Origin of the sequence: Bacillus sp. TH30 (genome assembly GCF_016650875.1) — a bacterium.
Lineage (GTDB): Bacteria > Bacillota > Bacilli > Bacillales > Bacillaceae_G > Bacillus_A > Bacillus_A mycoides.
The window spans coordinates 3,037,367-3,087,500 of the sequence record NZ_JAEKEY010000002.1; the positions used below are offsets into that span (position 1 = coordinate 3,037,367).

A 50,134-nucleotide genomic window follows, 5' to 3' on the forward strand; every position below is an offset into this window, starting at 1 on the left:
ACTTGTTGGAACGATGTATATAAACTCTATTTACGAAGGCATGAAAGATGGGTTACAAAAACATTTACCAGCTGATTTAGTAATAAGAATTCCAATAGAGTCGCAAAGTACTGAAGTATTACCATTTAGTTGGATGGAGAAGGTTAAAAAAATTGATGGTGTAGAAGAGAGCGTAGCAAATGTTACTGACTTTACAGCGAAGCTTATAAATTATGATTTTAAAAAAGCGGATCAAGAGTGGTATGAAAATGTGAGGAAAGATGATTTTGAATATGATGTGATAGAAGTTGTGGGGAATGATATTGTTGCTTATCAAAAAGTAACAAAAGCGAAAGTGATTACAGGACAAGATTTAAATAAGCCATTACAAGATGGTGAGGGAGTCGTTACGAAGAGAACTGCTAAAACATTAGGGATTCAGTTGCATGATACGATTGAAGTACAAGGAAAAGGGAAAGAAAAACAAACGATTAAAGTCGTTTCGATTATTGAGCAAGGATTAAGGGGAAGAGGATTAGACATTTTCGTAAATGAACAATGGGTTCGTGATAAGTTTCACGTGCAAGGATATGAAGCAATTCAAGTTATGACAAATTCTAATCAATCATTTGAAGAGATTAAGAAGCAAGTAAAACAAATTACAAATAATAAAGAGAACGTAGAAGTTATTAATAGCCATGATTTATTAAAAGAACAGGAGCAGTTATTATCGCAAATGATGATGTTAATTCGCTTGTTAGTTGTAATTGTTTTCATTATTTCTGGTATAGGGTTAATGAATGCGATTGTCTCAAGTTTACATGAAAGACGTGCTGAAATTAGTATGATTCGTGCGGTAGGAGCTATTCCGAAGCAAATGAGACGGATTGTTTTATTAGAGGGCACTTTACTTGGAGCGATAGCTGGTTGTATTGGGGTTTTAGGTGGAATTGTATTTAGTTATATTGTGTTATCAAGCTTAGAGTTAACGGTTATTATCATTCCGTATAATCAAGTTTTAATATTGGCACTAGCTAGCATTATACTCGGAGCAGGAGCAGCAATGATTGCTTCATTACAATTAAGAAAGTTTAAATTGAGTGATACTTTAAAGGAGTTATCAGCATAAAAGATTATTATATCCCGCTCATACAAAGTACAAAGAAGACGAATAAAATGATAACAATACCGATACCAAAGTTAAATACAAGAGTACTATCCATATATGTAACCTCCTTGTTTGAAAGTAAAAAGCACTCTGGCTGGAGTGCTTTTTATTATCCGAATATGTCGCAACGAACGCCGCAACATATAGAAAGGGAATAATGCGTTTAAAGAGTTATATTAATTTATGCATTAATTTTGTAAATGAGCAGGTCCTGCTCAGGTATAGAAAAAAGACACTCTTTCGAGTGTCTTTCATGATGACAAAACGTGCCAATTGCTTGAGTTTGATAAGACGTTAATTTTCCGGTTAACAGTCTTTCTTAATCAAGAAGTGTAACAACAGCGATTCAAATAAATTTTAGCATTTTTTAAAGGGGTGTGCGTATGTAACTATGCATATTACGATTAGAGGAGAATCAAGTTTGGAAAATGAATGAGTAAATACATATAGATTAGTAGAGTATTTGATAAGGAGCGAGATGAATGGATATACATAAGTTAACAGAAGAAGAAGCGAAAGAAATAAATACGTGGAAGTATGAAAATCCCTATACGTTATATAGCTTTTCGGGAGATGCTGAAGTAATAGAAGAGTTGCTAGATGGAACGTATTACGGTTGTTGCGGAGAGAATGGAGAATTCATCGGCTATTTTTGTTTTGGAGAAAATGCACAAGTGCCAGGGGGAAGAGATGCTAATTTATATAGGGGAGAAGATGTAGTAGATATTGGGCTTGGAATGAAGCCAGAGTTAACAGGGAAAGGGATGGGAGAAATATTTTTTCAAGCGGGAATAGCATTTGCTACTGAGGAATTGAATTCGAAAATGTTTCGACTGAGTGTAGCGACATTCAATAAGAGAGCGATTAGGCTATATAAAAACATTGGATTTCAAGTGGGACCTCTTTTTTTGAGCCGTGGAAGAGAGTTCATGCTTATGGAATATGAAAGGCCGTCAGTATGAAACTGACGGCCTAGACCCCTTATCCCGCATTAACGGGCAGTAAGACTCCCTCCCACCTCAAAATTCGGCGGATGCGAGTCAGTTAGGCGGGAGATAACTGCCCGTAAAAGCCCGATTGGTTCAACTAATAATCAGTGGGGAATGGACAAAATCCCCACTGATTAAAGTTTCACTTTATTCCGAATGCTCAGCACGGTGCGCTAAACGACTTGAAGCAGCGGCAGCGATTCCGCCAACGATATCATCAAGGAATGTATGCACCTTTCCAGTTGATTTATCATTTAAGTATTCTAAAATACCTGGTTTTAATTTATCGATATATCCAAAGTTCGTGAAGCCAATTGACCCGTACACGTTAACGATTGAAAGTGCGATGACTTCATCAATTCCATATAGTCCTTCATCGCGTTTTACGATATCTTGTAACGGCTGACTTAACATTCCTTTTTCAGCAAGGACATCAAGTTCAATGCCTGTAATAAGAGCGTTTTGTACTTCTCGTTTTGATAGTACACGCTCAACGTTATAGCGACATTCTGACATCTCTAAATTTGCATGGTATTTCTTTTGAAGAAAATGAACAAGATCAGCAATATCGTCAATTGTTACACCGCGCTCTTGTAATAGTTGTAATGCTCTTTCTTGTAGTTGATTTGAGTCTTTCATGTTTATCACCTTTTTTTCTTTTTAGTATTTGTATACGTTTCGTTGCTTTATCATGTGCATAGGAATGAAAGGCGAGCACAAGCTCATATATATAAAGAAAAACCATAGGTGGCGACTGCGATGATTCAGCATATTTATGAGCATTATCACATGCATGTTAAAGAATTAATCCCCCTTGGCCCCTATAAAAGCTTTTGGATTCGCAACAAAATTTATGTACTTGTTCCAATTGGAGAAATGGAGGAAGAAGTACTTGTAGAGATGAAAAAGCTCAGTGATTATATGAACCAGCAAGGGGATATAACTGTTTCGACTTTCGTTCCGACTATACACGGCTACTATGTAAGTGAGATAGAAGAAAAAAATTACTGCTTATTAAAAGGTATGCGTATGTTAGAGCGACATGCTACATCATTAGGAAGTGAGCTTTCTATATTCCATAAACGTGGCGCATTCTTTCCAGAAGAAGTTGAGCAATTAAGCCGCATTGGTGAATGGAAAGCATTATGGGAAAAAAGGCTCGACCAATTAGAAAGGTTTTGGCAATCGCAAGTGATGAACCATCCTTCAGACGTATTCGATCAATTGTTTATTGAATCCTTCCCGTATTACTTAGGAGTTGCAGAAAATGCAATTCAATATGTTGTCGATACAGAAATGGATGATACACCACAAATAACTGACGCAGCAACAATTTGCCAAGAACGATTTACACCTTTATTATGGCAGCAAACGAAGCGTTTAAAACTTCCTTTTGATTGGGTATATGATCACCCAAGTAGAGATATAGCAGAATGTATTCGCTATATGATGATAGAAAAAAAGAAAGATTGGGAGCAAACGGTAGTTCAATTCATTGCAGATTATGAACGTAATTATTCGCTCTCTTCATTTGGTTGGCGCTTATTATTCGCAAGGCTTCTGTTCCCGCTTCACTACTTTGAAACAATTGAACGATATTATCAAACAGGAAACGAAGAACAAAAAGGCATATATAGAGCCCGTTTAGAAATCATTTTACATGATGTGAGGCGCACTGAGCAATTTATGAATCATTTTTACGAGTCATTTCGTTTACCTGTTGATAAGTTAGGCATTAGGAAATTAGATTGGCTGTCTTAAAATGAAAAAAGAGACCGGGTGAGGTCTCTTTTTTATATATCACAATTGTATGTAATACATTATGCCCCTACCTGTTGATCTGCACATATATTTAAAATGAATTGATGTCTTTCGATTTTTTCATTTACTTTACTCAATAATTCTTGCTGGATTTCTTTAAATAAAAATTGATAACTTGCATTCCATGTTGGTATAACGGATGAAAGGTCTAATAAATACTCTTTTTTCTTTTCTAGTTCTTGAATTGTTAAGAAAGTGTTCCCCATTCTTGGCATGTGTCGTCCCCCTATGTTTTTTTCTGTATATGTGTGAACGATTCTATAGTATTAATTATCGCACTTTTTGAGAAGGATTTCCAATTTTGTTTTATGATGTTAAAGGGGAAGTGTTATTTGAATAAAAAAAGAGACCCATTTGGGTCTCTTTCTAGGAAGCGATTCTGAACGAGCCGCTTCTGCTTTTAGATTAAAATACTTGTTCTACTTCAATAACGCCTGGTACTTCTTCAAGTAATGCGCGTTCGATACCAGCTTTTAGTGTGATTGTAGAACTTGGGCAGCTTCCGCAAGCACCCATAAGGCGTAATTTTACGATACCTTCTTCAATGTCTACTAATTCAACGTCTCCGCCATCGCGAAGTAAGAATGGACGTAATTTATCTAATACTTCTAGTACTTGTTCTTGCATATGTGGGTTTTCCATTTTTATCGACTCCTTTCATCAGTTTTATTATAATCAAGATAGAGGGGAAAATCTATTTTTTCTGTTCTTGTTTTATTGTCGAAATTTTTTATCATGTTTACAACGTGTTTTTTCAGTATAGGGGTAGGGAATAAGTTTGTAAAATGATGTGCTTATGTACTAAGACATCTGAATATACTGTTGAAACAAGAAGTGGGGGAGAAGAAATGGTTAATGTGCAAGTGTATGGGACGAAAGTAATTTGTGCGAGCTGCGTTGGAATGCCATCTTCAACAGAAACGTTTGAGTGGTTACAAGCGGCGATTGGTCGTAAATATGAAGGACAAGAAAATAAATTTAATTTCGAGTATATTGATTTTCAAGAAGAACAAGAAGATGAAGATAAAAAAGCATTCGCAGAGCGCGTAGTGGAAGAAGATCTATTTTATCCGGTCGTTCTTGTAAATGGAGAAATTGTTGGAGAAGGAAATCCTCGTTTGAAGGATGTTTACGAAGAAATCGAGAAATATTTATAAAGCAGGAAGCCTTTGCGAATTTGCGAAGGCTTTTTTTATTGGAGGGATAGATGTGGAGAATGGAATAAAACATGCTTTACCAGAAGAAGTAAAGCAATTAATGGAGCAGTACATAGTAGAATTAAAAGAAATTTTTTCGGATGAAAAAATAGTCGGGGTATATATTTACGGATCAATCGCGCTAGGAGCATTTCATATAGAAACGAGCGATGTTGACTTTGTTACGGTAATAAGTGATTCCGTGAATGAAGCTGAAAAACAACAAATTATAGAACTGCATAAAAAAAATAGTAAAAGTACGTTAGGTAAAAGAATGGATGGTATGTATATTCCGCTTGCTGATTTAGGGAAATACAATGATGAAATGAATGAGTACGTGTATTGTGCAGATGGTAAGGCTGATATTGGTCATTGGGATATTAACGCGGTCACATGGTGGACATTGAAAAATCAAGGTATTACAGTTAGCGGGAAAGAAGTAGAAGACCTTTCCTTTCAAATAAAGTGGGACGATGTAGTAAATACAATGAAATACAACGTAGAACATTATTGGCTTGAAAAAGCGAAGCGTCCTTATTTATTTTTCATAGAAGAATGGGTAGAATCAGCTGTCGTTACGATGGGACGTATTTTATATACGTTAGATCATGAAACAATCGTTTCAAAAGATAGAGGATTACAATACTTATTAGAACGTTCAGCGAAAGAATGGGAGCCTTTATTAAAAGAGGTAGAGCGAATGCGAAATAATCCAAAGGGAAAGCGCAAGCTCTCTATTTGGAGGAGGGCTGATATGACGAAGAGGTATTTGCTGTGTTTGATTGAAGAGTGTAGGGGGAAGTGGTAGGTGAATAGTAAAAGCATCCTTCATATAAAGGATGCTTTTACTATTTTTATATAATGAAAAAGTACTTTGCAAGGAATGAGAAGTCGAAAGATAATCTAAAATATGGATAGTTTCATGTGAAACATTATGCAATAGACTGTTCTTTTTGATGTTTATCCCGCATTAACGGGCAGTAAGACTCTCACTTCAAAATTCGGCTGGAGCAAAGAAGTTAGATGGGAGATCAACTGCCCGTAAAAGCCCGATTGGTGAAGGCTAATAATCAGTGGTGGATGAACAAAACCCCCACTGATTAAAGTTTCACTTTATAATGAAATCTTGCACTATTGCGCACTCCTTTAGAGATAGGTTTACTCTTCATCTTCATCATAATTGTATGTAGTTAAGTTTTGTAAGAAGCTTTCAAAATTAGGTGCTAATTCAATAATTTCCTCAAACTCATTATCGATAAATATAACTGGAGGATTTTCAGCTACGTTTCGATAGTCTAGTGCAATCCACGTATGTCCGTCACCAGATAAAAGCACGATATTCTCAGGCATGTCCCATTCCTGAATTAAATAATGGCTCTCTAAAATACTAGACTCATTTTCATCAAAAGAAATGCCATATAATCCAGAAACATTAACGTGATCGTCTGCCCAAGAATTTGGCTCTGAAGTAGGGTGAGCATCTAATCGAAGAGTTCCTCCGTTTTGTTCTTTTAGAAGATTTATGTACGATTCTGGGAGCTTTACGTTTAGTACTTCTTCTGCTTTTTTTATTAGTTCGTCGTTAATAGGTGCTAATTTTAAATAGTCATCTTCTGCCCAAAGTGTAGTCTTCATATTTGGTCACCTCAAATAATAGTTTTATAAACTTTATTTTGTATATTATAGTTAATTAAAATATTGCGCAATAGAGGGGGAATATTTTATGATTAACCACAATAAAATTAAACAACTTTTAGCACATGTAGATCGCGCTGAGGATAATGAAATTGAGTTAGAGTGTGAATTTGAACCAATGACAATAGAATTATTTAATAGTGAAGAAATAGAAGAAGGGCAACTTGGTTATAGCTTTGATGATGAAGGGCAAAGCTTAGTCGGAAATGAAGAGGGAGATTGGAAAGAGGGATGGGTTGTAATTGGGATAGATTCCTATCTCGGAGACCCGATCTTTGTAGATAGTAATGATGAGAATTGTCCGGTTTATACAGCTATGCATGGTGAGGGAGATTGGGAGCCAGAATGTATAGCTAAGCGTATAGAAGATGTTATTGAGAAAGTGAAGGGTAATGTGGGATAGTTGTGTAAGTGGAAATATGTTTGAAATAGTAGAGAGCTAATTTGTGAAGTCTCTTAAGTCGAGATTTTAGGTTTGGTCATATTACAATAGTAGTTTAATAGGAGAAGGGTGTGTCAAAATGATTTTGATACATCCTTTTTTGCGAATATACAAGATGTTTAACATAGTGTATTAAATGTCTTATATATGAGTATTCTAATATATTTAATAGTAAAATGGAATATAGAATGGATAATTGTCGAAATGTATTCGATTTTTGTTCATTTTTATGAAATATAACTATTTTTTGTTAGATTCCTTCTTTTTATAGATATACAATAAAGTTATATAGAAATAAGAGAAGGATGATGTACGTGAAGGACACTGTTTTACAGGAAGCGATAGCTCCTAAAGAGTTACATAAAGTTGTGAGAAATAATACTGCATATTACGACTTTAAGTGGGGGAAAGCAAAAGATCCCGAGAAGGGAAATAGTTGGAACTGGATAGCCTTTTTCTTCCCATTATTGTGGTTAGCTTATCGCAAAATGTATAAATTATTTATTATTATTGCATTAGTAGGAGTTCCTACTTTAATTACCTCTGTTTTTATAGATATCCCGATGTGGATCGATTTTATTGTTTATTTCGGAACTATGCTATTTACTGGATGGCAAGGGAATCGTTTATATTACAAGCATACAGTTCGTGTTTTACATAAGGCAAAAGAGTTATCTGATGCACAACACAATTATTACTTCCAAACAAAGGGTGGCACTCATGTTGGGATTATGCTTGGATTAAATGCGTTATTATTTGTAGTATTTGGTGCAGCTGGTTATGGGTTATCGTATTTACCGACGGAACCGAATATAAAAGATGTAGTTCGTTTAAGTGATGAAGGGATTACATTGGAAGTTTTTACTGATGATCCAAAATGGACGTATGTAAAAAAAGAAGGACGTTTTGATATAGTAGAATTTACTGGTTATGATTATGAGGAAAAAAAGGATGTAAAGGTTAAGTTCGCTGTGTATTTAGATAAACAGAGATTTGAATGGAAAGAAATTTATTTAAACGATAAAAAGTTAAATGAAGAAGAAGCAGAAGAGTATCAATTTTATATTGAAGAAAATGCCTGGTATTAATATAAATAGATAATGATGTATCGCAAAAAGAAGAGTCTAATGAAGATTCTTCTTTTTATTTATGAGAAAGGATATATAACAAGAAGAGAAAAACATTAGTAAACAAACGCCATACTAATTGAAATTTTGTAAAATACAATAAAAAATGAGAATTTGAGGTAGGCTTGTCAATAACGTGAGACTATGGCAGTATAAAGAAATGCTATACAAATTTTATTTATCGACATGTAAAAATTCGATTTGATTTTTACGTATAAATAATGAACGGAGGAAATGAATTTATGGCTACTTTACCAAATTGTCCAAAATGTAATTCAGAATATACGTATGAGGATGGCGCTCTTTTCGTATGTCCAGAATGTGCCCATGAGTGGGGTCAAGAAGCGGAAGCTGAAAGTAATGATGGTGCAAAAGTTGTAAAAGATGCGAACGGAAACGTTCTTCAAGATGGCGATGCTGTTACTGTAATTAAAGATTTAAAAGTAAAAGGAACTTCTTCAGTTGTAAAGATTGGTACGAAAGTAAAGAGTATCCGTCTAGTTGAGGGAGATCACGATATCGATTGCAAAATCGACGGTTTCGGAGCTATGAAGTTAAAATCACAGTTCGTTAAGAAGGCGTAAGATTAGCAAAGAAAAAAGACGCTCTGTAAGTAACGTGCAGAGCGTCTTTTTTATGATTGTACTTCAACTTCTTTCAACTGGCACCGCTTATTAAAGAACGTTTTATACCCAAGCTGTAAGAAGATAATAACAGAGAAAGCTGTACTTCCAGAAATGCCAAGTATAATCGCAATTTGATATTGGATAGCTGTAAATGGTGATACACCGGATAAAATTTGTCCTGTCATCATGCCTGGAAGACTTATAATTCCCATTCCGACCATGGAATTAATTGTTGGTAAAATAGCAGAATCGAAAGCGTCCCGTATGAGCGGAGCAGCTGCTTGTTTTGGAGTTGCGCCAAGCATAAGTGCACCTTCAATATGGTCTCTTTGTGATTTCATACTGTTTAAAAAGGTGTTTGCCCCGAGGCAAATACCTGTCATAGCGTTACCGATTAGCATGCCGGAAATAGGAACGATATATTGCGGAGCATACCAAGGATCGTGTCCGATAATGACAAAGATAAATAGTAGAAGAGGGCCAATTGATCCAGCGATCATGGAGAGCGCGGCTACTCGTTTTAATTCTTTTGACATTGGAATATTAACTCGTTTATAAATATTGAAAATCGCAAATGTAGTAATAGAAGTAATGAGAGCTATTGTATAAAACGGATTACTATTTTCAAATATGTATGTAAGAACATATGCGACTAGTACGAGCTGAATCGTCATACGTAATGTAGCAATTGTAATTTGTTTTTCACGCGGTATTCCTTTTAATTTTACAAGTCCGATTAAAATAAGAATAAAAATATATGCAGCGGCAAGTTGCCAAATTTGGAGTTCAATAACGCCCTTCAACTGAGAGCACTTCCTTTCTAGTTGCACCGTTTGTTTTACTAATTTCAATAATATCGTCTGCAATTTCTTCTGGAAGTTGTTGCGAGTGCGTGATGAAGATAACTGTTTTTTTCTTTTCTCTTGCCAGTAGAGTGAATTGTTTCATAACGCGGCGTTCTGTGTCACCATCTAGTGCCGAAGTTGGTTCATCTAATAAATAGACGGGCGGATCCATTAGTATAATACGAGCGAAAGCAAGTCTTTGTTTTTCGCCACCTGATAAAGAAGAGGCGTTATCTTCTAATTTTTTATCTAGGCTAACAGTCGTTAATGCGCCTTGCAGGGCGTCGTCATTTGGAAATGGCTTTTCAGAAAATCGAAGTCCCATTAATAAATTATCTTTAATTGTTCCATCAAAAATAGGCGGAGTTTGTCCGAGCATGACAACTTCACGGCGTAATTGAATGGGAGGATAATCTAAAATAGATTTTCCGTTATACTGAATTGTGCCAGATGTTGGTGATTGTAAATCGTTTAACATGCGAAGTAATGTGCTTTTACCACTACCACTTTCACCGATAATACAAGTTGTTTTTTCTTTTTGAATCTGTAAATAAGGAATGTGTAGAATATCTTTATATGTGATGTCTTTTAATATAAACATAAATTGCTCCTTTCTGATTCTAGTTATATCGTATCAAAAAGAGAGAAAAATAGAAAAATAAAGTCTCTTTAGAAGGAACATCTTTTTTCTTTGTTTTAAAACTTTGCGCGTGGTAGGAAAAGGCACTGACGGATCCTATACATAGCCAGTCCCTCTCGACCATTTAAAAAAATGCTTTTCTGTCGGTTTTTCATAGAATGACTGAGTAGTTACAAAAAATGAATAGAAAAAGGCTGTCTACTATGTAGGCAGCCTTTAAAGTATTAACCGTTATGATATTTGTACATCCAAAGAAGACCGGATTTTAATAATCTCGGTACACGTCCCATTAATGGTTGGTTTGCTAGTAAACCAAATCCATGTTTTTTGCCGAGAGAACCGAGAACACCTTTTAATTTAATAACAGGCAGTTCATCAGGAAGGGGTTCATTATTCCAACGTTTTAATAATATTTGGACAATTTGTTCTCCTTGACCTTCAGCAAGTTGAGCAGATGGTGCGTGTGGAAGTGCTGCACAATCTCCTACGACATAAACGTGCTCGTTATTTGGAATATTGTGATATTTCGTTAAAACAACCCGTCCGCTACCATCTTGTTCAACTGGAAGGTTTCGAACAACTTCATTTGCTTGAATACCAGCTGTCCAGACGATTGCATCACATTCAAGTGGTTCATCATGGTTGTATACAATGTTTGGTTCCACTTTTGTAATGTTAGAGTTTCGTATAATGGTAACTTTATGTTTTACAAACCATTCTTCTACGTATCTACTTAATTTCTCTGGATATGGGAATAAAATTCTATCTTTTCGATCAAATAAATAGATTTTTAAATCTGAACGGCTTTCGCGAAGTTCACTCGCCACTTCAACGCCGCTTAAACCAGCCCCAACGACAGCTACTGTTGCATTTGGTTCTAAGCTATTTAATTGTTCATATGTCTTACGTGTTTGTTCAATTGATTGTAGGCTATGTGTATATTCCTTTGCTCCAGGAACGTTATGATATTTATCTTCACAGCCAAGCCCGATAATTAAATCATCATATTGAATCGTTTCACCGCCATCGAGATGAACGGCTTTCGTTTCGAGGTCAATATTTGTTACTGTTCCGTATTGAATATTGAGACGTGGGTGCTCAGGAAACGGTATGCGAATATGCGTTTCTGAAATTGTACCCGCAACTAATGCATAATATTCAGTTTTAAAGCAATGATATGGTACTTTGTCGATTAATGTCACTTGTACATCATCTGGAAGTTGGTTGCTTGGAAGTAGCCGCTGCAGAATTCTCATTCCACCGTAGCCACCACCTAGTAGTACGAGGTGTTTCATGATGGATTACCCCTTTTCTGTTGAAATATCCCCTAATCATACAATTTTATATTAATAAAATATTTTGACTTTACACAATCAAATTATATCGAATTTGTGAACAAATAACAATGCATGAATGAATACTCTGTTGTACAATAAGAAGAAAAGTAAAGTAAGTGGTTTTCATTTTCTAGTTACTATTTACTATTTCATTATGAGTAGTATGTTATATAAAGAAGACCATCTATTATGAAGTGAAATAGTGAAGTAACTAAATAGTTTAGAATATATAACGAAAACAACAAGAAACAGCTTAGTTTTCTTCTTATAAATAAAGTGGAATGGTAACAAGTAGAGAGGGTTACTTATCCGGTTCGCAAATTAGGTATGCACATACCATATAAAGTAAATGGTAATTTGTTTAGAGATACAGGGGGGAGAGAGTTTTGATTAAACCATTAATCGAATTTTGTGTAGGTAACCTTGCAAGCGGTTCGCAAGCAGCTTTAGAAAAATTAGAAAAAGATCCTAATTTAGACGTAATGGAATATGGTTGTTTAGGATATTGTGGCATCTGTTTTGAAGGTCCATTTGCACTTGTAAATGGTGAAGTGGTACAAGGTGCAACAGTAGAAGAACTTGTAAATAATGTATATGATTATATGGATGAAAATCCAATGTTTTAAAGCGTTGCAAACAGGCAACGTTTTTCTTTTTTCATTTATCCCGCTATTTGCGGGCAGTAAGACTCCCACCTCAAAATTCAGCTGAAGCAAAGAAGTTAGGTTGAAGCCCTGTTGCCCGTCCCCCACTGATTAAAGTTTCACTTTATTAGGAGTGTTTATTTCAAAAAAAAAAGCCCTTTTAGAAGGGCTTTTTTCTTACACGATTTGTGTAAGAACGGCCTATTGCCAAAACACTGTCAAATATGAGAAACGGGGGACATTCATATTGTGTTCTAAAAGCATGCATTTTATACTTGAAATAATAAATTATTTTTGGAGTGAATAAAAATGAGCCAATTTTCTTTTACAAAAATGCATGGTCTTGGAAATAGTTATATATATGTAAATATGTTTGAGGAACAAATTAGAGAAGAAGATTTAGCAATTGTAGCGGAAAAGGTTTCAAATATTAATACTGGTATTGGTGCAGATGGAATGATTTTAATTTGCCCTTCTGACGTGGCACCAGTAAAAATGCGCATGTTTAATAACGATGGCTCAGAAGGAAAGAGCTGTGGAAATGGTTTACGCTGCGTAGCGAAATATGCGTATGAGCATAAACTAGTAGAAGGTAAAGTTTTCACAATTGAAACGTTAGCGGGTATTGTTACGGCAGAAGTAACGGTAGAAGATGACAAAGTTACATTAGCGAAAATCGACATGGGAGCACCTCGTTTAACACGTGAAGAGATACCGATGCTTGGTGAAGGAGAGACACCATTTATTCGTGAAAACTTCTTATACAATAATCACCGTTATGCATTTACAGCTGTTTCAATGGGGAATCCACATGCGGTTATTTTTGTTGATGATGTAGAAAAAGCGCCTCTTACAACGTTAGGACCGGTTCTTGAGACGCATGAAATGTTCCCAGAGCGAGTGAATGTTGAATTCATCGAGATTTTGAATGATGAAGAGATGAATTTCCGCGTTTGGGAACGAGGATCTGGTGTAACACAAGCTTGCGGGACAGGAGCATGCGCAGCTGTCGTTGCGGCAATTTTAAATGGGAAAATGGAACACGGTAAAGAAATTACGGTTCACTTAGCAGGCGGCGACTTAATGATCGCATGGACAGAAGAAGGAAATGTATTAATGAAAGGACCTGCGGAAATAATTTGCCGCGGAGTGTATGAGTACAAGATAGAAGCGTAAAGATGTATAATAGAATGAGAACAGAAAGGATGGTGTATTTCATGATTGAAGTAACAGAACAAGCAGCTTTTCAAATTAAAGATATGTTAAAAGATGCTGAAGATGGAGAGAAGTACGTGCGCCTTGCTGTACATGGCGGCGGATGTAGTGGTCTTTCTTACGGCTTAGGATTTGAAATAGAACCAAAAGAAGACGACACAGTTCTTGAGTTTTTCGGTGTTGAATTTGTTATCGATAAAGAAAGTGCTCCGATTGTAAAGGGAGTGAAAGTTGACTATAAGCAATCTATGCTTGGCGGCGGATTCACAATCGACAATCCAAACGCGATCGCATCATGTGGATGCGGATCATCTTTCCGTACAGCGTCGAATGCTGGTAAGCCAGAAGATTGCTAAGTTTTTTCATCCCTTTATTCTAAGTGGAAATTGAATGGGTAGGTTGCATATAAAGACCTTCTTAGCGATGAAACCAAATCGTTAGGAAGGTCTTTTCTTTTGCGCTAAAAAGAAAAAGAGCATGACAAAGATAACGAATACATGCAAGAAGAAGGCTAAAGAGGATGCATGAAGGTGCAGGCAATATCGAATTGTATAGAACTGACTCGTTCCATATTAATTAAAATACGCTGATTACTAGAAATTAAAAACTACCGGAGGAATTACAATGAAGTCATTTAAGAAAGTACTGGTATTAGGGATGACGTTGGTTACAGCATCAATATTTGGAGCTTGTTCTAACGATACAGACGTGTTAACAAAAGCGGGAGCAAAGCAACAGGTGAAATCGGAAGCGGAAGTACTAAAAGAACAGAAAGAAACCCCTATGACTACGAGCGAACGTGACAGCATTAAATATGAGGACGCTCCGTCATCACAGAAGCGTTATATTTCTCGCGACGAAGCCGAAAAGATTGAGGAAGGCATGACATATACGGATATTCTTAATACGATTGACTACGGCGGTGAGAACATAAAAAATTATAATAACAAGGAAAAACGCGTGTTTTATACTGAAAAGGATACGGATGGTACATATGAAATTATGGTTGAATTAAATACATATGGTTACGTTGTTAATATTGAACGCACTGCTATAAAGGATGCGGATAAAGAGAGTCAGGTATCTACGAAAAGCAGTGAAGAGCCTGTAAAGGAATATGAAGAAAAAAACGACCGCGTACCGTGGTATAAAGATGTAAATAACGATTCGGCGGAAGTAGACTATAATCACTATTTGAAAATCAAAAAAGGTATGCCTGCGAATCAAGTAAAAGCTGCGATTGGACAGCCACGTATGATTGAGAAATATAAATCGTATTCAGTATACGGCTATACCGGTTATGGCGGCGAAGGAACATTACGTGTAATATTCGAACCGAATGGAACTGTTACGCAGGTAGTAGAAGATGGATTACAACGATAATAAATTAATTACGGGAACAATTGCAGTAAAGTTATCGGTGGCTTTATAAAGTCTTGGAGAGAGAACCGTGAGTAATCGGAGAGGACAATGATGAACGAAGATAAGATAACGATAATTATGCTAGCAGTATTAACGATAGCGTTAGTATTTGTTGGGGTTTCGTCCAAATTCAATAGCCTCATTGTGGACGCTATCGCCGTACTATTTTTATTGATAGCTACTGCAGTAGGCGCAGCGGTTGTAACAGAACGTAGATTGCGCAAAAAGAATGGGAAGTAGCAGTTCTTTGTACGAGCGGGAGGGGACGCAAGATTGACGATGTTTTTGAATTCGTAGGGAGATATGTGATTAAACCTATAACTAGATTTGTAAGTTACCTTGTAATTGATATCATAATAGAGTGCGTAATAGAGGGTGTAATAAGCGGTATAAGGAAATTACGTGATAAGATTCGTGACAAGTGGAAAAATTGGCGTTAATAGATTGTCATGACTAGGCTAGATGAGTGTCAATAACGTTTTCAATGAAAAAACACTGATTAAAGTTTTAATTTACTATCTTACAAAAGTGTAATGTTCATGTCATGTTTTTGAATTTCTTCTTTAAAGCTTAGGCTTTAAGATAACAATATAAGAAAAACATATGAGGTGAAGGAATTGAAAAGATATATTGCACTTTTTAGTATTTTAGTCGTATTTGCAAGCCTATTAGTTGGCTGTGATTTAAACCGTATGGGTAAAGATGCGTATTACGTTCAAATTACTACTGATGGAATCGAAAAGAATGAAAAAGCTGATAATGGTCAGCCGCACAAATCATTCGAGTATAAGTTACCTGCCTTTGATAAAGAAGGTAAAGAAAAAGAATTAGAATTTACAGCTGTGAAAAATCTTCGCAAGGAAGCATTCTTACGTGTATTCCATTCAGATAAGAAAGGCGTAACAGCTTGGGAAGAAGTGAAAAAGGATGAACTTCCTGCGAAAGTGAAAGAAAAATTAGGTGTGAAATAAGACAGAAAAAAGGAATTGACGAACAGGGTCAATTCCTTTTTTTACTTTCAAAATCCTCTTCTGAAATGACTTTAAATCCGTGTCTTTTAAATAAAGCAGTTGTCACTCCGTAACCAGTTTGTTTATTGCCGTTAAATTCCCCTGTGTAAATAGTAGAACTACCACAAGATGGACTGCGTTCTTTTAAAATTATATATTCTGGGTTTAAATCTTTTATTTGTTCTAATGCTTTATAAGCACCACGCACGAAAGCTTCCGTGACATCTTGTCCTTCTTTCGTCATTACTTTTGCTTTTCCATCTAAAACATCATCGCCATTACCGCCGATAATTTCAGCAGAAGGGCGTGGTGTTGGTAAACCGCCTAATACTTCGGGACAAACGAGGAGGGTGTCTTCCCTTTGTAATAACTCTTCTATTTGTGAAACGAGATTATCGTTACCGTCATAACGACAAGCGATACCACCTAAACAAGCGCTAATTACAATCATATTTTCATCTCCAATAAAAAATATTAAATATCACGCCAATTTCTCTTCCTATTTCTTACCTATAAGTGAGGTGATAAAAATGGGAAGCTTATATAATTTAATGAAACCATATAGTCAATTTCGAAGTAAAGAAGAGTTTAATACATATCAAAAACAAGTTTTGAAGTGCTATCGATTTCAATTGAATAAAACGGATGCTATCATTATTCATTTTTTAGGAAAGTATGCAGTGAATGAGAAACAGAAAACAGTGGGAGTTGCTTGTCCGTTAATGGAGACGATTGCTACAAATGTTGGAAAGAGTATTCGTACGGTACGCCGCTCGATTGCAAAGTTAGAGGAACTAGGAATTATAAAACGTGTTGCGACAAAAGAAAGATATAAGCGCGGGGGATATAGTGCAAACTTATATGTATTTCTTAAATCTGCAATTGACCGCATGGATGACCGTATGAAAATGTCCGCATGTGAAAGTGATGATCGTACAGATGGCTGTAGTGGAAACGAGCAAAAAAATGAGGGGGAAACAATTCTTTCTAAAAACATTCCACAAATAAAAGAGAAAAGAAAAGTAACGTACGAGCTTGATGAAACGTATTGTCGTCACGATATACCTAAGCCTTTTATATACGCACTGGTGCCGATGACGAGTAATCCGAAGAAGATTAATATATTTTGGAGTAAGGTGGAACTTGCTTATAAAAAGAGCGGATTACTAGAGCAAGGTGCTTTATTAGAGGGAATATTAGCTGATGAAGAAGTGTGTGGAAATTTAATTTGGAGGGTGAAAAGTGTTGTGAGAGCGTATAAGTACGGAGAAATTCGTAAAGATGTTGGAGCACTATTGTATAGTACGATGCGAGATTTATTTTTAGAAATTGGATTAGAGTGGGGAGCGGCATTAAGGAGAAGTAAGGGAATACGGTTATTCGATCCATTTAAAAAAGAGCCATGCGTATAATACATGACTCCAAGTAGCTAATCGAACTTTCTTACAACTGGAACACGAATTGCTACAAATAGTACAAAGACGATAACAGCGATTGCACCGCTTTTCATAACCGTTACAATTGGAATGCCTATCCCAAGTGCAAGCGATGTAAATGCGTAAGAGAGCGGAATGAATCCCATCGATGAAAGCATGAGTAAGCTCATAACGCGTCCCATCATCTCTTCTTTTACTGTTGATTGAATCATCGCCATAAGTGGAACGATAGCCATCGCAATTGTAATACCGTAAAACATTCCAGCTAATAACGCTTGCCAAAGTACGGTGCTAAAATTGATGGCTAGGAAGAATACACCAGACAGTAGCATCATGATAATGCAAAATAGTCCACGTCTACGATTAATATTTTTTAATCCGACAATGACAGCTCCTATCGCCATCCCGCCGCCAACAGACGCTTCTAAGTAACTAAACTGAAGTGAATCACCGTGCAGAACGTTTTTGACGAAGAGCGGGAAGCCTACTTGCATTGGGCCGATTAAAAATAAATTTAAAAAGGCGCTACATATAAGGAAAGTTGAAAGAAATGGTGATTCTTTTACATATGAAATTCCCTCTTTAATAGAAGTAAACATGCCTTTATCTGTTTCATTTTTTTCGGGTACGGTAAATTGTATTTTTTGAACGAGTATCGCAGCGATAATGAGTAGCAGGATTGTGATTGAAAAAATTGTTTCATAGTTCGTAAATTTAATGAGAATACCGCCAAGTACAGGTCCTAAAATGACAGATGCTTGGTTTGTCATTTGAGTAAGTGAATTTGCTTGTGTTAAACGGCTCTTTTCTACAAGTTCAGGCAGAATAGATCCATCTGCTGACCAGAAGAAAGCGTCAGCAAGTCCGAAGAACAATGCGAATAAAGCAAATGTATATAGTGTTACATCACCGACGATGAACCAGGTGAGAATAGTTGCGACAAGAATAGCGCGAATAATATTAGAGTAAAACATGATATTTTTTTTCGGGAATTTATCAGCTAATGCTCCGCCGATAATCATAAAGATGAGCCTTGGAACACTAAGAGCCACGAAAACAATACCGAGTGAAGCCTCAAGGTTTAATGTTTTTGCTATGTACCATGTTTGTGAAAAAGTAAAAAAGGCTAAAGCAAAACTTGAAAAGAGAGTAGCTGCCCAAAGAAAAAGGAAATTCGTATTTTTTAATAACGGTTTTCCGCTTCCTTCTAAAGCAGATTTATTTTGTTGTAGTTCCTCCATATTGCTTCCTTTCTATGTACCGATTTTAGACTGAAAAACCTATTAAGAATCGTTTTATCCCGCGTTAACGGGCAGTAAAACTCCCACCTCAAAATTTGGCTAGAGCAAAGAAGTTAGGCGGGAGTCGGGCTGCCCGTAACCACCCGATTGGTGAAGGCTAATACTCAGTGGGGGATGAACAAAACCCCCACTGAGCATAGTTTCACTTTATACAGTTTCTAATAGTTCTATACTGCACTTTCTCATTGTAGACAATAATAATGAATTTGCACAGTGGCTATTTAACGACAAAAAAGAAGATACCAAAGGGTATCTTCTTTTTTGTCATTCAGGCTAAAGCAATATAAATATCCAATTGTACGTTATTTGGATCAACTGCACTTTCGTCATAAAGCTCAAAGTCTGCTGTAAAAGCACGTGTGTTTTCTTTCGTCCATTGCCAAATATATTCCCAAGCTTCACAAACGACTTCAGACACAGGACCTTTTCTCGTTGTAAATACCGCATACGTAGCAGCAGGTATTGTTAAGGTTGTCATATTTTCAGGAACTTCTTCTAATGAAGAAACAGGCATGCCGATAGTAAATTGATATGTACCAGTTTCATCCGATTCGTAGTTTGAGTAGAAAGCGAATGTTTCTTTTGTTTGTTGATTTGGAATTTGATGCATGATTTTTTCTTGGAAGTAGCGATTCCAAAGCACCGGAATCTTTCCTTCATTTGATGCTTCTTTTTCGTTTGTAGTTGTAATAGAAACACCGATTGCTTGGAAAGCTTCTTTTTTTACGATAATAGGTTCTTTCATTAATAAAACCTCCCTTTATTAAATGAAACGTACGTTCTGTTTTATTGTAACATATTTTGGAAAGAAGTAGTGTTTTTTATCAAATTGCGATGTATTTTAGTTAGGAAAAAGAGAGAGTATGAAAAGAACTCCTTTCACGTAAAAGGAGCTCTTTTCATTTCTATATTAAAACATACTTGAGCTATGCATTGGTTGAAGTTTTGCGTTTGGATCGAAGTAAGCTTTTGCATTGTTTACTGCTGTCGGTGCTTCACCAAAGCCGCAAGCAATGAGTTTTACTTTTCCTTCATATGTACAAATGTCACCAGCAGCGTAAATGCCAGGAATATTTGTTTCCATTTTTGAGTTCACGAGGATGCTGTTTTTTTGAATATCTAAGCCCCAATTTTTAATTGGACCAAGTGAAGAAACGAAGCCGTAGTTTACGATTACGTCATCAACATCGATGATAATTTTTTCTTCTGTTTTTACGTGCTGAAGAACAACTTGTTCAATAGTATCATCACCGATAAGTTCAACTGGAATGTAAGGTGTGCTTACTTCTGCACGGGAATTCATTAAGCTTTCTACGCTATGTTCATGTGCACGGAATTTGTCGCGGCGATGAGCAATTGTAACTTTGTCCGCAAGCGGTTCTAACATCATTGTCCAATCTACTGCTGAGTCACCACCGCCGAATACAACGACGCGTTTTCCAGCAAATTTATTCATATCATCAACGAAATAATGTAAGTTTTTCTTTTCATATTTTGCTGTGCCTTCTAATTCTAAGCGGCGTGGTTGGAAAGCACCATTACCAGCAGTAATAATGACAGATTTAGAGTAGTGAGTTTGTTTATTTGTAACAAGCTTAAATATACCGTCAGCTTGTTTTTCAAGCGTATCAACAGCTTCTTCTAAGCAAACGGTTGGATCGAACTTTTTCATTTGTTCTTTTAAGTTATCAACTAACTCTTGTGCGCGCACTTTTGGGAATCCAGCTACATCATAAATATATTTTTCGGGATATAGTGCGGATAATTGCCCTCCAAGTTGAGGTAAGCTTTCAATAATTTTTACACTTGCTTGTCTCATTCCGCCATAAAATGCGGTGAATAGTCCTGTTGGGCCACCACCAATAATCGTTATGTCGTAAACTTTTTGATTTTCTGTCATTTTCATTCCCCCTATAGATGATGGAATTTTAATATTGATTTCATATATTGTTCATATGTACATGAAAATCCTGCAAATGATGACACTTTCAAATAAATGATAGCATATTTCAGTTAATAATACTTCTGGAAACGACTGAATAATAAGTAAGTTTGCGCATAGATGTTTTAGAATTGTATAAAATATAGCGAAAGGAAAATACATGAAAAAAAGGCTGAAAAACCCTTGAAAACGCTATGTTATTTTAAAATATTGATAATTCTCTAGGTGCTTGAATTATGGAATGAAACCGACTAATATAGGGAAGTATTATGTTAAATTTCTATGACAAATTTCGTACGATTTTTTGACTGCGTTTTGTTATGATATAGAATGTGATAAATTCCACATTCTTGACAAATAGAGTTTTTAGTACTTGGTATTATTTTTTATTACTATTATATAAAGAAAAGGGTTGTGATTTAGTGAAGACTCCAAAAATCGTAGTTTTAGGTGCAGGTTATGGCGGGATGATTACGACTGTTCGTCTGCAAAAAACATTATCTGTAAGTGAAGCTGAAATTACGTTAGTAAACAACAACAGCTATCACTACCAAGCAACTTGGTTACATGAGAGTGCAGCTGGTACATTACAAGATGATAAAATCTGTCTAGATATTCAAGACGTTATCGATACAAATAAAGTGAACTTTGTACAAGATACAGTAGTAGAGATTAAAGCTGCTGAAAAACGTATTATCTTAAAAGATGGTGAATTAGAGTATGATTACTTAGTAATCGGTCTTGGTTTCGAATCAGAAACGTTCGGAATTAAAGGATTAAAAGAGCATGCATTCTCAATCACTAACATTAATGCAACTCGTCAAATTCGTGAGCATATGGAAGAAAAATTCGCTCAATATGCGACTGAAAAACGTGATGAGTTAGTAACAATCGTTGTTGGTGGCGCTGGATTTACTGGTATCGAGTACGTAGGTGAGCTTGCAAATCGTATTCCTGAACTTTGCAAAGAGTACGATGTTCCACGTGAAAAAGCACGTATCATCTGTGTAGAAGCTGCTCCAACAGCACTTCCTGGTTTCGATCCAGCATTAGTAGAGTACGCTGTAAAACAACTTGAGAAAAAAGGTGTAGAATTCCGCATCGGTACAGCAATTAAGGAAGCAACTGAAGAAGGTATTATCGTTGCCAACGGTGATGATGCTGAACTTCTTAAATCTGAAACTGTAGTTTGGGCTGCAGGTGTTCGTGGTAATGGTATTGTGGAAGAGTCTGGATTTGAAGCAATGCGCGGACGTATTAAAGTGGATGAGTACATGCACGCTCCAGGTCATGAAGATGTATTCATGGTTGGTGATGCAGCGTTAATCATCAACGAAGAGATTAACCGTCCATACCCACCAACAGCACAGATTGCAATTCAAGAAGGTTATAATATTGCACACAATTTAACTGTGTTAGTTCGCGGCAAAGGTGAAATGAAAAAGTTCGCATTTGATAATAAAGGATCTGTATGTTCATTAGGTCATGACGATGCAATGGGCGTTGTTATGGGTAAAAAGTTAACAGGTTGGAAAGCTTCATTCATGAAGAAAGTAATCGACAACCGTTACTTATTCTTACTAGGCGGACCTTTATTAGTTCTTAAAAAAGGTAAATTGAAGTTCTTTTAATATATAGTAGAAAAAGCAGAAACGGCTATGAGCTGTTTCTGCTTTTTTCGTATTGAAAATATAGTATAATATATAAAAAAAGAAAGAATATTCTGTTCGTTTTGATGGAGGAGGTTATATCATGGGGAAGCGAGGGAAAGTGTGGTTAGCTGTCAGTGGCTTAGTAGCTACAGAAGATGGGAGATGGCTATTCGTTAAGAAAAAATACGGTGGATTGAAAGGGCAATGGTCTTTACCTGCTGGTTTTGTTAATGAAGGCGAGACTGTTGATGAAGCTGTGAAACGTGAAATTTTGGAAGAGACAGGCATTGTTGCTCATGTAAAGGGGATTATTGGTATTCGCTCAGGTGTTATTCATAATGAAATTAGTGATAATATGATTATTTTTCTTCTAGAGCCAGAGGGAGAAGACGTTATCGTACAGGAGAAAGAATTGTCGGAAGTAGCTTTTTTACATCCAGAAAATATTGCAGATGATCAAAATACTTCTGTACTCATCAAATATTTATTAGAAGGAAGAGCAGAGTCGCATTTTGAAATGGACAAAACATTAAATCCAGGAGAGCAATTTGGTTATACGGCTTATCATGTGTTTACGGCGTATGCGAAGGAGAGGGAGAAGAAGTGAGTATACCGGTACTACTTATTTCAATGATGTTGTTCTTTATTTTATTTTTTGGAATTGGATTTTTACTCAACATGATTTTGCGAGCTACGTGGGTAATGGTTATTGTATATCCGATTATTTGTATGCTTATTATTAATAAAGCGAGTGTATGGGACTATTTTTCAAAGCCAAAAGAAACATTTTCTTCATTTGGGACAAGTGTATCGCATTTAGGACACGCAGATGTGTTTATTCTATCTACTGGATTAGTAGGTGCTGCTTTAGCAGGAATTATAATTAAAAAACTTCGGAAAAGTGGATATCAAATGTTTTAATCTCCAATCAATTTGGAGATTATTTTTTTGCATATTCCTTCATCGTATAGGGAATGATTAACGATGAAGGAGTGTGGAATATAAAAATGTTAAAACGATATTGTATTCGCATTATGATGACTTGTTTACTTGCATTCGCATTATGCGTAACATGGCAGGCTTTCACAGGAGTTTCTTTATTAGAGATTATAAAATCATATGAAGGAACAAGTGTAAAAGAAGTACATGCAGCAGAAATTGAGAAAAAAGTTGCTCCGAGTAAAGAAGTGATAAATGCTTTAGAGCAGGCAAATGACTGGTCTAAATATCGTGTTATAGAAATGACTGCAACTGGTTATACATCAGGTATAGAGTCGACTGGAAAGAGGCCGGGGCATCCAGAGTATGGCATTACATATTCAGGTGTTAAAGCAAAAAGGGATTTATATTCCACAATCGCTGCCGATTTACGCGTATTCCCGCTTGGGACAATTCTATTCGTGCCAGGTTACGGATATGGTGTTGTAGCTGATAAGGGCGGTGCTATAAAAGGAAATCGTCTCGATTTATATTATGATACGGTGAAAGATGTTTATAGCCAATGGGGTAAGAAAAAAGTAAATGTGTATATAGTGAAAATAGGAAATGGCAAGTTTTCGGAAGAAGAGTTAACGATGTTAAATCAAGACGAAACGATGCAAGTGTTTCGTGGACAATATTTAAAACAAAGATAGTCTAGTGGTAATAACGCTAGACTTTTTTCTTGTCTTATTTCACCATAGAAGATATTGGAGATAGCATCTTTATCCTGCTATTTGCGGCCGGTAAAACCCCTACTGATTAAAGTTTCACTTTATATGAAATAACAGAATTTAGAATTGTCGCATTTTATCGAAAATAAAGTTATAATGGACGTAGAGAAATTTAGGGGGTCTGAACATGTTTCAAGTACAAAAAGAATTAGTAAGTCATGAAGCGGTAATTGTTGCCTTATTTGAAGAAGATAAAACGAGTAGCTTTGTACAAGAACTGGATAAAGCGTTTGAAGGACAATTACAAGTTTTATTAGAAGAAAAAGAACTTTCAACTAAGAAGAAAGCAATTTCAAAAGTACATAGCTTAGGAAAAATAAATGTTAAACGTTATTATTTTGTTGGTTTAGGTAAGAAAGAGTCATATACAACGGAAACGTTACGTGCTGCTCTTGGTAAGGCGTTTAAAGCGTTACAAGCAGCAAAAGTACAAGATGCAGCAATCTTACTTGATTCTTTCGTGACAGATAAATTAGATGCGATTGATGTAGCTCATATTGCGGCAGAAGTACAAGGTCTTGGTACATATGAATTACAAACGTATAAATCAGATAAAAAGGATCGTGTAGAATTAGAGAAGTTTACGGCTATTACAGCAGAAGATACACAAGAAATTGAAGCAGCATTAACGGTAGGATACGTACATGGACGTGCAACGAATTCAGCTCGTACGCTTGTAAATATGCCGCCAAACGTATTAACAGCGACAAAGCTTGCTGAGTATGCAGTTGAATTAGCAGAAAAATACGATATGGATTATAAGGTTCTTGAGAAAGAAGAGATGGAAGAGCTTGGTATGGGTGCATTACTTGCAGTAAACCAAGGATCTACTGAACCGCCAAAAATGATCGCTCTTATTTATAAAGGAAAAGAAGAGTGGAAAGATGTAATTGGATTTGTTGGAAAAGGGATTACATATGATACAGGCGGTTATTCTTTAAAACCACGTGAAGGCATGGTTGGTATGAAAGGTGATATGGGCGGAGCTGCAGCTGTTCTTGGTGCGATGGAGATCATCGGTGAACTTCGCCCCGAGCAAAATGTAATTGCTGTTATTCCATCAACTGACAACGTTGTAAGTGGTACAGCATTTAAGCCAGATGATGTTATTACATCTATGAGCGGAAAAACAATTGAAGTATTAAATACAGATGCAGAAGGTCGCCTAGCGTTAGCTGACGGTATTACGTATGCGAAGAAACTTGGCGCAAATTACTTAGTTGATGTTGCGACATTAACAGGTGGTGTAATTGTTGCACTTGGAAATCATACAACAGGCGCGATGACAAATAATGAAGAATTGTTTGAACAAGTGTTAGAGGCTTCTATGGAAACGGATGAGCCAATTTGGCAATTGCCGATTTTTGAACGTGATAAAGAACGTGTCAAAAACAGTAAATTTGCTGATTTAAATAACTCACCAGGCCGTGAAGGACATGCGGTTATGGCTGGGACATTCCTTGGTGAATTTGCAGAAGAAACACCATGGGTACACTTAGACATCGCTGGAACATCTGAAACATCTGGAGCACATGATTTAGGACCATCTGGAGCAACAGGTGCAATGGTGCGTACACTTGCAACACTTGTTGAGCGTTTCGGAGAAGAATAATTTTTGAAGAAAAGGCTGTCTCAAATTTTTGGGATAGCCTTTTCTTATTGATATGGTATGACTATTGTCAGTTTTTGTCGGTAAGTCGATATATTTGGAGTTACGGTTAATATAATTTCATTTACTATTTTACCGTTCCAAAAAGTGCTACATAGTGAAAGATTCGTCCTATAAAGAAATCGTATATAACGTCCCGCCTAAAGCGAATGAAGTACGCCCTGTTTCCTCAGAGACAACTAATATAAGTGCATCAATTTTCTCGGATAAGCCAATTGCAGCCCTATGACGTGTTCCTAGCTCAGGATTGATTTCCATGCTTTTTGTTAATGGGAGAATATTAGCTGCTGAGACAATATGATTATTTTTAATGAGAACGGCTCCGTCATGAAGAGGGTTCCCTGGATAAAAAATTGATTCAAGTAGTGGCGCGGTTAAGTGTGCGTTTAATGTCGTTCCAGTTTGAATGAAAGAATCAAGAGCGTCACTTCGTTCCACAATAATAAGAGCACCGTGTTTTCGAGCGCTTAAATGTTGGACAGCTGTAGTGATGAAATGTGAACTTTCCGTATAAGGTGATAAATATGCTTGAATATAATATGTAGCTGCTAACGTCTGTACATTTGTTAACATATGATGAATATCTTCCATTTTACATAAAATACATTCATCTTCTTTATCGATTGCATGCTTCATGTTTGATAATTCTTTTTCAGCAATTTCAATCATCTGCTTTGTTTTTATTTTGAGCTCTTCTGACAAGCCCCATTCTTGCATAATCCTCATTCCCTTTGGTGGAGTATTTAACCATAGTGTATACAAATATTTATAGTAAAATCCTGCTAGATTTTAAAAAATATTGAGATTCAGGTTGTTTTTTTCATATAATGAAGGTACGACAGGCGAGAGGAGATGGAAGTATGAATTGGAAACAAGAATTTAGTCGCTGGCTTTCATATGCAGAATTAGACGCAGAATTAAAAGAACAGCTAGAAAACATGAAGCAAGATGAGAAGAAAATCGAGGATAGCTTTTATAAAAATCTAGAGTTCGGAACAGGTGGTATGCGTGGTGAACTTGGTGCTGGTACGAACCGTTTAAATGTATATACAGTTCGTAAAGCAACAAAAGGATTAGCTATGTTTATTGAAAAATTAGGTGAAGAAGCGAAAAAACGCGGTGTTGTTGTCGCGTATGATTCTCGTCATAAATCACCTGAATTCGCAATGGAAGTAGCTGCTACTCTTGGTGCACACGGTATTACAACATATGTATTTGAAAGCTTACGTCCAACACCAGTGCTTTCTTTCGCAGTTCGTCATTTACATACAGCAAGTGGAATCGTTCTTACGGCAAGCCATAATCCGCCCGAATATAACGGTTATAAAGTATATGGTGAAGATGGTGGCCAGTTGCCTCCAAAGGAAGCTGATGAGTTAATTAGCTACGTAAATGCAGTAGAGAATGAATTAACAGTTGAAGTTGCTGATGTTGAGCAATTAAAAGCTGACGGTTTATTACATATAATTGGACAAGAAGTAGATGATGCTTATGCAGCAGAATTGAACAATGTCATTATTAATAAAGAGATGGTGAAAGAAGTAGGAAAAGATTTAAAAATCGTCTTTACACCATTGCATGGAACATCAAATATTTCGGTACGCCGTGGTTTAGAAGAAGTTGGATTTACAGATGTAACAGTTGTAAAAGAGCAAGAGTTACCAGATCCAAATTTCTCTACAGTAAAATCACCAAACCCAGAAGAGCATGCAGCGTTTGAGTATGCAATTCGCGACGGTGAAAAAGTAGGCGCAGATGTGTTAATCGCAACAGATCCTGATGCAGACCGTCTAGGTGTAGCAGTTCGCAATCACGATGGTGAGTTCCAAGTATTAACTGGTAACCAAACAGGTGCGTTAATGCTTGATTACTTATTATCACAAAAGAAGGAAAACGGAACGCTTCCAGAAAACGGTGTTGTTTTAAAAACAATCGTAACGTCTGAAATTGGCCGTACAATCGCAAAAACATACGGTTTAGATACAGTTGATACGTTAACTGGATTTAAATTTATCGGTGAAAAAATTAAACAGTATGAAGAAAGCGGACAATATGAATTCCAATTCGGTTATGAGGAAAGCTACGGTTATTTAATCCGTCCATTCTGCCGTGATAAAGATGCGGTGCAATCCGTCCTATTTGCATGTGAAGTAGCTGCATACTACAAATCACAAGGTAAAACGTTATACGGTGGTCTGCTAGAAGTATTTAAGAAGTATGGGTTCTTCCGTGAGGACCTTGTATCGTTAACGTTAAAAGGAAAAGATGGTGCCGAACAGATTCAAAAGATGATGGCAACATTCCGTGAGAATCCTCCGAAAGAGGTAGCTGGTTTAACAGTTGTTGCAGTTGAGGATTATAAAGAAAGCATCATTACAACGTTACAAGATGGAAATAAGGAAGAGATTCACTTACCGAAATCAAATGTGTTAAAATATCAATTAGAAGATGGTTCTTGGTTCTGCTTACGTCCATCTGGAACAGAGCCGAAAATTAAATTCTACTTTGGTGTACAAGATGATTCCTTACAAAATAGTGAACAAAAGTTACTTACTATTAAAGAAGATATTATGAATCGTTTATAATAGAATAGAGTGCTACTGATAGGAAAAGAGGAGAACGGAGAACGGCCTCCTCTTTTCTTGTAGTTTTGTTTGATGTAGAGGATTATTACGAGCGAGTGTTATAAATTTACACTTTACTAAGAGAATTAGAATGAAAAGCGAGGGTATTTGTCATGAAAAAAGTGAGAAAAGCAATTATCCCGGCAGCGGGATTAGGAACACGCTTTTTACCAGCAACGAAAGCAATGCCAAAAGAAATGCTTCCAATTGTAGATAAACCAACAATTCAATACATCGTAGAAGAAGCAGTAAAATCAGGCATCGAAGATATTATTATCGTTACTGGTAAAGGAAAGCGCTCTATCGAAGATCATTTTGATAACGCATTTGAATTAGAGCAAAACTTATTAGAGAAGAAAAAGTATGAGTTACTTGAAAAAGTACAAGCTTCTTCTAAAATGGTAGATATCCATTACATTCGACAAAAAGAACCAAAAGGATTAGGACATGCTGTTTGGTGCGCACGTAAATTCATTGGTGATGAGCCGTTTGCAGTATTATTAGGCGATGATATCGTTCAAGCTGAAAAACCATGTTTACGTCAATTAATGGACGAGTATGACAAAACACTTTCTTCTGTTATTGGTGTACAAACTGTTCCTGAAGCAGAAACACATCGCTATGGAATTATTGATCCGTTAGAGCAAGAGGGACGTCGTTATCAAGTTCGTAAATTCGTTGAGAAACCAGCGCAAGGTACTGCGCCTTCAAACTTAGCGATTATGGGACGTTACATTTTAACTCCTGAAATCTTTATGTTCTTGGAACAGCAACAAGTTGGAGCGGGTGGCGAAATTCAGTTAACGGATGCAATTCAAAGCTTAAATGAAATTCAACGTGTATTTGCATATGATTTTGAAGGAAAGCGTTATGACGTTGGTGAAAAATTAGGATTTGTTCAAACGACAATTGAAATGGCATTGCAACACCCAGAATTACGTGATGATATGCTAGTAATGATGAAGAAAGTTTTAGACGAGCAAATGAAGCAAGAGTCTTAATATAGTGATATAATCCCCTGTTGGATGAGCGGTAAAGGAACGTATTTACTGCTTAATCTAAAGGGGATTTTTTTGAGAAAAAAAGACACTCTGGAAAGAGTGTCTTTAATTAGAACTTAAATTTTTATCGGTAGGATTCAATTCATTAGCTTTTGATTTAATTTCATCAGTAATAGCGATATTAATATTTCCAGCTGCTTTTTTGTATTCCTGAATTAATGTATTAACGTTTTGGTTGAATGTGATTAAACTGCCACTTGGAGATTGAGCTTGTTCATTGAGAGCGGTAATAATACCATATATTTTTTTATATTCTTCATAGGTTTCTTTATACTTATTTGGCTGTTCTTTTGCAGCTTCAGAGACTAACTTTAAATCTGTTCCCATATTGCTGTAAAACGTATCTACAGTTGCAACCGTCCCATCAATTTCTGTTCTCTTAGATCTAAGCGCATTATTGAAGTCATTTCTTTGATCAATCGCTTTTGACCATGTAGTTGAATACTCGGATAATACATAAGAAGCTGAATATCTAAAGGTTTCTATATCATTATAAAAAGATGCTGCAGCAATTAAGTAATCAGCTTCTTTTTTCTTTTGGGCTTGAATAGCTTGATATTCTTCCTCCATATTCGTTACTTTTGTTATCGTAAAGAGAAGGATGATAATTGATATAACTGATGTAAGAAAGAGTATTATAGATGTTAATAAAGATTTTTTTGCTGGTAATTTTCGTACTTTCTTAATTAACCCAATAACAATAAAGATTAAAGCTGCGCATAAACTAATTATAGTAAGTATTAAAAAGAAAAATGCTAGACCGTTTCCAAAGGTATATTGCATTCCTAACTCGCTATTTCCATATAATTTGTAACTGATGCTCATACCTAGTATGAAAAATAAAGATAGTACTCCGACACTTATTTTAATAAGTGTATTTTTTGATAGCTTCACTGATTTTCCTCCAAAATATTGTTTTAATTAGATGTGAAAAATGTAAGATTTGCTGAACTATCATAACAAAATTTATTTCTAATATGTGTCGTATATTGTCGAAAATAAAAAATGAGTTATTTCAGTATACTGAAATAACTCATTTTTTATTATGAAATCGTCGAATGAGAATGCTGATAAGCGGAACGACGTACAGCATAGTATATGCGAGGTGCGATAATAGCGCCGATAATTGTAAACGCAATATCCTTTACTGCGAACCACATCATAATCATCCAGGCAGCTTTATAACTCATATTACCACCCATGAAAATATTGACTGCCCCGTACATATAAGTAGTACCGATAATATACGTTAAAATGATTCCGACGAAAGAAGAAATTGCAAAGGTGCTGAATGTTGGTCGTTCTTTTTGTTCTACTAGTTTTCCTGATACGTAAGCAACGATAATAAATGCGATAATAAAACCACCAGTAGGATCTAAAAGTGCTCCAAATCCAGCTTTGAAGTTAGCGAAGATTGGCGCACCTGCTACTCCAACAAGCATGTAAACAGTCATTGATAATGCCCCAAGTCTACTCCCAAGAAGAAGACCTGCTAAAATTGCGAAAAATGGTTGCATAGATAATGGAATGCCCGCTATTTGTAAGAATGGTGCCCACGATACAATATTTGCACCAATAGCCATAAGAGCGACGAACATGGCAGCTAATGCTAAATCTAAAACATGAAGCTTCTTCATAATGTTAACCTCCAGTTGTGTTTGGGTTAACATTATCGTAGCGAAAATATTTACTTGTTGTCAATCAAAATATTTTGATAAGAAGGCTTTAAATAGTCTCTAAGCAATGTGTATGGAATACGAAACTGCGGAATTCCGCTTGAATAAGGAGCAATTTCATATAAAGAGAAATAAATTACAAGATTATCCGGTTCTAAAAAGTAGTGAAACTTTTTAGTGCTCGTTACTTTTTCGACTGCATCAGGAAAATAAATGCTTTCATTTTGTTTAATTTGTCTTACAATCTCTGTGCGAATTATTTCTTTATATTTATCCTCTTGTTGAAATAAATCGTCTAAGTGTAATAATTTTTTTTCGTTTAAATCAAATGTATTTGCCTTCCACGTATACAGTCCGTGCGCTCCGCCTGTATATTGATAGTAATTCACATATAGGCTGAGGAAAGGTGGTTTGTTTAAAGCTACTTTATAGTCAACATTTGCAACGTATGGATGAAAAGGTGTGCTAGATCCTTCTGTTTCCTCATAATATTTCTTCGCTTCTTTTTCTAATTTACTTTTAAATTTAGTAGTAGAGTTTTTGTAATAGGAATTCAGCTTATTTTGAAATTTTGAATCAGAAAAGTTGTGAAAGGAAGGCCTATTAATTTGATATTCTATATAAGGTTTCTTACCTTTTTGCGTTACAGTCTTAACATTGATTGTCAGGTTGGATGCTTTGGCTGCTATTGCACAATTTGGTACAATAGTCAGCAAGGAGAACATAAGCAATAGTATACAAAATTTCTGTTTCATTTAGGTGAAACCTCCTTATATAAGTGTTATAGGTAGTTTGAAATTAAACAGGTAAAATTATACATTTGATCTAAAGTGAGAGAGGTTGAAAACGATATGTCAAAAACTTTAATGGATTCGCTTGGAATTGAGTTGTTAGAAATGACAGAGGATAAAGTAGTTGCTACAATGCCTGTTGATGAACGTACGCATCAGCCGTTTGGATTTTTACATGGCGGTGCATCTGTTGCATTAGCAGAAACTGTGGCAAGTGTTGGTTCATACAATTTAATTGATCAAGAAAAATGTATTTGTTTCGGATTAGAAATTAATGCAAATCATATTCGCTCAAAGCAAGATGGAATTGTAACAGCAATTGGAACACCGATACATAGAGGACAATCGACAATGGTTTGGGATATTCGCATCATTGATGAAAATGATGAGTTACTATGTATATCAAGATGTACAGTAGCAATTAAAGAAAAACGTGAAAAATAGAAAAGAGGCGGCTCTTATGAGCTGCCTCTTTTTTTATAATTAGAACTGGATTTTTTTCTCTAAGAAACCTTTTAGTTCGCTAATTGGCATACGAACTTGTTCCATTGTGTCACGGTCACGTACTGTAACAGCTTTGTCTTCAACAGAGTCGAAGTCGTATGTGATACAGAATGGAGTACCGATTTCGTCTTGACGACGGTAACGTTTACCGATAGAACCAGTTTCATCAAAGTCTACCATGAAGTCTTTAGCTAGTTCTGCGAATACTTCAGTAGCACCTTCAGATAGCTTTTTAGATAATGGTAAGATAGCTGCTTTATATGGTGCTAAAGCAGGGTGGAAACGAAGAACTGTACGAGAATCGTTTTCTAATTGCTCTTCTTCATATGCATCACATAAGAATGCTAATGTTACACGGTCTGCACCTAGAGATGGCTCGATGCAGTAAGGCACGTAACGCTCATTCGTTTGTGGATCGATATAGTTAAAGTCTTCGTTAGAGTGTTCCATATGACGTTTTAAATCGAAGTCTGTACGAGATGCAACGCCCCATAGTTCGCCCCAACCGAATGGGAATCTGAATTCAATATCAGTTGTTGCGTTACTGTAATGAGATAATTCGTCTTCACCGTGGTCACGAAGACGCATGCTTTCTTCAGTCATACCAAGTGAAAGTAACCAGTTTTTACAAGTTTCACGCCAGAATGCGAACCACTCTAAATCTTCACCAGGCTTACAGAAGAATTCAAGTTCCATTTGTTCGAATTCACGTGTACGGAATGTGAAGTTACCAGGTGTGATTTCGTTACGGAAACTTTTACCGATTTGGCCGATACCAAATGGAAGTTTCTTACGCATAGAGCGTTGTACGTTTTTAAAGTTTACGAAAATACCTTGTGCTGTTTCAGGACGAAGGAAGATTTCGTTTGTGCTAGACTCTGTAACACCTTGGAATGTTTTGAACATTAAGTTGAACTGACGGATTTCCGTGAATTCTTGGCTACCGCAATCTGGGCATTTTACTTCATGTTCTTTCATTAAGTCAGCCATTTGGTCGAAAGTAAGACCGTCAACGACCATTTCGATACCTTTTGCGTCTAATGCATCTTCAATTAATTTATCAGCACGGTGACGAGCTTTACATTTTTTACAGTCGATCATTGGATCATTAAAGTTACCAACGTGACCAGAAGCGATCCAAGTTTTTGGGTTCATTAAAATAGCAGCATCTAAACCAACGTTGTGTGGAGATTCTTGAATGAATTTTTTCCACCAAGCTTTTTTGACGTTATTTTTTAATTCGATTCCAAGTGGACCGTAATCCCATGTGTTTGCAAGACCACCGTAAATTTCAGAACCAGGGAAAACGAAACCGCGATGTTTCGCTAAGTTTACAACTTGTTCCATTGAATACATAATAAAATCCTCCTTTTGAAAGTTAACGTATTTGCGATGACGTGATGGGTACTTTGGAAACGAGCAATATATGCTTTAAAAAACATAAAAAAACGCTCATCCCAAGGCTTAATCGCCTAGGGACGAGCGTTTGCCCGCGGTTCCACCCTAGTTGATACACAAAATGTGCATCCACTTTATCACGTATTGCTCGAGACTGCCGTTTCCTCGCAGCTTCAGGCTTTCACTATCCCTGAATCGCTTTTTATGCAAGTACTTATAAGTCCGTCATCGCTACTTATATTAATAATAATGAACATATTTTAACACGTTCTTTTTTAAATCTCAATAGAGGAACGTGCCCATCTAGGATAGAGTCTCGCCTATTTTTTCGTTATTTATTCCGTAATTTTGCTTAATATGCTTAATTGCTTCGCGTTTACTAAGTGGAGCGAGCTCGTTAGTTTGAACGTATTCCCATACTACATCTGGTTTTGTTTTTGCATATTCGCGAAGGACCCAGCCGATTGCTTTTTGAATGAAAAATTCTTTTGAGGAATGTAGTTGTCCGATAATCCAGAAAAGGAGTTCTTCATCCATTTTTTGTTTATATTTTAGCTGGAATAAAATAGCGGCACGTTGTAACCATATGTTTTCTGATGCAATCCATTTTGGAATATATGCAGAAATTAATTCTGGATGTTTTAAAAAGATAGCACCTAAAAATGTAGGGACGATGCTATCAACAGAATCCCACCAAGATTTTGTGACAATAAGTTCTTCTAAAAATGGGATGTGAGTTTCATTTATGTGTTTTTTATATTTTTGCATGATATCGAGTGCGGCAGCTTGAAATTCACGTTCTGGTAGGTCCCAAAGCTCACGCACGATAATTTGGAAGTCCTTTTTATCTGGGAGAGTATGTATTTGAATTACGTCTTTCAATAACTGTCTTCTCTCAGGAGTTTGAATACCGAGAAACGGGAAGTGATTTTTCATATAACGTGCCATCGGTTCTGCTTTTTCGGGATTTTGATGAGCTGTAAAATGCTCTTGTAATGCCTTTACAAATGGATGCATAGGTATGTACTCCTCTCTCATTATCTTTCTCTTCTTATTATACAAAGAGTTTGGTTAAATTTTAAAACATAACTTGCACTGTAATGAAATATGTTGAGAAGAGAGAGGAGAGGATAAGATGGAAGATCAAGGCGTACTAGCAGGTTTCTTTGCTCTTAGTTTTGCGTTTATTCTTGTTATAATAATTTGGGCAATTATTTCGTATTTGTTAACGGCTTTTGCACTTTATACGATGGCAAAAAATGATGGTGCAACTGATGGTGTTCTTGCTTTTATTCCGTTTATAAATAGTAAGATATGGGGTGATTTAGCGAAAGATAAATTACCAGATTTCTTGAAAGAAGAAGCAGGGTGGAAAGTATTTGGCATATATGTTGGATGCTTCATCTTTAATTTCGTACCAATTCTATATATATTAGCAACAGCTGTATCACTTGTACTGTCTATTTATCTTATCTATGCTATTTTGGATAGATACGGAACGAATTCCATACTATTTACGATCATTCATACAATCACGTTTTCGGTTTTCTTGCCGATTCATTTGTTCATTATTCGGAATGAGCCGGTGAGGTATAACGAGTAGGCGTATCAAAGTTGCCCTGCGGCCGATATATTTGGTTCTATAATAATTCGGATATGCTGAAAAAAGAACGAAAGCGCCCTGCTGAGCAGGGCGCTTTTTTCTACTACATAAGATAGCGTAAGTAAATGTAAATATGAGAAATGATTAATGAAACGATCATAATTGGGAAGCCGACTTTAAGGAATTCCATGTAGCTGAATTTATGTCCTTCACGACTTGCGATTCCGGCTACGATTACGTTAGCAGAAGCTCCGATTAATGTTCCGTTTCCACCTAAGCAAGCACCTAATGCTAATGCCCACCATAGTACGTCGATTTGTGCGTCAGAAGGTGATAAACCTAGCCCAACTGCCATATCGTTAATAAGTGGAATCATTGTTGCAACGAATGGAATGTTATCGATTGTTGCAGAGGCGATACCAGATACCCATAGAACAAGGATAGATGCCTGAGAAATATCTCCGCCTGTTATTCCAATTACTTTTTGAGCTAACATTTTGATAAGCCCGATATCAATAAGTCCTCCAACGAGTACGAATAGTCCCGCGAAGAAGAAGATTGTTACCCACTCTACACTTGCGAATACCTCTTCAATTTCATGCTCTTTCACACCGATTAGCATAAGTACAGTAGCGCCAGTTAAGGCGATGATAGCTGCATCAATATGGAAAATAGAATGAGTCATGAAACCTAAAATAGTAAGGCCAAGTACTGTTAAAGATTTCTTCATTAATACTGGGTCTTTAATGTATTGTTTTTCATCTAAGCTCATTAATTTTTTAATTTGTACAGGATCAGCAATTAATTGCTTACGGTACATGAAGTAAAGAATTGTTGCTGTAACAGCAATAATGATGATTACGATAGGTGCTAAGTTGAATAAGAAAGCATTGAAATCTAAATGCTTATTTGCAGAACCAATCATAATATTTGGCGGATCACCAATTAATGTTGCTGTTCCTCCGATATTTGAAAAAATAATTTCAGAAAGCAAATATGGAACAGGATTTACTTGCAAGATGCGCGTAATAGATAAAGTAACTGGAACAACAAGAAGTACTGTTGTAACGTTATCTAAAAATGCGGAGCCAAGCGCGGTAAGCAAGGAAAGTGAAATTAAAATTTTAATTGGATTTCCTTGTGCTCCTTTTGCGGCTTTAATGGCAACGTATTGGAAGACACCTGACTTACTTGTAATGTTTACCAGTATCATCATACCGATGAGTAATGTAATTGTTCCCCATTCAATATGTTTCGTAAAGGCATTGTGTAAGTCAACGACCCCTGCAATTACCATGAATGCTGCACCAAGAAGTGCGATGACAGCACGGTTAATTTTTTCAGAAATAATAATGGCATATGTAATTAAAAAGACTGCGATAGCGAAATAATACTGCCAGTTTGCGAGTTCTTGCGTTGTTTCGTGCAAAACTCTCATCTCCTTTCATTCACTTTTCTTAGTGTGTCAAAAAATTAACTAGATGAAACACACATAACGTCATTATAAAGTAGAAAAATGGCGGATGTAAATGAAAGGGTTTATTTTGTCATATTTTCTGCATAGGTCATTTTTTCTTATTTTTAAAAATATTTGTGGGCATCTGACATATATATAAGATACATCCAATCTGAATATTTAAAATCGAATCAGCATTCGAGCTTGTTCGTGTAGGAGTATCAAATAGAAAGGAATGACAAAGATGATAAGGAAGGGATCGTATGGATGAACAACGATTTTTGTTTTTAGACTTTGAGTTTACGATGCCCCAGCATAGAAAAAAGCCAAAAGGTTTTTTCCCAGAAATTATTGAGGTCGGACTCGTTTCAGTTGTTGGCTGTAAGGTGGAAGATACGTATTCATCGCATATTAGACCGAAAACATTTCCGTCTTTAACGGATCGATGTAAAAAATTTTTAGGAATTAAACAGGAAGTAGTGGACAAAGGAATTTCTTTTCATGAACTTGTTGAGAAACTTGCAGAATATGAAAAGAGTTGTAAACCGACAATTGTAACGTGGGGAAATATGGATATGAAAGTCTTAAAGCATAACTGTGAAATGGCGGGAGTAGAATTTCCATTCTTTGGACAGTGTCGTGATTTATCGCTTGAGTATAAGAAGTTTTTTGGAGAGAGAAATCAAACAGGGCTGTGGAAAGCAATTGAGGCGTATGGAAAAGCAGGAACAGGAAAGCATCATTGTGCGCTTGATGATGCGATGACGACATATAATATTTTTAAGTTAGTAGAAAAAGATAAAGAGTATTTAGTCAAACCAGCACCTCCGACATTAGGGGAACTTGTTGATTTTTCGAAAGTGTTAAAGAACGTGAGTACACAGTAACGACCAAATTGCAAAATATGTAATTTGGTCGTTTTGTTTTTTAAAGTTTGTAATCTTGCTTCAATTGCTGAAGTGTTTCTAGACTACGCCCCGCAAAAGGTGAATCATCTTCAGAAAATGAATTCATTTGAGTTTCTAATGTTAATTTTAGTGACTCTGTATAATCCGGAATTTCTCCTTCATATTTCTTCACCATTTGCTCTGGAATGTTCGTCTGTTCACGAAAAGCTAAAGCACGTCTTTCATGGAAGAATGGTACGTCAGCTTGTTTTACATTATGTAAATCACCTTGCACTGGATGTTTTAAAACAGCTAGTACTTTTATGACGTAACTGCCAGGACGGCTATTTGTAATTTCGCCGATGTATTTTCCAGTTTTATAAATACCAGTAACGATTTCACCAATTTCAAATGTTTCTCTCATATTTTTCACCTCAAGTTTATAGTAAGGAAAGTGCGCGAAGGAGTCAAAGAAATCATTCGCTTTCGGAACGCCCCCTTGAGAATATGACAGGCTTCAATTATAATTTAAGATGATAAAACAGAAAATTCTGATGTTTATTCTTACTATAAATTCCCCGATAAGGAGTGTTTCATATGATGCCTTTATATTTTCCTGAAGATAAAACGGAGTATATTATTCCAGGTATTGTTTGCGTTCTATTTATCATCGGTGCGGTCGCTACGTGGCGTATGTTTATTCGTGTATCAAAACGAGAAGCAGAGCGATTACAGAAAGTAGAAGAAAAGCTTTTAGCTGAAAAGAAACGGTAATTCATTTTTGTATGTTTCCCTCTATGCTCGGACAATCTAAGGGCAGAAAGCATTTTGGAGGGAATTGAATGAAAAGACGGCTTTTTTTCAGTTGTTGTTTATTATTTCTAATGGCGGGTTGTGACCAAGGGAAGCCGAAAGAAATTGATGTGAAATTACATAATGCTTCAGGTGATGAAGTTGGGACTGCAAAAGTAGCTCAGCAAACAAGTGGAGTGAAAATTACGATTAAAGCGGAAGGCTTTACACCAGGACCACACGGGATACATGTGCATGAAATCGGAGAATGTAAAGCGCCTAGTTTCGAATCATCTGGGAATCATTTTAATCCGGATAATAAAAAACATGGGCTCTTGAATCCGAAAGGTGCAGAAAATGGTGATTTACCGAACGTAGTTGCAGACGGTTCGGGAAAGATTAAAGCAGAAATCGATGCTCCACATATAACGCTTGAAGAAGGAAAAACGACGATTCATAGAAAAGATGGAGCGTCTATTATTATTACAGAAAACGCTGATGATGGTATGACGCAACCAACTGGTAAATCTGGTGGCCGAATTGCTTGCGGTGTTATCGTAAAAAAAGCGTCGGATCTGAAGAAAAAATAGAAGCTACCTTGAATGGTAGATTTTGTTGGAAAACTGCATGATAGTAAGTGGAATTATATCGATTTACCGAAAAAAGGAGGCTATCCCAATATCATTTTGGGATAGCCTCCTTTTTTGTTATGAGAATGTATGGTGTAGTCTGTTTAAAATTTCTTCTAAAACAGATCTAGGACAGCCAATGTTAATTCGGATATAGGCTTCTCCACCTGTTCCGTATTTCTCACCAGGCTCAACGATGATTTTACCTTTCTCTTCAAGCAATGCTGTTCGTTCATCTTGAGAAAGATCCAAGTGGGAACAATCAATCCACAGTAAAAAACTACCTTCTGGTTTAATTACAGAAAGAGCTGGTATGTGATTTTGAATATACTTACAAGCAAATTGAGCGTTATCTTCAACGTACAATCGAATTTCATTTAGCCAATCATTACATTCTGTATAGGCACTTTGCATTGCTGTATAAGCAAATGTATTTAATCCGTGGAATCCTTGTCTATATTGGATAGACATAAAGGCATTACGGAGATTTTCATTCGGAATAATAATGATCGATGCTTGTAATCCAGCGATATTAAATGTTTTGCTCGGAGCCATACAAGTAATAGTGCGTGCTGCTAATTCTTCAGATAAAGAAGCAAACGGTGTATGAGTATGGCCTTTATAAATAATATCGGCGTGAATTTCATCCGCGACAACGGTTACATTATACTGTGTACATAACGTACCGAGTTTTGTTAGCTCCTCTTTCGTCCAAACGCGCCCGATAGGATTGTGAGGGCTGCAAAGAAGCATTAGTTTTACACCTTGTTTAAATTGAGTTTCTAGATGCTCGAAGTCTATCTTATATATGCCATTTTGTTTAAATAAGGGACTCTCACATATTTGTCTATTATTTGTTTTGACCATTTCAAAAAACGGTGGATAAATAGGAGGTTGTACGAGTACGGCTTCTCCTTCTTTCGTTATAGCTTGTATGCTCGTACTAAGAGCTGGAACGATACCTGCGCTAAATACAATCCAGTCTTTTTGTATTTCCCAATTGTATTGGCTTTTCGTCCAATTACAAATGATATCCCCAATATTTTCAGGAGGAAGTGTATAGCCGAAAATAGGATGTTCTGTGCGTTTTTGTAATGCAGTTTGAATTGGTTTTGGTACTTCAAAATCCATATCGGCAATCCAAGCGTGGATGAGCTCTTCATTTTTATATGTATCCCATTTTGTACTATGCGTTCCGCGACGATTTACCGTTTTATGAAATAGTTGCATATGTTTGCTCCTTTCTTCTGTCAAACTGTTAAGTTATGAAAATTCTCACTCTTCTTATAGAATAGCTGATGTGATACGATAAAGAAAAGCATTAAAAAGTGAAAAGGCGGGAAGCAGATGGGTGCATATGACAAAATGATTGAGGTTGTGAAAAATTGGGATCCGTTTCAAATGGGACCGGAGTTTTATGAAACAGAAGCGAGCGATGTTGTAAACGTCGTAAGTGTGTTTGATGATCCGAAATACATCGCAAAGAAGATTCAACATATATACTTTATGTCTTTTGAAGAAGTACCTGCACTTGAAAAATGCGAAAAATTAGCAGTAGAGTTACTCGTACTAAAAGAAGGCGGAAGTTGTTCGTTATAGGCTGTCGGAATTTACGACAGCCTTTTTGTTTATTTTCATTTGTGCTGATTGATTAAAGCTTCACTTTATCCCGTTTTAACGGGCAGTAAGACTCCCGCCTCAAAATCAGGTTGAAGCAAAGAGGTTAGGTGAGAAATCAAACTGCCCGTAAAAACCCGATTGGTGAAGGCTAATAATCCGTGGGGATAGAGCCTCCCACGGATTAAAGCTTCACTTTATTGCGTCGCAAACGTAATAATTTCTTCATAAACATGATCGGGCTTTTCTTCAGGTAGTAAGTGCCCTGTATTTTCGTAAGAAATGAAAGTTGAATTAGGTAGGTCCTTATGGAGACGGTGTCCTACATGTACAGGTACGACGCGATCTTTTTCACCCCAGATGAGTAATACTGGGGTTTCGATTTTTTGTAATTCAGTTGAAGATAAGTCACCTTCACGGTCTCTTATCATTCGAGTTAAAGCAGGGAATATACGATCATCATAAAAAGGAGCAGCATAGCCTTCCATCATTTCATTGTCAATTAATGAATGGTCATGAACGACATTCATTAAGTTATGGACGATGCCCCTTCGAATAATCCAGTTCTTCACGTATAAGTGGAAGAACGGTAAATAAGAGGAGTACAGTAAAGGTAAGTTTGCGCGTGCTAAATAACTAGAGCTACATAGTAAAATCGTCTTTGAAATTAATTCAGGGCGTAAACGGTTTACAAAGAGTGAAATTTGTCCGCCCATAGAATGGCCAACTAATACAATATTCGCGAGAGATAAATGTTCGATTAAATCGATAATAATAGCTGCTAAATTGTGATAAGAATATTTAAAGAGATGAGATTTATCACTTTTTCCGAATGGTGGTAAATCAAGGGCAATTACTGTACCTTCCTTTGTTAGTAAAGGAATGAGTCGTCGATAGCTAAATGAGGAAGAGAGGAAGCCGTGAACGAGTACGAAAGTAGGTCGTTCTTTTTTAGTATTATGTTCATACAATTCGTAATGAATAGTAGTCCCGCGAGTGGAAAAAGTGAAGTAAGGGCATTTGCATTCATGGTTCATTTTTTGTCACTCCATTGATTTTTGTTCATATCATCTCCCGGCAAGAAACAAAATATGTTAACAAAAAAAGGCAAGATGACATCGTCATCTTGCCTTTCGCTTATTTATCCCGCTATTTGCGGGCAGTAGACTCCCACCTCAAAATTCGGCGAATGCGAGGAAGTTAGGTGGGAGATAACTGCCCGTAAAAGCCCGATTGGTATGGGCTAATAATCAGTGGGGGATGGACAAAACCCCCACTGATTAAAGTTTCACTTTATAATTACCCACGCACAATATTAGGTGGTGTTTTTCCTTGTAATCCTGCTACTAAATTTTCAGCAGCTGTCATTGCCATTTGCTGCCGAGTTTTTAATGTTGCAGATCCGATGTGCGGTAAAGTTACAACGTTTTGTAATGATAAGAGCGGATTCTCTTTTTGAATCGGCTCTTGTGTAAATGTGTCGATGCCGGCTGCAAATATTTTCTTTTCTGTTAACGCATGAATTAATGCAGTTTCATCTACTGTTTTCCCGCGAGAAGCATTAATGAAAATTGCTGTTTCTTTCATTAGTGAAAATTCCTTTTCACCGATAAGATGATACGTTTCATCTGTTAATGGAGTAAGAAGAATAATAAAATCAGATTGTTTGATTAAAGTTTGTAAATCACAATATGTAGCATCAAATTTTTGCTCAGCTTCTTCTTTACGGCGACGGTTATAGTAAAGGACATTCATATCAAAGCCGAATTTCGCTCGTTTTGCGACAGCTTCTCCAATTCGTCCCATTCCGATAATACCAATCGTACTATGATGTACATCTAGTCCGAAGTGTTCTTTTCCAATTTCAGCGTTCCATTCACCATTTTTCACATAGGAATTGAGTTCGCAAACACGGCGACCAGCAGATAACATAAGAGCGAAAACGAGATCGGCTACTGTATCGTCTAACACATATGGAGTATTCGTTCCGATAACATTTTGTTTTTCCATCGCTTTTAAATCAAAGTTATCATGGCCAACAGAAATGTTACTTACTACTTTTAAATTAGGAGCAACCTGCAATAACTCTTCATTTATAGTAGATCCGAAATTTAATAACCCATCTTTATCTTTTATTTTTTCTAATAGAACATCACGAGGTACTTTCTCGTTTTGATCCCATTTTTCAAAATCACAGTGTTCTGATAAATAGTTTTCTACAAATGTTGGAACTGGTTCGGCAATATATACTTTTGGTTTCACGGTTCCATCCCCTTTCGCTTTATCACGCATTTTTCCGCTGATTAAAGTTTCACTTTATTTTGACATAATTCACTAAAAAAATCTTCTTTTCAAACTGGAAAGGGTATTTGTATAATTTAGACAAAACCGAAAAGGGAGGATGATTTATATGGTGACAGAGAAAGAATTGGAATTATTAGCTTGTCTTGAAAAGAATAGTCGTTTATCTGTAGATACATTAGCGAAGTTGTTAAATATAGAAGTAGAAGAAGCGAAAAAAATGGTTACGAAATTAGAAAGTGAAAAGATTATCGTGGACTATGTAACACATATCGATTGGACAAAGGTGAAAGAACATACAGGTTTAACGGCGATGATCGATGTGAAAGTTACGCCAAAGCGCGGCGTTGGGTTCGATGCGGTTGCTGAACAAATTTATCGTTATTCAGAAGTAAAATCTGTGTATTTAATGTCAGGGACATACGATCTTTCTATTACATTAGAAGGAAAGACGATGGGAGAAGTAGCGATGTTTGTTTCTGAGAAATTAGCAACAATTGAATCTGTCGTTTCAACGACAACTCATTTTATTTTGAAGAAGTATAAACATGAGGGGATTATTTATGAAAAGACAGATGATGATAAGAGAATTGTGGTGACACCGTGAAGCAATTTGACCTATCTAGAGTAGCAGAATCTTTACAACCGTCCGGTATACGAAAGTTTTTTGATTTAGCGGCAAGTATGAAAGGTGTTATTTCACTTGGAGTGGGAGAGCCGGACTTTGTTACACCTTGGAATGTAAGGCAAGCATGTATTCGTTCTTTAGAACAAGGATATACGTCATATACAGCAAATGCAGGATTATTGGAGCTCCGTCAAGAAATAGCAAAGTATCTAAAAAAACAATTTGCAGTATCTTATGATCCGAATGATGAAATCATTGTTACAGTTGGAGCGAGTCAAGCGCTAGATGTAGCGATGCGTGCTATTGTAAACCCTGATGATGAAATACTTATTATTGAACCAAGTTTCGTTTCGTATGCACCGCTTGTTACGTTAGCGGGCGGGGTCCCAGTTCCAGTGGCGACTTCATTAGAAGATGAATTTAAAGTACAGCCAGATCAAATTGAAGCAGCTATTACAACGAAAACAAAGGCAATATTACTTTGTTCTCCCAATAACCCAACAGGCGCAATGTTAAATAAATCCGAATTAGAAAAGCTAGCTGTTATTGTTGAGAAGTATAATTTAATCGTGTTATCGGATGAAATTTATGCAGAGCTCGTATACGACGAAGCATATACGAGTTTCGCGAGTATTAAAAATATGCGTGACCATACGATTTTAATTTCAGGATTTTCAAAAGGGTTTGCCATGACGGGATGGCGTCTTGGGATGATTGCAGCCCCTGTTCAATTTTCAAAATTAATGCTCAAAATCCACCAGTATTCAATGATGTGTGCACCAACGATGTCTCAATTTGCAGCGCTTGAAGCATTACGCGGAGGAAATGATGAAGTAATTCGAATGAGAGATAGCTATAAAAAGCGTCGTAACTTTATGACGACATCTTTCAATGAAATGGGCTTAACATGTCATGTGCCAGGCGGGGCATTTTATGTCTTCCCTTCTATAGCTTCAACCGGACTATCTTCAGCAGAATTTGCAGAACAATTATTATTAGAAGAAAAAGTCGCTGTTGTTCCTGGAAATGTGTTTGGCGGGAGTGGTGAAGGATTTATTCGTTGTTCATATGCAACATCGCTTGAGCAACTTATGGAAGCAATGAAGAGAATGGAACGGTTCATAGAGAATAAAAAAAGGACAAAACACAATACGTTTTGTCCATAAAAGGGGGGGAATACTAGAAAGCCATGTGTTAGTATTCTATCCTAATATTGGAGAATTATACGTATTACAGGAAATTTTTTCGTGAATTTTGAATGAGTTCTATCAAAGTGGTATAATTTACTAATATAAGGTGGGAGTATCCTCGGTGTTTTACTTAGGATACTTACTCACTAATCGGATATTTAACAATAAATACATCTGCTTTGCTATTTACAATTGTAGAGAAAATGGTAAACGTATGGGAGTGTTTCACATGTCAGAACAATATACAACGGGAGTGGTTGTAACAGGGAAAGTAACTGGAATTCAAGATTACGGTGCATTTGTAGCTTTGGATGCAGAAACACAAGGACTTGTGCATATATCTGAAATCACAAATGGGTATGTAAAAGACATTCATGACTTTTTAAAGGTCGGAGATACAGTAGAAGTAAAGGTACTTTCAATTGATGAAGAACACAGAAAAATGAGTTTATCGTTAAAAGCGGCGAAAAGAAAGCAAGGACGAATTCTTATACCGAATCCATCAGAGAACGGATTTAATACACTGCGAGAAAAGCTAGCGGAATGGATTGAAGAGTCGGAGGTAATAAAGTAAAAGAGGAACGCATATGAGCGTTCCTCTTTTACTGTGACTTATGATATATATATTTGCAAATATGATTGCATGCAATCATATTCGTATGTCGGAGGCGAAAAAGACATACTGACTATTGAATTTCATGTGTTTCTGGGTGAGTACCAAGATTCTCGGATGGTTTAAATAGTAAGCCGAGATTGATAAGCCCAGAAATACCAACGATGCCGTAAATAATACGTGCAAGAGCTGACTTCTGTCCCCCGAAAATAGCCGCTACTAAGTCAAACTGGAAGAACCCGATCAGTCCCCAGTTAACAGCGCCGATTACAGTGAAGACTAATGCGATACGTTGCAAGGTACTCATGAAAAGTCCCCTCCTTAATGTGAAGCGTGAGCAAGCAAGGAGTTAATAAGAAAATTTAACTCCTTTATAGAATGGTATAGTTTTGTTGTTTTTATACATGAAAAATGTACGAAAAACGATGTATATACATCTATACCGAAAAATTCGAATTTTTATGCAAAAAATGAACTTTTTCTAAAAAATAAATAATGGTTACGTTTACAATTGTTGAATCGCTTGATTTACAACTTTAGTTTCGCTAAAGTGAATACAGAAATACATATACATAATTGGAGGGAAAAAGATGAGTACACATGTAACGTTCGACTATTCTAAAGCGTTATCCTTCATCGGTGAAAATGAACTAACTTATTTACGTGATGCAGTGAAAGTAACACATCATGCAATCCACGAAAAAACTGGAGCTGGGAACGATTTCCTTGGGTGGGTAGAGCTTCCGCTTCAATATGACAAAGAAGAATTCGCTCGCATTCAAAAATGCGCAGAAAAAATTAAAAATGACTCTGACATTTTACTTGTTGTAGGTATTGGTGGTTCTTACCTAGGAGCACGCGCAGCAATTGAAATGTTAAACCATTCTTTCTATAACACGCTTTCTAAAGAACAACGTAAAACTCCACAAGTGCTATTTGTTGGACAAAACATTAGCTCCACTTACATGAAAGATTTAATGGACGTACTAGAAGGTAAAGACTTTTCTATTAACGTTATTTCCAAATCAGGTACAACAACAGAGCCTGCAATCGCATTCCGTATTTTCCGTAAATTATTAGAAGAAAAGTATGGAAAAGAAGAAGCACGCAAACGTATTTATGCGACTACAGATAAAGCGCGCGGTGCTTTAAAAACATTATCTGATAATGAAGGCTACGAAACGTTCGTTATTCCAGATGATGTTGGCGGTCGTTTCTCTGTATTAACACCAGTAGGTTTATTGCCAATCGCTGTAAGTGGCCTAAACATTGAAGAGATGATGAAAGGTGCAGCTGCTGGCCATAATGATTTCGCGAAATCAGAACTTGAAGAAAACCCAGCTTACCAATACGCAGTAGTTCGTAATGCTCTATATAATAAAGGGAAAACAATTGAAATGCTTGTTAACTATGAGCCAGCACTTCACTACTTCTCTGAGTGGTGGAAACAGTTATTTGGTGAAAGTGAAGGAAAAGATCAAAAAGGTATTTTCCCATCTTCAGCAAACTTCTCAACTGACTTACACTCATTAGGTCAATACATTCAAGAAGGTCGTCGTGACCTATTCGAAACAGTTCTTAAAGTAGGTAAATCTACACACGAACTAAAAATCGAATTAGACGACAACGATTTAGATGGATTAAACTACCTTGCTGGTGAAACGATAGACTTCGTAAACACAAAAGCATACGAAGGTACATTACTTGCACATAGCGATGGCGGAGTACCAAACTTAATCGTAAACATCCCTGAATTAAATGAGTACACATTCGGTTACCTTGTATACTTCTTCGAAAAAGCATGTGCGATGAGCGGCTACCTATTAGGCGTAAATCCATTTGACCAACCAGGAGTAGAAGCATACAAGAAAAACATGTTTGCTTTACTTGGTAAACCAGGATTTGAAGAATTAAAAGCAGAATTAGAAGAGCGTTTAAAATAATGAAAAGCGATCGGGTCTCCGGTCGCTTTTCATTATTTTATTGAAAGGTACATCGGTATATTCAAACTAGAATGGGTATGCTAAAGGAAAAGTCTAGGAGGGATGGGCTTGATTCCGATTCAATCAAAATTAGAAGGATGTACATATGCGTTATATAAGTTAGAAGAGGTTATGAAACCACTTGGATATAGTATTGGCGGTAATTGGGATTATGATAAAGGATGCTTTGATTATAAAATCGACGAAGAAGAAGGGTATCAATTTTTACGCGTACCATTTACAGCGGTGGATGGGGAACTAGATGTGCCTGGTGTAATAGTCCGTCTTGAAACACCGTATATTCTTTCGCACGTATATCAAGACGAACTAGATGATAATGTTAATGCTTTAACAGCTGGAACGAGTGGATTGGATCAATTTGCGGAGCCGCAAGATCCAGATGGAGATGTGAAAAGAAAGTATGTCAATATTGGTAAAGTATTGGTACAAGAACTAGAAAATCATTTTTTTAATGGTGAATAACGATGAGTATGTCGCTTTCGATGAGAATGAAAGAATGAACTGGATTGATCATATATTGTTCGTTGCGCTTTACACCTAGTAAGAGAATGTTTTGCTTTAAAAGAGTATAGCTACAATTTGCAAAGGATTGTCCGGTGCAGGACCGGGGAATCTCCATCAGTTGTAATTTGTTATCAGAGATTTCATCGTAAAGTGAGAATAGTACACCTGAAATGGAAGGGAATAAAAGAGAAGCGGTAAATACATAGCTCGTTAATTTATTTCCTTCTATAATTTCTGATACGCCAGCTCTCGTTGCATTTTGGATTTGTTCAGAAGTAAGAAGTTCAGCGATGCAGTGAATGTTTGGATTAAGTCCTTTTGCAGTTAAAATATTTAAAATGGACTGTGTATCTGCTAAGCTTTCGTTCTTCTCTTTATCCGCTGTTATTAATATAGTGTGAGCTGTTGTAATGTTAGCTTTTAATAAAGTTTGATCGTGATGCGGACAACCTTTTATAAATTCTAAATGATGAAATGGCTTTGGAAGTAAAGAAAGTGTTTCATCAATTAAAACGATATCAAGGTTCGGTTGTAATATGTGCATTTGTTTTACAACATGTTTTGCACGCTCATTCCAGCCAACGATAATCATATGACCATTAGAGGTAGCAGCTGCTTCACCCTTAATTCTCATATATTGTTTATTAATCATGTCGGTAGCGAATAGAACCATATAATAAGAACAAAATCCCGTTCCTAATAAAATAATACATATACCAATAAGTTTTCCTATCGTTGTATGGGGGGCGAAATCGCCGTATCCAACGGTGAAAATGGTAACGATTGACCACCAAACCCCGTCGAACCATGTGGTGAAGTGAGATGGCTCTAATATATGTATAAGAAAGCCGGAGAAGGTAGTAAGTACAATAATAAAACAAATTAAACGAAATATAATGGAATCACGAAATGTATCTACTAAATTCGGACGGGATTTCAAGTTCCTATTCCTCCTTACTTTTCAGGACTACATTCATTGTTACCATTATAGAAAAAAGAAAAACTCTCTAATTAAAAAGAGAGTTCATTTCATAATTAATACATACTTTCAACTTCAGTTTGTTGAACACTTTCAAGATGCTGAAGAGCATAATAAACATCAGCAGTATGTCTTTTTTGATCGATAGACAATTTTAAATGTAAATAGTGCGAACCATTTTCCAATGTTTTGAGCTTCATGTTCTTAACTTTTATATCCATTTCTTTTATTTCTTCAATTACGGTCGGGATATTGTCCATATTTCGTACAACGAGTTTCACTGCGATATCACGTTGGCGAAATGATCTAGGACCGACGTATTTCATCGCTAATGGTATAAGTTCTACACTAATCATAAGGAAACACATTCCGAAAATAGCCTCGATATAGAAACCAGCTCCAACGGCAATGCCGATGCCAGAAGCACCCCAAATCATAGCGGCGGTCGTTAACCCCGCAATACTATCGTTTCCTCTGCGTAAAATTACACCGGCACCTAAAAAACCAATTCCTGATACAATTTGAGCGGCAAGTCGAAGTGGATCCATATTCATATGATCGGTATGTGGTAAGTTGTAAGCTGCTTTAATAGAAACAATGGTTAGGAGGCAACTAATAATAGAAATAACTAAACACGTTTTTAAGCCGAGTGGTTTACGTTTTAATTCGCGCTCTAAACCGATAGCGAATCCTAAAATAGCCGAGAGACCTAGTTTTATTAATAAGTCGGTGTAGTCCATGTATATTCCTCCTTGTATGATATGGTATATGAATAAAACGTTTATCCCACTATTTGCGGGCAGTCAGCCCCGCCTCAAAATTCGCCGAATGCGAGAAAGTTAGGTGGGGGACGACTGCCCGTAAATGCCCGATTGGTGAAGGCTAATAATCAGTGGGGGATGAATACCCCCCACTGATTAAAGTTTCACTTTATATAGAAAGAAACGTTTTTTGACAGAGTGACTTTCTATAGAATATATGTAGGAATTACTTAGAAATGAAAGAGATGT

At 36.4% G+C, this 50,134-nt stretch carries 58 protein-coding genes (1 of these 58 only partly in view); 33 read left to right on the top strand and 25 right to left on the bottom strand.

The annotated features are described in order from the left end of the window. Both JFU20_RS17630 and JFU20_RS17635 read left to right on the top strand, forming a co-directional pair. Nucleotides 1-1,108: the 3' portion of an FtsX-like permease family protein gene (locus JFU20_RS17630; RefSeq protein WP_002166526.1), read on the top strand. Its footprint begins 1,466 nt before the window's first position; only the last 1,108 of its 2,574 coding nucleotides appear in the window; the start codon falls outside the window, past its left edge; it ends in the stop codon at nucleotides 1,106-1,108. A 521-nt stretch (nucleotides 1,109-1,629) separates the two neighbouring features. Further along, on the top strand, nucleotides 1,630-2,109 hold the full coding sequence (locus JFU20_RS17635; protein ID WP_002015903.1) for a GNAT family N-acetyltransferase: 480 nt from the start codon (nucleotides 1,630-1,632) through the stop codon (nucleotides 2,107-2,109). Between the two features lie 174 nt (nucleotides 2,110-2,283). Here the strand turns inward: JFU20_RS17635 and JFU20_RS17640 are convergent, their stop codons facing one another. Beyond that, entirely contained in the window at nucleotides 2,284-2,775 is a 492-nt protein-coding gene (locus tag JFU20_RS17640; RefSeq protein WP_002015902.1) for a phosphatidylglycerophosphatase A family protein, read from the bottom strand. A 120-nt stretch (nucleotides 2,776-2,895) separates the two neighbouring features. Between JFU20_RS17640 and yutH the strand changes: the two genes are divergently transcribed. After that, nucleotides 2,896-3,897 (top strand): spore coat putative kinase YutH, encoded by a 1,002-nt coding sequence (gene yutH, locus JFU20_RS17645; protein ID WP_002166527.1) that lies wholly within the window; start codon nucleotides 2,896-2,898, stop codon nucleotides 3,895-3,897. A 59-nt stretch (nucleotides 3,898-3,956) separates the two neighbouring features. On the opposite strand, the gene JFU20_RS17650 is transcribed toward yutH, so the two are convergent. Continuing rightward, a complete protein-coding gene (locus JFU20_RS17650) occupies nucleotides 3,957-4,172 on the bottom strand; it encodes a hypothetical protein (protein WP_001137788.1) in 216 nt (71 codons plus the stop codon). A 190-nt stretch (nucleotides 4,173-4,362) separates the two neighbouring features. Further along, nucleotides 4,363-4,599: a NifU family protein gene (locus tag JFU20_RS17655; protein ID WP_000431159.1), complete on the bottom strand. Its 237-nt coding sequence runs from the start codon at nucleotides 4,597-4,599 to the stop codon at nucleotides 4,363-4,365. 206 nt (nucleotides 4,600-4,805) lie between these two features. Between JFU20_RS17655 and JFU20_RS17660 the strand changes: the two genes are divergently transcribed. After that, the gene (locus JFU20_RS17660; RefSeq protein WP_000248590.1) at nucleotides 4,806-5,114 is read left to right on the top strand and encodes a YuzD family protein; all 309 of its coding nucleotides are present in this window, start codon (nucleotides 4,806-4,808) and stop codon (nucleotides 5,112-5,114) included. 52 nt (nucleotides 5,115-5,166) lie between these two features. Further along, on the top strand, nucleotides 5,167-5,961 hold the full coding sequence (locus JFU20_RS17665) for a nucleotidyltransferase domain-containing protein (protein WP_002015900.1): 795 nt from the start codon (nucleotides 5,167-5,169) through the stop codon (nucleotides 5,959-5,961). A gap of 350 nt (nucleotides 5,962-6,311) precedes the next feature. Here JFU20_RS17665 and JFU20_RS17670 read toward each other — a convergent pair whose 3' ends face one another. Continuing rightward, a complete protein-coding gene (locus tag JFU20_RS17670) occupies nucleotides 6,312-6,788 on the bottom strand; it encodes an SMI1/KNR4 family protein (RefSeq protein WP_002015882.1) in 477 nt (158 codons plus the stop codon). A gap of 88 nt (nucleotides 6,789-6,876) precedes the next feature. Here JFU20_RS17670 and JFU20_RS17675 point away from each other — a divergent pair, with 88 nt between their 5' ends. From JFU20_RS17675 to phnA, 3 genes are all read left to right on the top strand, one after another. Beyond that, nucleotides 6,877-7,251: a hypothetical protein gene (locus JFU20_RS17675; RefSeq protein ID WP_002015883.1), complete on the top strand. Its 375-nt coding sequence runs from the start codon at nucleotides 6,877-6,879 to the stop codon at nucleotides 7,249-7,251. Nucleotides 7,252-7,604: 353 nt separating this feature from the next. Beyond that, nucleotides 7,605-8,378 (top strand): DUF2628 domain-containing protein, encoded by a 774-nt coding sequence (locus JFU20_RS17680; RefSeq protein WP_002166528.1) that lies wholly within the window; start codon nucleotides 7,605-7,607, stop codon nucleotides 8,376-8,378. Between the two features lie 281 nt (nucleotides 8,379-8,659). Continuing rightward, entirely contained in the window at nucleotides 8,660-9,001 is a 342-nt protein-coding gene (phnA, locus tag JFU20_RS17685) for an alkylphosphonate utilization operon protein PhnA (protein ID WP_002089332.1), read from the top strand. A 50-nt stretch (nucleotides 9,002-9,051) separates the two neighbouring features. On the opposite strand, the gene JFU20_RS17690 is transcribed toward phnA, so the two are convergent. From JFU20_RS17690 to JFU20_RS17700, 3 genes are all read right to left on the bottom strand, one after another. Beyond that, nucleotides 9,052-9,846 carry an ABC transporter permease gene (locus JFU20_RS17690; RefSeq protein ID WP_201038792.1) on the bottom strand — a complete coding sequence of 265 codons (795 nt, stop codon included), beginning with the start codon at nucleotides 9,844-9,846 and terminating at the stop codon, nucleotides 9,052-9,054. Further along, complete coding sequence (locus JFU20_RS17695) at nucleotides 9,830-10,489, bottom strand: ABC transporter ATP-binding protein (protein WP_002015889.1); 660 nt, start codon at nucleotides 10,487-10,489, stop codon at nucleotides 9,830-9,832. The genes JFU20_RS17690 and JFU20_RS17695 overlap by 17 nt, the downstream gene beginning before the upstream one ends. 263 nt (nucleotides 10,490-10,752) lie before the next feature. Beyond that, complete coding sequence (locus tag JFU20_RS17700) at nucleotides 10,753-11,823, bottom strand: NAD(P)/FAD-dependent oxidoreductase (protein ID WP_002015890.1); 1,071 nt, start codon at nucleotides 11,821-11,823, stop codon at nucleotides 10,753-10,755. A gap of 428 nt (nucleotides 11,824-12,251) precedes the next feature. Here JFU20_RS17700 and JFU20_RS17705 point away from each other — a divergent pair, with 428 nt between their 5' ends. The 6 genes from JFU20_RS17705 (at nucleotide 12,252) to JFU20_RS17730 (ending at nucleotide 16,117) form a co-directional block, all read left to right on the top strand. Beyond that, nucleotides 12,252-12,491, top strand: coding sequence for a YuzB family protein (locus JFU20_RS17705; protein WP_002015892.1), 240 nt, complete (start codon nucleotides 12,252-12,254; stop codon nucleotides 12,489-12,491). 327 nt (nucleotides 12,492-12,818) lie between these two features. Continuing rightward, complete coding sequence (gene dapF, locus JFU20_RS17710) at nucleotides 12,819-13,685, top strand: diaminopimelate epimerase (protein ID WP_002015893.1); 867 nt, start codon at nucleotides 12,819-12,821, stop codon at nucleotides 13,683-13,685. A 41-nt stretch (nucleotides 13,686-13,726) separates the two neighbouring features. Further along, nucleotides 13,727-14,080: a HesB/IscA family protein gene (locus JFU20_RS17715; protein WP_002015895.1), complete on the top strand. Its 354-nt coding sequence runs from the start codon at nucleotides 13,727-13,729 to the stop codon at nucleotides 14,078-14,080. 268 nt (nucleotides 14,081-14,348) lie between these two features. Continuing rightward, nucleotides 14,349-15,107 (top strand): hypothetical protein, encoded by a 759-nt coding sequence (locus JFU20_RS17720; RefSeq protein ID WP_002015896.1) that lies wholly within the window; start codon nucleotides 14,349-14,351, stop codon nucleotides 15,105-15,107. 87 nt (nucleotides 15,108-15,194) lie between these two features. Next, entirely contained in the window at nucleotides 15,195-15,386 is a 192-nt protein-coding gene (locus JFU20_RS17725) for a hypothetical protein (RefSeq protein WP_002166530.1), read from the top strand. Nucleotides 15,387-15,754: 368 nt separating this feature from the next. Beyond that, nucleotides 15,755-16,117, top strand: a complete 363-nt coding sequence (locus JFU20_RS17730; protein ID WP_002015898.1) for a YxeA family protein — start codon at nucleotides 15,755-15,757, stop codon at nucleotides 16,115-16,117. Nucleotides 16,118-16,145: 28 nt separating this feature from the next. Here JFU20_RS17730 and JFU20_RS17735 read toward each other — a convergent pair whose 3' ends face one another. Beyond that, nucleotides 16,146-16,607 carry a 2-thiouracil desulfurase family protein gene (locus JFU20_RS17735; RefSeq protein WP_002015899.1) on the bottom strand — a complete coding sequence of 154 codons (462 nt, stop codon included), beginning with the start codon at nucleotides 16,605-16,607 and terminating at the stop codon, nucleotides 16,146-16,148. Nucleotides 16,608-16,686: 79 nt separating this feature from the next. Between JFU20_RS17735 and JFU20_RS17740 the strand changes: the two genes are divergently transcribed. Then, complete coding sequence (locus tag JFU20_RS17740; protein ID WP_002015880.1) at nucleotides 16,687-17,568, top strand: helix-turn-helix domain-containing protein; 882 nt, start codon at nucleotides 16,687-16,689, stop codon at nucleotides 17,566-17,568. Nucleotides 17,569-17,585: 17 nt separating this feature from the next. Here the strand turns inward: JFU20_RS17740 and JFU20_RS17745 are convergent, their stop codons facing one another. The 3 genes from JFU20_RS17745 to JFU20_RS17755 form a co-directional block, all read right to left on the bottom strand. Further along, complete coding sequence (locus JFU20_RS17745; RefSeq protein ID WP_002015879.1) at nucleotides 17,586-18,833, bottom strand: MFS transporter; 1,248 nt, start codon at nucleotides 18,831-18,833, stop codon at nucleotides 17,586-17,588. 328 nt (nucleotides 18,834-19,161) lie between these two features. Then, nucleotides 19,162-19,638 carry a GyrI-like domain-containing protein gene (locus JFU20_RS17750; protein WP_002015878.1) on the bottom strand — a complete coding sequence of 159 codons (477 nt, stop codon included), beginning with the start codon at nucleotides 19,636-19,638 and terminating at the stop codon, nucleotides 19,162-19,164. 165 nt (nucleotides 19,639-19,803) lie between these two features. Next, nucleotides 19,804-20,793, bottom strand: a complete 990-nt coding sequence (locus JFU20_RS17755) for an NAD(P)/FAD-dependent oxidoreductase (protein ID WP_002166532.1) — start codon at nucleotides 20,791-20,793, stop codon at nucleotides 19,804-19,806. A gap of 464 nt (nucleotides 20,794-21,257) precedes the next feature. Here JFU20_RS17755 and JFU20_RS17760 point away from each other — a divergent pair, with 464 nt between their 5' ends. From JFU20_RS17760 to pepA, 5 genes are all read left to right on the top strand, one after another. Then, nucleotides 21,258-22,466, top strand: a complete 1,209-nt coding sequence (locus JFU20_RS17760; protein WP_002067919.1) for an NAD(P)/FAD-dependent oxidoreductase — start codon at nucleotides 21,258-21,260, stop codon at nucleotides 22,464-22,466. Between the two features lie 121 nt (nucleotides 22,467-22,587). Next, nucleotides 22,588-23,094, top strand: coding sequence for an NUDIX hydrolase (locus JFU20_RS17765; protein WP_002015875.1), 507 nt, complete (start codon nucleotides 22,588-22,590; stop codon nucleotides 23,092-23,094). Then, the gene (locus tag JFU20_RS17770; RefSeq protein ID WP_002089308.1) at nucleotides 23,091-23,408 is read left to right on the top strand and encodes a YuiB family protein; all 318 of its coding nucleotides are present in this window, start codon (nucleotides 23,091-23,093) and stop codon (nucleotides 23,406-23,408) included. The genes JFU20_RS17765 and JFU20_RS17770 overlap by 4 nt, the downstream gene beginning before the upstream one ends. A gap of 86 nt (nucleotides 23,409-23,494) precedes the next feature. Beyond that, complete coding sequence (locus JFU20_RS17775; protein ID WP_002089307.1) at nucleotides 23,495-24,121, top strand: 3D domain-containing protein; 627 nt, start codon at nucleotides 23,495-23,497, stop codon at nucleotides 24,119-24,121. 205 nt (nucleotides 24,122-24,326) lie between these two features. Next, nucleotides 24,327-25,811 carry a cytosol aminopeptidase gene (pepA, locus tag JFU20_RS17780; RefSeq protein ID WP_201038793.1) on the top strand — a complete coding sequence of 495 codons (1,485 nt, stop codon included), beginning with the start codon at nucleotides 24,327-24,329 and terminating at the stop codon, nucleotides 25,809-25,811. A gap of 168 nt (nucleotides 25,812-25,979) precedes the next feature. Here pepA and cdaS read toward each other — a convergent pair whose 3' ends face one another. Next, nucleotides 25,980-26,585 (bottom strand): sporulation-specific diadenylate cyclase CdaS, encoded by a 606-nt coding sequence (gene cdaS, locus JFU20_RS17785; protein WP_002067925.1) that lies wholly within the window; start codon nucleotides 26,583-26,585, stop codon nucleotides 25,980-25,982. A 143-nt stretch (nucleotides 26,586-26,728) separates the two neighbouring features. On the opposite strand from cdaS, the gene JFU20_RS17790 reads away from it, so the two are divergent. Further along, nucleotides 26,729-28,453, top strand: coding sequence for a phospho-sugar mutase (locus JFU20_RS17790; RefSeq protein ID WP_002166533.1), 1,725 nt, complete (start codon nucleotides 26,729-26,731; stop codon nucleotides 28,451-28,453). A 152-nt stretch (nucleotides 28,454-28,605) separates the two neighbouring features. Then, a complete protein-coding gene (gene galU / locus JFU20_RS17795; RefSeq protein ID WP_002015869.1) occupies nucleotides 28,606-29,493 on the top strand; it encodes a UTP--glucose-1-phosphate uridylyltransferase GalU in 888 nt (295 codons plus the stop codon). Nucleotides 29,494-29,598: 105 nt separating this feature from the next. Here galU and JFU20_RS17800 read toward each other — a convergent pair whose 3' ends face one another. From JFU20_RS17800 to JFU20_RS17810, 3 genes are all read right to left on the bottom strand, one after another. Beyond that, complete coding sequence (locus tag JFU20_RS17800) at nucleotides 29,599-30,447, bottom strand: hypothetical protein (RefSeq protein ID WP_002166534.1); 849 nt, start codon at nucleotides 30,445-30,447, stop codon at nucleotides 29,599-29,601. Nucleotides 30,448-30,596: 149 nt separating this feature from the next. Then, complete coding sequence (locus JFU20_RS17805; RefSeq protein WP_002015867.1) at nucleotides 30,597-31,190, bottom strand: biotin transporter BioY; 594 nt, start codon at nucleotides 31,188-31,190, stop codon at nucleotides 30,597-30,599. A gap of 50 nt (nucleotides 31,191-31,240) precedes the next feature. Then, entirely contained in the window at nucleotides 31,241-31,984 is a 744-nt protein-coding gene (locus tag JFU20_RS17810) for a DUF3298 and DUF4163 domain-containing protein (RefSeq protein WP_002129698.1), read from the bottom strand. Nucleotides 31,985-32,080: 96 nt separating this feature from the next. Here JFU20_RS17810 and JFU20_RS17815 point away from each other — a divergent pair, with 96 nt between their 5' ends. Beyond that, entirely contained in the window at nucleotides 32,081-32,464 is a 384-nt protein-coding gene (locus tag JFU20_RS17815) for a hotdog fold thioesterase (protein ID WP_002034550.1), read from the top strand. Between the two features lie 39 nt (nucleotides 32,465-32,503). On the opposite strand, the gene JFU20_RS17820 is transcribed toward JFU20_RS17815, so the two are convergent. Next, entirely contained in the window at nucleotides 32,504-33,880 is a 1,377-nt protein-coding gene (locus JFU20_RS17820) for a glycine--tRNA ligase (protein WP_002015863.1), read from the bottom strand. A gap of 345 nt (nucleotides 33,881-34,225) precedes the next feature. Next, on the bottom strand, nucleotides 34,226-34,939 hold the full coding sequence (locus tag JFU20_RS17825; protein ID WP_002015862.1) for a DNA alkylation repair protein: 714 nt from the start codon (nucleotides 34,937-34,939) through the stop codon (nucleotides 34,226-34,228). A 118-nt stretch (nucleotides 34,940-35,057) separates the two neighbouring features. Here JFU20_RS17825 and JFU20_RS17830 point away from each other — a divergent pair, with 118 nt between their 5' ends. Next, nucleotides 35,058-35,525, top strand: coding sequence for a hypothetical protein (locus JFU20_RS17830; RefSeq protein ID WP_002015861.1), 468 nt, complete (start codon nucleotides 35,058-35,060; stop codon nucleotides 35,523-35,525). A 103-nt stretch (nucleotides 35,526-35,628) separates the two neighbouring features. On the opposite strand, the gene JFU20_RS17835 is transcribed toward JFU20_RS17830, so the two are convergent. Next, on the bottom strand, nucleotides 35,629-36,954 hold the full coding sequence (locus tag JFU20_RS17835) for an ArsB/NhaD family transporter (RefSeq protein WP_002145115.1): 1,326 nt from the start codon (nucleotides 36,952-36,954) through the stop codon (nucleotides 35,629-35,631). 290 nt (nucleotides 36,955-37,244) lie between these two features. On the opposite strand from JFU20_RS17835, the gene kapD reads away from it, so the two are divergent. Further along, nucleotides 37,245-37,868 (top strand): 3'-5' exonuclease KapD, encoded by a 624-nt coding sequence (kapD, locus tag JFU20_RS17840; RefSeq protein WP_002015858.1) that lies wholly within the window; start codon nucleotides 37,245-37,247, stop codon nucleotides 37,866-37,868. Between the two features lie 40 nt (nucleotides 37,869-37,908). Here kapD and kapB read toward each other — a convergent pair whose 3' ends face one another. Then, a complete protein-coding gene (gene kapB, locus JFU20_RS17845) occupies nucleotides 37,909-38,292 on the bottom strand; it encodes a kinase-associated lipoprotein KapB (RefSeq protein WP_033715975.1) in 384 nt (127 codons plus the stop codon). Nucleotides 38,293-38,465: 173 nt separating this feature from the next. Between kapB and JFU20_RS17850 the strand changes: the two genes are divergently transcribed. Beyond that, nucleotides 38,466-38,642 (top strand): hypothetical protein, encoded by a 177-nt coding sequence (locus JFU20_RS17850; protein WP_000982764.1) that lies wholly within the window; start codon nucleotides 38,466-38,468, stop codon nucleotides 38,640-38,642. Nucleotides 38,643-38,710: 68 nt separating this feature from the next. Then, nucleotides 38,711-39,250, top strand: a complete 540-nt coding sequence (locus tag JFU20_RS17855) for a superoxide dismutase family protein (protein WP_002089287.1) — start codon at nucleotides 38,711-38,713, stop codon at nucleotides 39,248-39,250. Nucleotides 39,251-39,367: 117 nt separating this feature from the next. Here JFU20_RS17855 and JFU20_RS17860 read toward each other — a convergent pair whose 3' ends face one another. Continuing rightward, nucleotides 39,368-40,519 carry a MalY/PatB family protein gene (locus tag JFU20_RS17860; protein ID WP_033715974.1) on the bottom strand — a complete coding sequence of 384 codons (1,152 nt, stop codon included), beginning with the start codon at nucleotides 40,517-40,519 and terminating at the stop codon, nucleotides 39,368-39,370. Nucleotides 40,520-40,636: 117 nt separating this feature from the next. On the opposite strand from JFU20_RS17860, the gene JFU20_RS17865 reads away from it, so the two are divergent. Next, nucleotides 40,637-40,888 carry a YugE family protein gene (locus JFU20_RS17865; protein ID WP_002015854.1) on the top strand — a complete coding sequence of 84 codons (252 nt, stop codon included), beginning with the start codon at nucleotides 40,637-40,639 and terminating at the stop codon, nucleotides 40,886-40,888. 215 nt (nucleotides 40,889-41,103) lie between these two features. On the opposite strand, the gene JFU20_RS17870 is transcribed toward JFU20_RS17865, so the two are convergent. Together JFU20_RS17870 and JFU20_RS17875 are read right to left on the bottom strand one after the other, a co-directional pair. Continuing rightward, nucleotides 41,104-41,943 (bottom strand): alpha/beta fold hydrolase, encoded by an 840-nt coding sequence (locus JFU20_RS17870; RefSeq protein ID WP_002089283.1) that lies wholly within the window; start codon nucleotides 41,941-41,943, stop codon nucleotides 41,104-41,106. A gap of 262 nt (nucleotides 41,944-42,205) precedes the next feature. Further along, on the bottom strand, nucleotides 42,206-43,198 hold the full coding sequence (locus JFU20_RS17875) for a 2-hydroxyacid dehydrogenase (RefSeq protein ID WP_002015852.1): 993 nt from the start codon (nucleotides 43,196-43,198) through the stop codon (nucleotides 42,206-42,208). Nucleotides 43,199-43,316: 118 nt separating this feature from the next. Between JFU20_RS17875 and JFU20_RS17880 the strand changes: the two genes are divergently transcribed. The 3 genes from JFU20_RS17880 (at nucleotide 43,317) to yugI (ending at nucleotide 45,599) form a co-directional block, all read left to right on the top strand. Next, nucleotides 43,317-43,814, top strand: a complete 498-nt coding sequence (locus JFU20_RS17880; RefSeq protein WP_016106498.1) for an Lrp/AsnC family transcriptional regulator — start codon at nucleotides 43,317-43,319, stop codon at nucleotides 43,812-43,814. Continuing rightward, nucleotides 43,811-45,001: an aminotransferase gene (locus tag JFU20_RS17885; protein WP_201038794.1), complete on the top strand. Its 1,191-nt coding sequence runs from the start codon at nucleotides 43,811-43,813 to the stop codon at nucleotides 44,999-45,001. Before JFU20_RS17880 ends, JFU20_RS17885 begins: the two co-directional genes overlap by 4 nt. Nucleotides 45,002-45,254: 253 nt before the next feature. Next, nucleotides 45,255-45,599, top strand: a complete 345-nt coding sequence (yugI, locus tag JFU20_RS17890) for a S1 domain-containing post-transcriptional regulator GSP13 (protein ID WP_002015848.1) — start codon at nucleotides 45,255-45,257, stop codon at nucleotides 45,597-45,599. 112 nt (nucleotides 45,600-45,711) lie between these two features. Here the strand turns inward: yugI and JFU20_RS17895 are convergent, their stop codons facing one another. Beyond that, complete coding sequence (locus JFU20_RS17895) at nucleotides 45,712-45,945, bottom strand: DUF378 domain-containing protein (RefSeq protein ID WP_002089278.1); 234 nt, start codon at nucleotides 45,943-45,945, stop codon at nucleotides 45,712-45,714. Nucleotides 45,946-46,228: 283 nt separating this feature from the next. Between JFU20_RS17895 and JFU20_RS17900 the strand changes: the two genes are divergently transcribed. Together JFU20_RS17900 and JFU20_RS17905 are read left to right on the top strand one after the other, a co-directional pair. Beyond that, nucleotides 46,229-47,581 (top strand): glucose-6-phosphate isomerase, encoded by a 1,353-nt coding sequence (locus tag JFU20_RS17900; protein WP_002015845.1) that lies wholly within the window; start codon nucleotides 46,229-46,231, stop codon nucleotides 47,579-47,581. 108 nt (nucleotides 47,582-47,689) lie between these two features. Next, nucleotides 47,690-48,103 carry a YugN-like family protein gene (locus JFU20_RS17905; RefSeq protein WP_002131278.1) on the top strand — a complete coding sequence of 138 codons (414 nt, stop codon included), beginning with the start codon at nucleotides 47,690-47,692 and terminating at the stop codon, nucleotides 48,101-48,103. Here JFU20_RS17905 and JFU20_RS17910 read toward each other — a convergent pair. Then, nucleotides 48,090-49,085 (bottom strand): potassium channel family protein, encoded by a 996-nt coding sequence (locus JFU20_RS17910; RefSeq protein WP_201038795.1) that lies wholly within the window; start codon nucleotides 49,083-49,085, stop codon nucleotides 48,090-48,092. The genes JFU20_RS17905 and JFU20_RS17910 overlap by 14 nt on opposite strands. A gap of 95 nt (nucleotides 49,086-49,180) precedes the next feature. Continuing rightward, nucleotides 49,181-49,864 carry an MgtC/SapB family protein gene (locus JFU20_RS17915; RefSeq protein WP_002034530.1) on the bottom strand — a complete coding sequence of 228 codons (684 nt, stop codon included), beginning with the start codon at nucleotides 49,862-49,864 and terminating at the stop codon, nucleotides 49,181-49,183. Nucleotides 49,865-50,134: the final 270 nt, after the last annotated feature.

Coding starts and splice junctions, on each gene's coding strand:
- JFU20_RS17725 (WP_002166530.1), top strand. CDS start 15,195: ATGATGAACGAAGATAAGATAACGATAATTATGCTAGCAGTATTAACG.
- JFU20_RS17695 (WP_002015889.1), bottom strand. CDS start 10,489: ATGTTTATATTAAAAGACATCACATATAAAGATATTCTACACATTCCT.
- phnA (WP_002089332.1), top strand. CDS start 8,660: ATGGCTACTTTACCAAATTGTCCAAAATGTAATTCAGAATATACGTAT.
- JFU20_RS17870 (WP_002089283.1), bottom strand. CDS start 41,943: ATGAACCATGAATGCAAATGCCCTTACTTCACTTTTTCCACTCGCGGG.
- JFU20_RS17745 (WP_002015879.1), bottom strand. CDS start 18,833: ATGGAGGAACTACAACAAAATAAATCTGCTTTAGAAGGAAGCGGAAAA.
- JFU20_RS17650 (WP_001137788.1), bottom strand. CDS start 4,172: ATGCCAAGAATGGGGAACACTTTCTTAACAATTCAAGAACTAGAAAAG.
- JFU20_RS17655 (WP_000431159.1), bottom strand. CDS start 4,599: ATGGAAAACCCACATATGCAAGAACAAGTACTAGAAGTATTAGATAAA.
- dapF (WP_002015893.1), top strand. CDS start 12,819: ATGAGCCAATTTTCTTTTACAAAAATGCATGGTCTTGGAAATAGTTAT.
- JFU20_RS17805 (WP_002015867.1), bottom strand. CDS start 31,190: ATGAAGAAGCTTCATGTTTTAGATTTAGCATTAGCTGCCATGTTCGTC.
- JFU20_RS17765 (WP_002015875.1), top strand. CDS start 22,588: ATGGGGAAGCGAGGGAAAGTGTGGTTAGCTGTCAGTGGCTTAGTAGCT.
- JFU20_RS17820 (WP_002015863.1), bottom strand. CDS start 33,880: ATGTATTCAATGGAACAAGTTGTAAACTTAGCGAAACATCGCGGTTTC.
- JFU20_RS17790 (WP_002166533.1), top strand. CDS start 26,729: ATGAATTGGAAACAAGAATTTAGTCGCTGGCTTTCATATGCAGAATTA.
- JFU20_RS17660 (WP_000248590.1), top strand. CDS start 4,806: ATGGTTAATGTGCAAGTGTATGGGACGAAAGTAATTTGTGCGAGCTGC.
- JFU20_RS17830 (WP_002015861.1), top strand. CDS start 35,058: ATGGAAGATCAAGGCGTACTAGCAGGTTTCTTTGCTCTTAGTTTTGCG.
- galU (WP_002015869.1), top strand. CDS start 28,606: ATGAAAAAAGTGAGAAAAGCAATTATCCCGGCAGCGGGATTAGGAACA.
- kapB (WP_033715975.1), bottom strand. CDS start 38,292: ATGAGAGAAACATTTGAAATTGGTGAAATCGTTACTGGTATTTATAAA.
- JFU20_RS17750 (WP_002015878.1), bottom strand. CDS start 19,638: ATGAAAGAACCTATTATCGTAAAAAAAGAAGCTTTCCAAGCAATCGGT.
- JFU20_RS17915 (WP_002034530.1), bottom strand. CDS start 49,864: ATGGACTACACCGACTTATTAATAAAACTAGGTCTCTCGGCTATTTTA.
- JFU20_RS17640 (WP_002015902.1), bottom strand. CDS start 2,775: ATGAAAGACTCAAATCAACTACAAGAAAGAGCATTACAACTATTACAA.
- JFU20_RS17880 (WP_016106498.1), top strand. CDS start 43,317: ATGGTGACAGAGAAAGAATTGGAATTATTAGCTTGTCTTGAAAAGAAT.
- JFU20_RS17755 (WP_002166532.1), bottom strand. CDS start 20,793: ATGACAGAAAATCAAAAAGTTTACGACATAACGATTATTGGTGGTGGC.
- JFU20_RS17635 (WP_002015903.1), top strand. CDS start 1,630: ATGGATATACATAAGTTAACAGAAGAAGAAGCGAAAGAAATAAATACG.
- JFU20_RS17900 (WP_002015845.1), top strand. CDS start 46,229: ATGAGTACACATGTAACGTTCGACTATTCTAAAGCGTTATCCTTCATC.
- JFU20_RS17700 (WP_002015890.1), bottom strand. CDS start 11,823: ATGAAACACCTCGTACTACTAGGTGGTGGCTACGGTGGAATGAGAATT.
- JFU20_RS17865 (WP_002015854.1), top strand. CDS start 40,637: ATGGGTGCATATGACAAAATGATTGAGGTTGTGAAAAATTGGGATCCG.
- JFU20_RS17810 (WP_002129698.1), bottom strand. CDS start 31,984: ATGAAACAGAAATTTTGTATACTATTGCTTATGTTCTCCTTGCTGACT.
- yugI (WP_002015848.1), top strand. CDS start 45,255: ATGTCAGAACAATATACAACGGGAGTGGTTGTAACAGGGAAAGTAACT.
- kapD (WP_002015858.1), top strand. CDS start 37,245: ATGGATGAACAACGATTTTTGTTTTTAGACTTTGAGTTTACGATGCCC.
- JFU20_RS17740 (WP_002015880.1), top strand. CDS start 16,687: ATGGGAAGCTTATATAATTTAATGAAACCATATAGTCAATTTCGAAGT.
- JFU20_RS17675 (WP_002015883.1), top strand. CDS start 6,877: ATGATTAACCACAATAAAATTAAACAACTTTTAGCACATGTAGATCGC.
- JFU20_RS17895 (WP_002089278.1), bottom strand. CDS start 45,945: ATGAGTACCTTGCAACGTATCGCATTAGTCTTCACTGTAATCGGCGCT.
- JFU20_RS17825 (WP_002015862.1), bottom strand. CDS start 34,939: ATGCATCCATTTGTAAAGGCATTACAAGAGCATTTTACAGCTCATCAA.
- JFU20_RS17815 (WP_002034550.1), top strand. CDS start 32,081: ATGTCAAAAACTTTAATGGATTCGCTTGGAATTGAGTTGTTAGAAATG.
- JFU20_RS17720 (WP_002015896.1), top strand. CDS start 14,349: ATGAAGTCATTTAAGAAAGTACTGGTATTAGGGATGACGTTGGTTACA.
- JFU20_RS17850 (WP_000982764.1), top strand. CDS start 38,466: ATGATGCCTTTATATTTTCCTGAAGATAAAACGGAGTATATTATTCCA.
- JFU20_RS17855 (WP_002089287.1), top strand. CDS start 38,711: ATGAAAAGACGGCTTTTTTTCAGTTGTTGTTTATTATTTCTAATGGCG.
- JFU20_RS17875 (WP_002015852.1), bottom strand. CDS start 43,198: ATGCGTGATAAAGCGAAAGGGGATGGAACCGTGAAACCAAAAGTATAT.
- pepA (WP_201038793.1), top strand. CDS start 24,327: ATGTTTCAAGTACAAAAAGAATTAGTAAGTCATGAAGCGGTAATTGTT.
- yutH (WP_002166527.1), top strand. CDS start 2,896: ATGATTCAGCATATTTATGAGCATTATCACATGCATGTTAAAGAATTA.
- JFU20_RS17670 (WP_002015882.1), bottom strand. CDS start 6,788: ATGAAGACTACACTTTGGGCAGAAGATGACTATTTAAAATTAGCACCT.
- cdaS (WP_002067925.1), bottom strand. CDS start 26,585: ATGCAAGAATGGGGCTTGTCAGAAGAGCTCAAAATAAAAACAAAGCAG.
- JFU20_RS17860 (WP_033715974.1), bottom strand. CDS start 40,519: ATGCAACTATTTCATAAAACGGTAAATCGTCGCGGAACGCATAGTACA.
- JFU20_RS17735 (WP_002015899.1), bottom strand. CDS start 16,607: ATGATTGTAATTAGCGCTTGTTTAGGTGGTATCGCTTGTCGTTATGAC.
- JFU20_RS17775 (WP_002089307.1), top strand. CDS start 23,495: ATGTTAAAACGATATTGTATTCGCATTATGATGACTTGTTTACTTGCA.
- JFU20_RS17715 (WP_002015895.1), top strand. CDS start 13,727: ATGATTGAAGTAACAGAACAAGCAGCTTTTCAAATTAAAGATATGTTA.